This window comes from Pseudarthrobacter sp. NPDC059871 (assembly GCF_042731175.1).
Classification (GTDB): Bacteria; Actinomycetota; Actinomycetes; order Actinomycetales; family Micrococcaceae; genus Arthrobacter.
Genome location: NZ_JBHWJV010000008.1, coordinates 115,344 through 172,336, shown reverse-complemented (window position 1 = coordinate 172,336; position 56,993 = coordinate 115,344). Strand labels below are relative to the sequence as shown.

Sequence of the window (56,993 nt, the reverse complement as noted above, 5' to 3'; positions counted from 1 at the left end):
TCGTGTTCAACGAACAGGACGGTCATACCGTCGGCCTTCAGGTTCTTGATGTGGTCCAGCAGGGACTGCGTCAGTGCCGGGTTGACGCCGGCCATTGGTTCGTCGAGCATCACCAGCTTGGGCCTCACCATGAGGGACCGTGCCATCTCCAGGAGCTTGCGCTGTCCGCCGGAGAGCGACGCGGCGTAATCATCCTTCTTGGCGTCGAGCTTGAACTTCTCCAGCAGGACATCGGCCTGGGCCGTGATCTCCTTTTCCCGGCCGCCCCAGATGCCCTTGAACAGGGCCTTGGCGAGGCTTTCGCCGGGCTGGTTTGACGCTCCCAGCCGCATGTTTTCCATGACTGTCAGCTTGCCCATCACCTTGGTGAGCTGGAACGTGCGGACCATGCCCATGCGTGCCACCTTGTAGGGGGACACCCCCGCGAGGCTGTGGCCCTCAAACTGCCACTTCCCGGTGTTGGGGGTATCGAAACCGGTCAACAGGTTGAAGAGGGTGGTCTTACCGGCGCCGTTGGGGCCGATCAGTGCGGTGATCTTGTGCCGCGGGATCTCCAGGTAGTCCACATCCACGGCATTGATGCCGCCGAAGCTGCGCGTGACGTTCTCCGCCACCACGATCGGATCCCGCTTCTTGCAGCCCGGCCCGGTTTCACCCGCTGCGATGGGGCGGTTGTCGGTCATGTAATCCGGGGCCGCGGCCCCGGTCGTTTCAGGGTTTTCATTGTGCATGCTCACGCGAACGCCAGCTCCTTCTTGTTTCCGAAGACGCCCTGCGGCCTGAAGATCATCAACAGCATCAGGGCCACGCCCACCAGGATGTAGCGCAGCTGACCGGCCTGTACGGTGTTCAGCCACGTAACGGCACCGGACTCAATCAGGCCGTAGAGGATGCCCTGTGTCAGGGAGAGGACCACCCAGAAGATCATTGCCCCGATGACCGGGCCAAGGACCGTGCCCAGGCCGCCCAGCAGGAGGCAGGTATACAGGAAGAACGTCAGTTCCGTGCCGTAGTTGGCAGGCTGCACGGCACCGCGGGGCAGGGTGAAGATCATGCCTGCCAAAGCGCCGAGGATGCCGCCGATGACGAGCGCCTGCATCTTGTACGCGTAGACGTTCTTGCCCAGGGACCGGACGGCGTTCTCGTCCTCGCGGATGCCCTTCAGCACACGGCCCCACGGGCTGCGCATCAGCAGCCACACCAGGGTGCAGCAGATGGCCACCAGGGCCCAGCCCACCACGCGGATGAAGAAGTCGCGGTTGTTCATGCCGAAGTATGAGCCCTCAGGGAACGGGTTCATGGCGTAGAAGCTGCCTTCAAACGCCGCGAGGCCGTTGGCGGAGCCGGTGACCGCAGTGAGCTGGTTGGTGGTGACGATGTAGCGCACGATTTCCGCGGCGGCGATGGTCACGATGGCCAGGTAGTCCGCCCGGAGCCGGAGGGTGGGGATGCCGAGCAGCAGCGCAAAGACTGCGGAGGCCGCAATGGCGATGAGCAGCCCCACGAAGAACGGGACGCCGAAGGTCAGCGTGGAGATCGCAAACCCGTACGCGCCCACGGCCATGAAGCCGGCCTGGCCGAAGTTCAGCAGGCCCGAATAGCCGAAGTGGACGGCGAGCCCGAGGGCAGCCATGGCGTAGGCGGCCGTGGTGGGGCTGAAGATTTCGCCGGCGGCGCTGGAAAGAATGAAGCCAAAATCCATGTCTGTTTCCTAACCCACGCGCTCGCGGCGGCCCAGGATGCCCTGCGGCCGGAACAAGAGGACAACGATCATGATGAACAAAGCCCCCACGTACTTGAGGTCGGCGGCGAGGCCGAACACGGTGGTCAGCTCCACGAAGATGCCGACGATGATGGAACCGATCAGGGCGCCGAAGACGGTTCCCAGGCCGCCGAGGGTCACACCGGCAAAGATGAGTAGCAGGATGGCCGAGCCCATGTCGAAGGTGACGCCCGGGCGGTAGTAGGCCCAGAGGATGCCGCCAAGGGAAGCGAGCATGCCGCCGGTGATCCAGACCAGCCGGATGACGGCGTCCACGTCAATGCCTGACGCGGCAGCCAGTGCGGGGTTGTCCGCCACTGCGCGGGTTGCCTTGCCCAGCCTGGTCTTCAACAGCACGATGCCGATCAGGGCGATAACCACCGCGCTGATGCCCAGGGACCACAGGTTGTTCGGCGAGATGGAAACCGGGCCGATCTGGACCTCGGGGCTTTGGGCGTAAGGCAGCTGCTGGGTGGCGCCGCCAAAGTAGAACTGGATCACGTAGCGGACGGCGAGGGCCAGGCCGATGCTGACGATCATCATGGGGACCAGGCCCGTGCCGCGGCGGCGCAGTGGCCGCCAGAGGCCGCGGTCCTGGGCATAACCGAACAGGCCACCGCCCGCCAGTGACAGGATGATGGACAGCCAGAAAGGCAGCCCGATGGCGTTGAAGCCGAAGACAAGGACCGCGCCAAGGGTTACCATCTCGCCGTGGGCGAAGTTGGTGAGGCCGGTGGTGCCGAAGATCAGGGACAGGCCAACCGATGCCAGGGCGAGGAGCAGGCCAAAGCTCAGGCCCGCCACCAGCCGGTTGAGCAGGTTCTGGCCGAAGTCCTGCTGCTGCACCACGATGCCCTTGCCGAACGCGAAGATCACCGAGAGGTTGGAGGTCTGGCTGAATGTGACGTCGCGGGGATTGTCCTGGCCGTCGGCCAGCTTGATGCCCTCGGGAAGGGTGGATTCATCCAGTTCCACCGTGTAGGTGCCTTGCTCCGGCACGCCGATGTTCCAGGCGCCGTTGGCCGATGACTTGGCAGTGCCGGTGAAATCGCCCTTCTTCGCCGTGATGGTCACGTCCGCCAGGGGTGCGCGGGTGTCGTCACGGAGGAACCCGCTGATGTTGTTCTGGAAGGTCTGATTCGACGGGGATGGTGTCGGTGACGGGGAAGCGGCCTGGCTCGCCGGTCCGGCCACCAGGAGGATTGCGAAGATGGAAGCGCCGATGGCTCCCAACAGTCTCAGCAAACCGAGGCGCCTTCCGGCCCGCTGGCCTTGGGGTGTACTTCTCAAATTGATAACCTCCACTTGGGGGCGGTCTAGGCCGCGCCATTGCAGCCGCTGCGAACGGTCGCAGGGTGGGGAAAAATGCCATGACGCCCGACACCCACAAGTGTGAGTTCCGTCACCCTGCTTGGCTTATGCTACAGCGCATCAGAACCGGTGAATGCCGTGGTCCAGGCCATATTGGTAGCGATCGGATAACAACTGCGCGCCTGCGGCCGCGATGTGGCGCGGATCGTGGGAAACAACCTTTGTTGAGTAGCGGTGTCGCCAGGGGCGCAGCCTGTCCACCGGCAGGTCACGGTTGTATTGCAAGCAAGGGAGTCGGGAACTTTAGGGGAGCCGGCTACGTGGGAATTGGTAGCGTAAACCTTAAGATCCATCACCCACCCAGCATGGAGGAATCCCGCAATGGCACTTGGCGGAAACCCGATCTTCAACGGAAAGAGCTTCCGTGGAGCCACCCAGGCACCGCCTGCCCCGCAGGCCTTCGGCGGCGCCGCCTACGGCCAGCAGGCTTACGGCCAGCAGCCGTACGCCCAGGCACCCTACGGCCAGCAGACCTGGAACGCCCAGCCCCAGGGCATGACGGACAACCAGCTCCAGGACATGTACAACCAGCCGTCGGCGGGCCCGGCGGATACCGGCCGGATGACCTTTGACGACGTGATCGTCAAGACGGCGGCCTGCCTCGGCGTCGTCATCCTCGGCGCGGCAGTCACCCTGACCGTCGGCTTGGGGCTCGCGTCGATGCTCATGATCGTCGGCGCCCTCGGTGGCTTCGTCCTGGCCCTGGTCAACACGTTCAAGAAGCAGCCTTCCCCTGCACTGATCCTGGCTTACGCCGGGCTTGAGGGACTCTTCCTTGGCGGCTTGACCCGCATCCTCGACACCCAGTACCCGGGCGTCGGCCTGCAGGCAGTGGTGGGCACACTCTCAGTGTTTGCCGTCACCCTGCTGCTGTTCAAGAGCGGCAAGGTCCGCGCCACCCCCAAGGCCATGCGCTTCTTCATGATCGCCCTTGGCGGTTACGCCCTGTTCTCAGTGGTCAACCTGGTCATGATGCTGACCGGCGTCACCCAGGAGCCCTTCGGCCTGCGCAGCGGCGTGATTGGTGTTGTCATCGGCGTGCTCGCCATCGGCCTCGCCGCCTTCTCGCTGATCATGGACTTCACCAGCATTGAAGCCGGCGTCCGCAGCGGCGCTCCGCAGCGCTTCTCCTGGACCGCTGCCTTCGGCCTGACGGTCACCCTGGTCTGGCTCTACGTGGAGATCATCCGCCTGCTGGCCATCCTCCGCGGCGACGACTAGCACCGACGGCGGCGGCCGCCGTCGTCCGAATCATTAAACAGAACAGGCCCACCTTCCGGTGGGCCTGTTCTGTTTATTGACGTGTGGTTGGCCGGCTGGCCGCGCAGGGATGCTAACCGACGCGCATGGCGCCGGCCGCGGGGGAGACAGTGAAGATGTCCGGTGCGGCATAGCCGGCCTCGGCGAAAGCGCGCACGACGGCGGCCCGCACCTTCTCCTCGGAAGCGACGGGGGTCAGGGCGATCGCCGCACCCCCGAAGCCGCCCCCGGTCATCCGCGCCCCGATGGCCCCGCTGGCGCGGGAGGTGTCCACGGCGAGGTCAAGCTCCGGACAGGAGATTTCAAAGTCGTCCCGCATGGATGCGTGGCTGGCATCCAGCAGGGTGCCGATAGCGGCGGGCCCTTCCGCGGCCAGGCGTTCGACCGTCTGCAGCACGCGGTCGTTCTCCGTGACCACGTGGCGCACGCGGCGGAACGTCACTTCGTCCAGCAGTCCGCTGGCTTCCTCAAGGTCACCCACCTGGACGTCGCGCAGCGCCTTGACCCCCATGACCTCGGCACCGAGTTCGCAGGAGGCACGGCGCGAGGCGTACCCGCCGTCGGCGTGCGAGTGCGAGACCTTGGTGTCGATGACCAGCAGGATCAGCCCCGCGGGTTCCGTTTCGAACGGCACCAGGGTGGCGTTCTGGTCACGGCAATCCAGGAAGACCGCGTGGCCCTTGGCGCCGCGAAGGGAGGCCGACTGGTCCATGATGCCGGTGGGAGCCCCCACGAAGTCGTTTTCTGCGCGCTGCGTGGCCAGGACCATGTCCTCCGCTGCCAGGCCCGCGCCGGTGAGCTCGTTAAGGGCGGTGACCACCGCGCACTCGATCGCGTGCGACGAGGACAGGCCTGCGCCGAGCGGAACGTCCGAGTCCAGCAGCAGGTCGATTCCGGGAACGTCAATGCCGCGCTCGCGGAGGGCCCACATCACGCCGAGGGGATACTTGGTCCAGCCCTTGGCGGACCCCGGCTCCAGGGCGTCGAGCGTGGTGGAAACCATGCCCTGGTCACCGTACGTTGACAGCAGCCTCACGGTGGAATCCTGGCGGATGCCCACCGCTACACGGGCAGTCCGGTCGATGGCGAAGGGCAGCACGAAGCCCTCGTTGTAGTCAGTGTGCTCACCGATCAGGTTGACCCTGCCCGGTGCCTGCCAGACGCCTGCCGGGGCGGCGCCGAACTCCCGGGTAAAGCGGGCAGCCAGGTCCTGTGTGCCTGCGGCAGCTGAATCGGCGGTATGGGGTGCGGCGCTCAAGCGGGAACTCCTTGGGACGGAGCGGCCTCGGCGGCCGCAGTGGCAGGTGCCGGAACCTTTGCGCGCAGCCGCTCGGCCACGCTTTCCGGTGTGGTGTCGTTGATGAAGGCACCCATGGCTGCCTCGGATCCGGCAAGGTATTTCAGCTTATCCGCAGCGCGCCGGGGTGAGGTCAGCTGAAGGTGGAGGTAGCCGGAGGCGCGGAGTTCGGGCTCCAGCGGAGCCTGGTGCCAGGCAGAGATGTACGGGGTGGGCGTGGGGTACAGGGCATCCACGCGCTTGAGCAAGTCCAGGTAGACGTGGGCAAGTTCGTCCTTCTCCTCCCCGCTCAAGGCCGCCAGGTCCGGAACGTGGCGGTGGGGGACCAGGTGGATTTCAAGAGGCCAGCGGGCGGCGAAGGGGACGTAGGCGCTGAAGTTCTCGCCTTCCATGACCATCCGGCTGCCGTCCTGCCGTTCTGCCTTGAGGAGGGAACCGGTCAGGGTTTCGCGGCCATCGTGCTTCTGGTAATACCGCAGGGCGGCCGAACCCAGTACGCCCGCCCGGGGAGTGACATAGGGGTAGGCGTAGATCTGGCCGTGCGGGTGGTGGAGGGTGACGCCGATATCTGCGCCGCGGTTCTCGAAAGGGAACACCTGCTTGATGCCCGCCAGTGAGCTGAGCGCTTCCGTGCGCTGGGCCCAGGCCTCAATCACCGTCCGGGAGCGGGTTTCGCTGAGGGTGCTGAAGGAGCCCGTGTGCTCGGGCGTGAAGGAGACCACTTCGCAGCGGCCGTAGGCCGGGCCCTTGGTTCCCCATGCAGCATTTTCCGGAACCGGACCAAGTGCGGGGCCGAGGGACGGGAAACGGTTCTCGAAGACCACCACGTCATAGTCCGCGGCGGGAATCTCGGACGGGTTATTGGGCGTCGTGGGGCAGATGGGGCACCGGTCCGCAGGCGGGAGGTGGGTTCGGGTCTGTCGGTGCGCCGCCACCGCCACCCATTCGTCCGTGAGGGCATCGAAGCGGACCTCGCCGGGCTCACCACGGGGCGTCAGGCCCCGTTGGTCGGTTGGACCCGTTGCCCGCGCCGCATTGGTGCCCGGGTCATCGAAATAGATCAGCTCCCGGCCGTCGGAGAGTCTGGTGCTGGTGATCGCTGTCATGGGAATATTTTGGCATGTTCAACCAAAAAAGAATAGTTAAGAACAAAAAACAACATTCCCTGTTCGGTGCGCCCGATGGCGCCGCGGTACGGTAAGCCCATGACCCAGTCTTCGTCCCAGGACGCACCCACCAGTCCCCAGCTGCGCGCCTTTGCCTCAGGTCGCCAATACGAACTTCGGCGCGGCGACGCCGTGGCCGTCATCACCGAGCTCGCCGCCGGACTTCGCTCCTACAGCCGGGGCGGCGTGCTCCTGACCGAAACCTACGGCGACGACGTCATCCCGCCCGGCGGGGCAGGCATCACCCTGGCGCCCTGGGCCAACAGGGTGGAGGACGGCGCCTGGGTCCTGGACGGCAAAAAGCAGCAGCTGGACATCACGGAGGTATCCCGGAACAACGCCAGCCACGGCCTGCTCAGGAATGTGGGTTACACCCTGGTGGACGAATCGCCCTACTCCGTGTCCCTGGAAGCCACGGTCTTTCCTCAGCACGGGTACCCGTTCCTGGTGCGGCACCGCGTACGGTACGAGCTGGCCGCAGACCTGGGCCTCACGGTCCGCCAGAGCCTGACCAATCATTCCGCCGCAGCTGCACCGTTCGTCCTCGGCGCGCACCCCTACCTGCGGCTGGGGGACACACCGGCCGAGGAATTGGTACTGACCGTCCAGGCCGACACCCAGCTCATCGCCGATGAACGGCTGATACCCCGCAGTTCCGCTCCCGTCGACGGCGACACCGACTTCCGCGCCGGCCGCACCATCGGCGGCCTCAGCGTCGACGTCGCACTTACCGGCCTCGGGTATGAGGATGGAAAGGCCCGCCACGTGCTGGCCGGCCCGGACGGCCGCAGCGTCAGCCTCTGGCAGGACGAATCCTGCCAGTACGTCCACGTCTTCGTCAGCACGGTCTACCCCGGCCGGAGCCGCGCGCTCGCCGTGGAGCCGATGACCGGTCCGGCCAACGCCTTCAACTCCGGTGACGGCCTGCGCTGGCTCGAGCCGGGGGAGTCGTTCGCCATGGAGTGGGGAATCGACTACCACGCCGCCACGGGCGGTTAGAGTTTCCTTATGACGCCCAACGCGGACGACGCTACCCAGTCCAGGCCATCTCCAGCCCCCGCCACGGCGGCGCCGCTCCGGGTCCTGACGGACCGTGAGCTGGACCGGGACATCCCGTACGGTGTGCGGATTGCCGCATCCTGGTCCTGGCGCCTGGGCCTCATCCTCCTGATGGCCGGCACGCTGATCTGGCTCCTGAGCCACATCACCTTCCTCATCATCCCGGTCATGGTGGCGGCGCTCCTCGCGGGGCTGCTGAGCCCGGTCACGGCCTGGTTGAAGCGGCGCGGACTGCCCGCCGGCCTTGCGGTGGCCGCCACTGTCCTTGGCTTTATCGCAGTGATCTCCGGTGCGCTGGCCCTTGTCGGCCGGCAGCTGGTGATCGGCTTCGGCGAGTTGTGGCAGCAGGCGCTCGAAGGAGTGCGTCAGGTCCAGACGTGGCTCTCCGACGGGCCGCTGCACCTGACGGCGGCCCAGATCGACCAGTACGTTAAGGAAGCCAGCGACGCACTGCAGAACAACAGCAGCAGCATCCTCAGTGGCGCCCTCTCGTTCGGCAGTACTGCCGGGCACTTCGCCGCCGGATTGCTCCTCGCCCTGTTCATCCTCATTTTCTTCCTGCTGGAAGGAGACCGGATCTGGGCGTTCCTGGTGCGGCTGCTTCCCCGGCGGGCGCGGGCCGCCGCCTTCGGCGCCGGACGCAAGGGCTGGGCCTCCATGGTCAGCTACGCGCGCATCCAGATGTTCGTTGCCGCTGTGGATGCGATCGGCATCGGCGTGGGTGCCGCGATCATCGGTGTCCCGCTGGCCCTTCCCCTGGGTGTGCTGGTGTTCCTGGGTTCATTCATCCCGGTGGTGGGTGCCCTGATAACCGGCGTGATTGCCGTCCTGCTGGCACTGGTTGCCAACGGCCCCGTGAATGCGCTGATCATGCTCGCCATCGTCCTTGCGGTCCAGCAGCTCGAAGGCCACATCCTGCAGCCGCTGGTCATGGGCAAGGCCGTTTCGCTCCACCCTGTAGCCGTCATCCTCAGCGTTGCCGCCGGTTCCTACCTTGCCGGCATCCCGGGCGCACTGTTCTCGGTACCCATCCTGGCCGTAGCAAACTCGGCCATTCGCTACATCGCCGCCAGAACATGGGAACATGAACAGGTGCCGGTGATTGCCGGGAGGCCCCTGACAGCTCCGGCTGGCGGGGACAACACCATTGAAGACGTTGAACCGCCCAAGGACTTTGGCGGCGAACGCGACACGTCCGACGGCACCACAGCTGAACACCGCGGTGCCCACTCCGCATCCCAGCGGGGCGCCGGAGACGAACCAAGAGGAGAGTAGTACGTGAACATCCTGCAAACCCTTCCCGTCACGCTGGACGATGTCCTTGAGGCGCAGAAGCTGCTTGACGGGATTATTGCGCGCACTCCGGTGGAAACGTCCCGTGCGCTGGGCGCGCAGGTGGGCGGCGAGGTCTACTTCAAGTGCGAGAACCTCCAGCGCGCAGGATCCTTCAAGGTCCGCGGCGCCTATGTCCGCATGGCCCGCCTGTCACCAGAAGAAAAGAAACGCGGCGTCGTGGCAGCGTCCGCAGGCAACCACGCACAGGGCGTTGCCGTGGCGGCGAAAAGCCTGGGAATCAAGGCCCGCATCTACATGCCCCTCGGTGTTGCGCTGCCGAAGCTCGCAGCCACCCGCAGCCACGGTGCCGAAGTGATCCTGCACGGCCACAACGTGGACGAAGCATTGGCCGAAGCCCAGCGGTACAGCAACGAAACGGGGACAGTCTTCGTCCACCCCTTCGACAACGTTGATGTGGTGGCAGGACAGGGCACTGTCGGCCTGGAGATCCTCGAGCAGATCCCCACAGTTGACACCGTCCTGATGGGCGTTGGCGGTGGCGGTCTCCTGGCCGGGGTCGCCGTCGCCATCAAAGCCCGGGCCAAGGAACTCGGCCGGGACATCCGCATCATCGGGGTACAGGCGGAAAACGCTGCGGCATACCCTCCCTCCCTGGCCGCTGACGCCCTGGTGCCGCTGAAGAAGGTGTCCACCATGGCTGACGGCATCGCCGTGGGCCGGCCAGGGCAACTGCCGTTCAGCATCATCCGCGAACTCGTGGACGACGTTGTCACGGTCAGCGAGGATTCGCTTGCCCGTGCGCTGATCTTCCTGCTGGAACGCGCCAAAATGGTGGTGGAGCCCGCCGGTGCCGTCGGCGTAGCAGCCCTCATGGACGGCAAGATCGAAAACCCGGGGACCACCGCCGTCGTACTGTCCGGCGGCAATATCGACCCCATGCTGATGCTCAAGGTCATCCAGCGCGGCCTTTCCGCAGCCGGGCGATACATGACCGTCCGCATGATGCTGGATGACCGTCCCGGCTCGCTGGCAACCATCGCCAGGATCATCGCCGAAAACGATGCCAACGTCACCGGCCTGGACCACACCCGCGTGGGTGGCTCCATCAGCATGGGCGACGTCTCCATCACCGTGAACCTGGAAACCAAGGGCCACCAGCATGGCGAGCAAGTCCTCAGCGCGCTGCGTGCCGAAGGATTCCAGCCCATCGTGGTGCACTAGGAGCACGCGTGGCTGGCCTCATGCGGAACGGGGACTTCAGGGAGCGGCAGACGACGGCGGCGCGCGCCAAGGGCGGGCTGCTCGTCCTGGGCGGGTTTGTGGTACTCCTCTTCGTCATTGAGCTGTTCAACACGCTGACGCTGGGGTCGCTGACGCGCACGTTCGGACTGCGGCCCCGGAGCGCTGACGGGCTCCTGGACATCTTCACGTTTCCGCTGCTGCATGCCAACCTGAACCACCTGCTGTCCAACAGCCTGCCGCTGATCATCTTCGGCTTCCTGGTCTTCCTCTCCGGGCTCCGGGTTTTCCTGACAGCCCTCGCGCTCAGCTGGCTGGGATCGGGAATCACCGTCTGGCTGATTGGCGACGGCGGGATCACCGTAGGGTCCTCAGGCCTCGTCTTCGGACTCTTTGCCTTCCTCCTGGTCCGCGGCTTCTTCAACCGCAGCTGGAAACAGATCCTCCTGGCCGTGGTCCTGTTCATGGGCTACGGCAGCATCCTGTTCGGCATGCTGCCCATCGTGTCAGGCTTCGTGTCCTGGCAGGCCCATCTGGGCGGAGCCGCCGGGGGAGTGGTGGCCGCACTGATCCTCCGCCCCCGTTCGGGCGCCGACCGGCAGCGGGACCGCGCAATTCCCCTGTAACTGCCGCCCAACAAGTTGAAAACAACAAAGCGCCTGCCGCCCGTGGGGCGGCAGGCGCTTCGGCAGCTACGGAAAACTAGGCCGCGTAAGGCTTCGCGGACAGGATTTCCACCGTGATGTCCTTGCCGTTGGGCGCAACATAGCTCAGCGTCTCGCCTTCCTTGTGGCCCAGGATGGCAGAACCCAGGGGGGACTTCTCGCTGAAGACGTCCAGGTCAGAATCGCCGGCAATTTCACGGGATCCGAGCAGGAAGGTCTCTTCGTCCCCGGCAATCCGGGCCACCACGATCATGCCGGGCTCCACAATGCCGTCATCGGCGGGAGATTCACCCACGTGGGCGTCCCGGAGCAGCACGGTCAGCTGGCGGATGCGGGCCTCGATCTTGCCCTGCTCTTCCTTGGCAGCGTGGTATCCGCCGTTTTCCTTGAGGTCGCCCTCCTGCCGGGCAGCTTCGATCTTCTGGACGATATCCGCCCGGCCGGGGCCGGAAAGGTGGTCCAGCTCTGCCTTCAGGCGGTCAAAAGCTTCCTGGGTAAGCCAGGCTGCAGCTGCGCTGTTGGTGGTAGACACGGACTTCTCCTCTAAATGGTCCTACATGCAAAAGACCCCGCCACGGTGGCCACTTGTGGAACAGCAACCAGCTCAGCGGGGTGAAGGTATTGGTCCATTGTAGTCAAACCCCTGGATTTATCCCAACGAGCAAGCGGTCCACATCACACCTTCTGGCCGGATCCGTCCGTTGCCCAGCAGCTGTCCACAACGCCGGACACGGACAGCGACTCCGTGCGGACCATGACCCGCTGGGAAACCGTCCTGCCGCCGTCGGCCGTTCCCTCTGATCCCTCGGGGGCATCGGCGGGAATGTCCACCACCTTCCAGCCAACCACCGCGTACTTGGAATCGAGGGCCTTCACGGCGCACTTGACGGGAGTGCCGGGCTCACGGGTCACCTGGAAGTCCACCTCGGCCACAGTGGCATCCGGCGTGCTGTACCCCACGTCCTTGAAGGTCACCGAGGACAACGAATTAGAGGTGGAGACCCATGCCAGGAAACCGATACCGACGGCGAGGGCCCCGCCCGCGATGGCGCGCTTGACGGCGGGCGTCAGGCCGCGCTTTTGGCCACCATATCGATTGGCTAGGCTAGTGTCTGCGGGCGCGGATGGGGCCGACTGGTCCGGGGAAGTCACCAGACCAGTTTAGTGCCCATCCCGTGGTGGCCAATTGCACCGTCCACGGGGGTGTTGTCCGCCCGCATACCGCCATAACCCCGCACCGCCACAAACCAAGAAGAATCAGGAGCCGTCCTTCCATGACAGCGTCCAGCACCTCCCCGGCACCGCTTCGGCTGCTCGCAGTGCATGCCCATCCGGATGACGAATCCAGCAAGGGTGCTGCCACGATGGCCATGTACGCTGCCGCCGGCGTAGAGGTTATGGTGGCCACCTGCACCGACGGATCGCGCGGCGACATCCAGAACCCCGCCGTGGAAGGCGAGCCGCACCCCAAGCGGGACATGGCAGGTGCCCGGCGCCTGGAGATGGACAGGGCAGCAAAGATCCTTGGCATCCGGCAGCGCTGGCTTGGTTTCGTGGACTCGGGGCTGCCCGAAGGCGATCCCCTTCCGCCCCTTCCGGCTGGTTCCTTCGCCACGCTGCCGCTGCACCATGCCGCGGCGCCCCTGGTGCGGCTGGTCCGCTCCTTCAAACCGCACGTCATCCTCTCCTATGACGAGAACGGTGGCTACCCCCACCCGGACCACATCATGGCGCACAAAGTGGCAGTGGAAGCGTTCGATACCGCAGGGGACGCCGATAAGTACCCCGAGGCGGGGGAGCCCTGGGAACCCGGCAAGCTGTACTACGACCGTGCCTTCAGCCCGGAACGCTTCCGCGCGCTGCATTTTGCGCTCGAGGAAGCCGGGCTGCAGTCGCCCTATGCGGAACGCCTCGCAGCCTGGCTGGAGTCCGACGCGGAGGGGCACACGCCGCCGCCCGCAACACATGCCACCACCACCCAGGTTGATTGTGGAGACTTTTTCGAGGTGCGCGACGACGCCCTTCGGGCCCACCGCACGCAGGTGGACCCCCTGGGGTTCTTCTTCGCCGTGTCAGCGGACATGCAGCGGCGGGCCTGGCCGTGGGAGGACTACTCCCTGATCAAGTCCCGGGTCTCCTCCGAGCTGCCCGAGACGGACCTGTTTGCCGGGCTAAGATAGAAGCGGCAGCGATTTCTATGCCGCGTAGAAGTTAGCCTCCGGCGCTTCGGGCGCGACATATGTCCGGCTGCAACCCGATCCCTTGAAGGTATTACACGTGCAAAACTTGCTCCTCAGCCTGGCCACCACCCCCACGCCGATGCCCACTCCAACCCTGCGCGACGGGATCACGGAGGACCAGGTAACACCCGGCTTGCTGGGCTTCATCATGACTGCCTTTTTTGTCGTGGCCACGGCGCTGCTCATCGTGGACATGGTCCGCCGGATCCGGCGCGTCCGGTACCGGGCCCAGGTGGAGGAGGAACGCATCGCGGCTGCCGCCGAAGCGGACATTGTGGCGGAGGAAGCCCGCGAGGATGCCACGGCTCCGCAGGAAGCCCGGGACACCAACGGAAACGGCTTCAGCCAGGGCAACTCCCTGCCGCGGGAGTAGGCGCTTCCCCTGGACCCTGGCTGGCGTTGCGGTCAGCCCAGGACGGCTATGGCGATGGCCGTGAAATGGGCGGCGAACGCAAAGACCGTGAAGGCGTGGAACAGCTCGTGGAAGCCGAAGTGGTTGTAGCTGAAGTTTGGCTTCTTCAGCGCGTAGAACACGGCCCCGGCGATATAGAGCGCGCCGCCCACGCAGATGAGGACGGCCGCTGGAACGCTCGCCTGGAAAAACTGCGGCAAATAGAACAGCGCGCCGCATCCCAGCGCAATGTAGATGGGCACGTACAGCCACCGCGGCGCATCAGTCCACAGCAGCCGGAACAACACCCCCAGTATGGCGCCGGACCAGATGATCCAGAGCAGGAGGACGGCCTGCTGCCGTTCCAGCAGGGTCCAGGCCAGCGGCGTGTAGCTGCCGGCGATGACCAGCATGATGTTGGTGTGGTCCAGCCGCTTCAATACCCGCTTGACCGCCGGTGACCAGTTGCCGCGGTGGTACACGGCGCTGACGCCAAAGAGCAGCACACCGGTGGCGGCGTAGATGGCCGAGGTGATTTTGCGGTCGGCGGTGGGTGCCAGGACCACCAGGACGATTCCAGCGGCCAAGGCAAACGGGGCCGCCACGGTGTGGATCCAGCCGCGCCACTTCGGCTTAATCATCAGCAGCTCAGCCAGCCTGACGGCGGCATCGTCAACCGGAGATTTTCCTGGCGGAGCGGGCTTTTCATCCTCCGGTTGCGGCGTGCGCGGAGCCTCGGAAGAGTCGCTGTTCATAAGTCCAGAATAACCTACGTTCCGGTAAGTTACTCATCGGTAACTGGGTGTTTGCGACCCGGCGCCGGGGCCCCTTCGACCGGCAGGCGCCGCCCGGGCGGTAGCCTAGGATGTGCAAGTACGAACAGCGAGGAAGTCAGGTGAGTGGACGCGTGGAGTTGCCCGGGTTCCTCTACGGCTATTACGAGCGGCGGCTGCTCAAGGACCTTTCCCGGGACCGCATCCCGCGGCATATCGGTGTGATGGTGGACGGGAACCGCCGTTGGGCCAAGCAGTTCAACGCACCCACAAGCCAGGGCCATCAGGCGGGCGCGGATAAGATCCATGAGTTCCTGGGCTGGTGCCAGGAGCTCGGCGTCAAAGTGGTGACGCTGTACATGCTGTCCACGGACAACATGAACAGGTCCAGTGAGGAACTGGATCTCCTCATGGGCATTATTGCCAACACCCTGGACCGGCTGGACGAGGACGAGAACATTTCCGTCCATGCCATGGGGGCGCCGGAACTGCTTCCCGGTTACCTTGCCGAGCGCCTGAACAAATTGACGGCACGGACGCCCGTCCACGAAAAGATCCATGTCAACGTGGCTGTGGGATACGGCGGGCGGCGCGAGATCGTGGATGCAGTCCGTGAACTTCTGCACGACGCCGTGGCCAAGGGGGCCGACATCAACCAGCTTGCCGACGAACTCAGCGTGGATGACATCTCCCGGTACCTTTACACCCGCGGCCAGCCCGACCCGGACCTGGTCATCCGCACCTCCGGCGAGCAGCGGCTCTCCGGCTTCCTCATGTGGCAGAGCGCCTACAGCGAGTTCTATTTCTGCGAGGCCCTCTGGCCGGCGTTCCGCAAGGTCGACTTCCTGCGGGCACTGCGTGACTACGCGGGGCGGCAACGGCGCTACGGCTCCTGACACTCCCGGTTCACCCGGAGTTCACAACACCGCAACAGGAATCGCCGCGTAATGGTTGCGGAAATGCCGGGGGCTGGATTTACGTTATATCCATCAGCAGGCAAACCGCCGGCTGATCGGGGAGGCCAGTACATGGAGCGAAACATCGCACCGGTTGTATGGGAGGCCGGACCCGGCCTCATGGCCGAGCCGCCTCACCAATAACAAGGCCGGGCTGGGGCCCGGGGCTGGAGTCGATGTGGCTACTTCTGAAAAACTGCATGAGGTCCTTTCAGACCAGGCAGGAACAGCTACCTCTCGCACTGTGCGAGCCACTGAAAAAACCGGCGCGGCAACTGATGCTGCGGCCGGTTTTGCCGTCTCCGGAAGGGATTCCCTGATCCACACCTTCGTGATCGACACTTCCGTCCTTCTCTCGGACCCCCGGGCGCTGCTGCGGTTCGCAGAACACGAAGTCATCGTCCCCATCGTGGTAATCACCGAGCTGGAAGCAAAGCGCCACGACCCCGAGTTGGGCTACTTTGCACGCGCGGCGCTGAGGCTCCTCGACGACCTGAGGGTCAAGCACGGCGGCCTGAACCAGCCCATCCCCATCGGGGACGACGGCGGCACCCTCACGGTGGAGCTTAACCACATCTCTGCGGAGGTGCTTCCGCTCGGGTTCCGCAGCGGTGATAACGACAGCCGCATCCTCGCCGTCGCCAAGAACCTCGCCAACGAAGGCAAGGACGTCACAGTGGTGTCCAAGGACCTGCCGATGCGCGTCAAGGCCTCGGCGATGGGGCTGACGGCGGACGAGTACCGCAACGAACTGGTCAAGGACTCCGGCTGGACCGGGGTGGCCGAGGTCGAGGCCAATGAGGAGGAGATCTCCACCCTCTACGGCCACGAACCCGTGTTCATCCCCGCGGCCGCGGAACTGCCGGTCAACACCGGGCTGGTCCTCCTGTCCAACCGGGGTTCCGCCCTGGGCAGGGTGGGTGCGGACAAGCAGGTGCGCCTGGTCAAGGGCGACCGGGACGTGTTCGGTCTCCATGGCAGGTCCGCCGAGCAGCGGCTGGCCATCGACATGCTGATGGACCCTTCGGTCGGCATCGTCTCGATCGGCGGCCGGGCCGGTACCGGCAAGTCGGCCCTGGCCCTGTGTGCGGGCCTCGAGGCGGTCCTGGAACGCCGCGAGCACCGCAAGGTCATCGTGTTCCGCCCCCTCTACGCCGTGGGTGGCCAGGAACTCGGCTACCTGCCCGGCTCCGAGTCCGAAAAGATGAACCCCTGGGCCCAGGCCGTCTTCGACACACTGGGCGCCCTGGTCAGCCAGGAAGTGGTGGAGGAAGTCATGGACCGCGGAATGCTCGAGGTCATGCCCCTCACCCACATCCGCGGCCGTTCACTGCACGACGCATTCGTCATCGTGGACGAGGCCCAGTCCCTCGAAAAGAACGTCCTGCTGACAGTCATGAGCCGCATCGGCCAGAACTCGAAGATCGTGCTCACCCACGATGTCGCCCAGCGCGATAACCTTCGCGTCGGACGCCACGACGGGGTCGCCGCCGTCGTGGAGACCCTGAAGGGCCACCCGCTCTTCGGGCACATCACGCTCACCCGCTCGGAAAGGTCCCCGATCGCAGCCCTGGTCACAGAGCTGCTGGAGGGCTGAGTCGCCTGACGGAAGGGCTGTGTCCGGGTTCGCCAGGCCACGGCCCTTCTGCATGGCCGCGGACGAACCGCGCCACCCGGCCTGGAGTCAGGTCACCTTCAGGAACTTGGCCGCTGCTTCGTGGCCTTCTACTTGGAGGGTCCAATCGGGGCGCTTGAAGGTTTCGCGTGTGACCCGGACTTTTTGGACCGTCTCGACTTGGGTGCCCCACGCCTTCCGGGTGGTTCCGTTGGGTTCGTAGCCGAGGGTGCGGGAGACGCCGAGGGAGGCCGCGTTCCAGTCCGCGGCTTCGGATTCGGCAACGTCGGCGCCAAGCCAGTCGAAGGCCCAGAGCACGACGGCGGCACGCATCTCTGCGCCCAGGCCCCGGCCCTGCACGGACTGCTTGAGCCACGATCCGGTGGAGACGGTTTTCAACAGTGCGAAGTCCTTGGCGCCCACGTCCTGGCAGCCGATGAACTGCTCCTCGTGCCAGATGCCCAGGAGCAGTGTCCAGGACTCCGGCGTGCATTCGGCCCGGAGGCGCCACTGCCACTGGGCCATCCGCGGCCCCATTTCCACCAGGGGAGCCTCTGCCCAGGCCGTGCTGAACGGGTTCCGGCCGGGTTCGTGGATGCCGCTGCGGGCGGCGTCGACGGCTGCCGGGATGTCCTGTTCGGTGACGGGCCGGAGCTCCAGCCGCGGAGTGGTCAGTTTCAGGTCGTACAGCGGCCAGATGGAGCTCATGCTAATCATCCGCGAAGCCTAGCCGATGACGTGCACCTCTGCCTGTCACGTCAGGCGGGCACATCCCAGCTGATGTGGCGGCGGACGTCTGTGAGGTTCATGGACTCGGCGAGGAAGAGGTCGTCCAGCATGTATTCGTCGACGCCGAGGATCCGCAGCCAGTGCCCGTAGCCCGCGGTGTCGTCCTCCAGCGAACGGCTGGCCACGCAGACTCCCGTGCCAAGGTCCACCCGCACCAGGGAGCGGCCGGCAAGGCACAGCGGAGCCGCTGGATCCCAGGGCTGGTAAGCGGGAGTGGGGGCCACCACGGCCTCCAGGGCCGGCCTGCCGTCGTGGTCCACGGTGCGCACGTCCTCCACCTGTACCGGGTTGCTGCCCGGAAATTCCAGCGGCGCGGGGGAATTGCCGGCAAGCTCCACCGGGTCCAGTGCAGCGGAGAACCGTCCGTTGCCGAACCCGGGCTCACCGTACGCTGCCTCCGGACGACGCTTCACCAGTCCGGCCGCGCCGTACACCGGAGAGACCAGATGGGGCGGGAGGAGCCAGGACTTGCGGGTGGAACTGACGTAGAGGCCATCCCGGGAATCGTTGATTCCTGTGGTGCTGTGGAGGACCAGTCCTTCGGGGCTCTCCAGCCGGAGAGCGCCGGGCCGGCGCAGCCACGCCCGGACCAGGGAAGCTCCCGGAGCCGGTGCCGCGTCGAAAGGCTCATCCCAGTACTCAAAGCGAAGTGACTGCCACTTCCACGGCGAAGACCGGCACAGGCTGCGGAACATGGCGGTGGGATCTGAGGGGGATGCGCCGCCGGCGGGGTCCGGGCGCCGCCGGGAATCCCAGGCTGACATATCCACAGTTTACGCGGACACGGTGGGGCGGGCAGGGGAATTCCAGTAGCATCCGAGGGGTGATCGGAAGACTCGGCGACCTGTGGCTGGACACCCCTCTTGCGTTCTGGCTGGTGCTGGCGGCATGCCTCTACTTCGCGGTGATGGCGGTCCGCCTCACGGTGATCGATGTCCGGCACCACCTGCTGCCCAACCGGATCGTTTTCCCCTCCTATGGGGTGGCCGGGGTGCTCCTGCTGGCTGCGGTGGCTACGGTCCTGGTGGCAGGGGCGGACGCTGCGGCCGTACCCGACGGCGGTGCCCGGCTTTTCGGCCTGCCCGGAGGCCGTGTGCTCGCCGGGGGAGCGGTGCTGTGGCTGTTCTACTTTGTCCTCCGCCTGGTGTATCCGCCCGGCATGGGATTCGGTGACGTGAAGCTCGCCGGTGTGCTGGGCATGTACCTGGGCTACCTCGGCTGGGGGCACGTGTTCGCCGGAACATTCGCGGCGTTCCTCCTGGGCGGCCTGTGGAGCCTTGGACTGCTCGCCAGCCGCCGCGGCAGCCTCAAATCCGCCATTCCCTTCGGCCCGTTCATGCTGGCCGGGACCGCCGCCGCGATGCTCCTGCTGCCTGCCGCCTGACGCCACCGAAAGGTCTGGCCACGCCGTGCGGCGGCTAGGCTGAAGCCATGGCAGCGCCCGAATTCATCCTTAAACTCCGTGAAAAAATCGGCCACGATCCTCTGTGGATTCCCGCAGTACGGGGTGTGGTGGTCAATGACGACGGGCACATCCTGCTGGGGCAGCGATCAGACAACGGCAGGTGGGCCCTGATTTCGGGCTTGCTGGATCCGGGGGAGCACCCGGGCCCCGGCCTGGTGCGGGAAATCTTCGAGGAGACCGCGGTGGTGGCAGAGACCGAGCGCATGGTTTCCGTGGGTGTCTCCGGCCCCGTCACTTTCCCCAACGGGGATGTGTGCGACTTCCTGGACATCGTGTTCCGGTGCCGCCACGTGTCCGGCGAGCCCCGGGTCAACGATGACGAATCCCTTGCCGTGGGCTGGTTCCCCCTGGACGGCCTGCCGGACATCCGGCCGCGGGACAGGGAGAGCATCGAACGGGCGCTGGCGCCCCATGACGCCGTCCATTACGAGCCCTGAAAATCGCGCCTCGCCCCGGGAGTCCGCTGATACGAACAAGGACGCCGCAACCCCCAAAGATTGCGGCGTCCCTGTCGGCTCATACCCGCACCGGACCCGGACCGGGTGCGGCGGCGGTGCGTACGGCGGCGGTCAGCGGCCCTGCGGGACCAGCTCGCCGTCGTCGTCCCGTGCCATGGCCGTGTCGCCGTCGTCCACGGCCTCCCCGGCGGGAGCATGCTGCCCTCCGGAAACGCCGGGCAGGCCGGCGGCCAGCCGCTCAGCTTCCTCGCCGCCGACGGCTTCGCCTCGGGCCACCATCCCGGCCGTATCGGAGAGCGGGATCTGCTTGAGGGTGATGGCCAACAGCAGGGCAATGGCGATGAACGGCACCAGGTACCAGAACACCGGGGCCAGCGAATCGGCGTAGGCGTTGACGATGGCGTCCCGCAGCTGCTCCGGAAGCTGGTTCATGGCCTGCGGGTCCAGGGTGCTGGTGGACTGCGACGCCTGCTCGGCCGATGCGCCCGCACCGGTAAAGGCGCTGGTCAGCGACTCGGACAGGCGGGTGGTGAACAGGGATCCGAAAATCGCCACGCCCATGGCGGCGCCCACCTCGCGGAAGTAGTTGTTGGTGCTGGTGGCGGTGCCGATCTGCTCCGCCGGCACGGAATTCTGGACCACCAGGACCACTACCTGCATGATCAGGCCCAGCCCGGCGCCGAACACGAACAGCTGCACGCAGATCACCCAGATGGGTGTGCTCGCGGCCAGGGTGGTCATCCAGAGCATGGCGGCCATCGTGAGCGCAGCGCCCAGGATGGGGAACATCTTGTACTTGCCCGTCTTGGAAATCCGGATGCCCGAGTAGATGGAGGTACCCATCAGGCCGGCCATCATGGGGAGCATGAGCAGGCCGGACTCCGCGGCGGAGGTGCCGGAGGACATCTGCAGGAACGTGGGAACGAACGCGATGGCCGAGAACATGCCCAGGCCCAGGGTGAAGCCGATGGCGGTGGCGTTGATGAAGATCCGGTTGCGGAACAGGCTGAGCGGAATGATGGGGTCTTCCGCGCGGCGCTCCACGAAGACAAACGCGGCGGCGGACACCAGCAGGCCGGCGCCGAAAGCCCAGGTAAGGGGTGAATCCCAGCCCTCGTCCTTCTTGCCGCCGAAGTCGGTGAAGAAGATCAGGCAGGTGGTGGCGACGGAGAGCAGTACAACGCCCAGGACGTCGATCCGCTTCTCAGCTTTCTTGTTCGGCAGCGTCAGGGCGAACCAGGCGATGGCGAAGGCGGCCAGGCCAACGGGGATGTTGATGTAGAAGGCCCATTCCCAGGTGAGGTGGTCCACGAAGAAGCCGCCCAACAGCGGACCGGCCACGGCGGACAGGCCGAAGATGGCGCCCAGCGGGCCCATGTACTTGCCGCGGTCCTTGGCCGGAACGATGTCGGCGATGATGGCCTGGGAAAGGATCATGAGTCCGCCGCCGCCCAGCCCCTGGATGGCGCGGAAGATGACGAAGCCCCAGAAGTCCGTGGCCAGGGCGCACCCCAGCGAGGCGAGGGTAAACAGGGCAATGGCCACCAGGAACAGGTTGCGCCGCCCCAGGATGTCACCGAATTTCCCGTAGATGGGCATCACGATGGTGGTGGCCAGCAGGTAGGCAGTGGTGATCCAGGCCTGGTGTTCCACGCCGCCGAGCTTGCCCACGATGGTGGGCATGGCGGTGGAGACGATGGTCTGGTCAAGGCTGGACAGCAGCATTCCGGCGATCAGGGCCGAGAAGATGATCCAGATGCGTTTTTGGGTCAGCAGCAGGGGCCCTGCCGGCGGTGTGGCGGTTGCGGTACTCATGCGTGTCCTTCTGCTGCGGCGGTGGCCGTGCTGTCGAATGGTTGGGAGAAGAGGAGGCTTGCTGCCGAGATGTTTTCCAGCAGCAGCTCCGGGTAGCTGCGGGTGTTGCCGTCGGAGAAGTAGGCCATGCTGCTTTTGCGGGCGATGGTGCTGAGCAGCACCACGGCCATCTGCACCACAGGGTGGTCCGGAGCCACTCCTTCACGCCGTGCGACGTCCCGGGCGAACTGCGCCTCGCGCTGTTCTGTCACCCCGATGATCCGCACGATGAGTTGGGGCTCCTTCTTGACCACGGCGATCAGTTGACGGGTTTCCTCTTCGGAGGCCGACATGCCTTCGGCCAGCCGCAGGGACAGTCTCACCAGGTCCTGGAACAGCGTGGGGGAGATGCTGCCCGCGGGAGAGCCCTCGGCGCCGGCCACGAATTCCTCGATGACGTCCGCCGGAACGTCGTCCTCGGCGTGGCCGATGATGGCGTCTTCCTTAGTGGGGAAGTAGTTGAAGAATGTCCGGCGTGAGATGCCGGCCGCCTCGCAGACTTCCTCCACCGTGTAGCCGTTGAGGCCCCGCGCAGAGGTCAGGGCCCTGGCGGCGGCGGTGATGGCGGTCCGGGTGGCGGTCCGTTTGCGTTCCCGCAGGCCCGGATCGGAATTTGCACTATCAGTCACAGAGTAAAGTTTTGCACTAAGTGAGCAATGGTGCAACTTTGACTGTGGTTGCACGGCAGGGCTTAAAGTACGACGGCGGCCGCCCGCCTTCGCTGGGAAGGTGGGCGGCCGCCGTCGGGCGTTTAGTGCTTTAGGCCTTGTGGGCCGGGGCCGTCATGGTGGTGACGTCCAGTGCCTTGTCGAGGTCAGCCTCGGAGACTTTGCCTTCGCCTTCGCCGACGAAGCCGAGCTTCTCGGTGGCCTGGCGGATGGTCAGGCCCTCCTTGACGGCGATCTTCGCGATCTTGGCAGCGTTCTCGTAGCCGATGTACTTGTTCAGCGGCGTGACGATCGAGGGGGAGGCTTCGGCCAGGAAGCGGGCGCGTTCCACGTTGGCCGTGATGCCGTCGATCATCTTGTCCGCCATCACGCGGCTGGTGTTGGCCAGCAGGCGGATGGACTCAAGCAGGTTCGCGGCCATCACCGGGATGCCGACGTTGAGCTCGAACGCTCCGTTGGTGCCGGACCAGGCGATGGCGGTGTCGTTCCCGATGACCTGGGCGGCCACCATGATGGACGCCTCGCAGATGACCGGGTTGACCTTGCCGGGCATGATGGAGGAACCGGGCTGCAGGTCCGGAATCGCGATTTCGCCGAGGCCGGTGTTGGGGCCGGAACCCATCCAGCGGAGGTCGTTGTTGATCTTCATGAAGGAGATCGCGATGTTGCGCAGCTGGCTGGACGCTTCGATCAGGCCGTCGCGGTTGGCCTGTGCCTCGAAGTGGTCGCGGGCCTCGGTCAGCGGCAGGCCGGTGTCCGTGGCGAGCAGTTCGATAACCCGCTCCGGGAACCCGGCGGGGGTGTTGATGCCGGTGCCCACGGCGGTGCCGCCCAGCGGAACCTCGGCGACGCGGGGGAGCGCGGCGTTGATGCGTTCGATGCCGTAGCGGACCTGAGCGGCGTAGCCGCCGAACTCCTGGCCCAGGGTCACCGGGGTGGCGTCCATCAGGTGCGTGCGGCCGGACTTGACGACGTCCTTGAACTCAACGGCCTTGCGCTCCAGCGACTCGGCCAGGTAGCCGAGGGCTGGGATCAGGTCGTTGATCAGTGCCGACGTAGCGGCTACGTGCACGGACGTGGGGAACACGTCGTTGGAGGACTGCGATGCGTTGACGTGGTCGTTGGGGTGGACCACCTTGTCACTGCCGGCAGCCTTCAGTGCGCGCGTGGCCAGCTCTGCCAGAACCTCGTTGGTGTTCATGTTCGAGGAGGTGCCGGAACCGGTCTGGAAGACGTCGATGGGGAAGTCGCCGTCGTACTTGCCGGCTGCCACCTCATCGGCAGCGTCGGCAATCGCCTTGGCCAGCTCGCCGTCGAGCACGCCCAGTTCTGCGTTGGCCTGGGCAGCTGCCTTCTTGACCTGTGCCAGCGCCTCGATGTGGGTGCGCTCCAGGGTCTTGCCGGAGATGGGGAAATTCTCTACTGCCCGCTGCGTCTGCGCGCGGTACAGTGCGTTCACGGGGACGCGGACTTCGCCCATCGTGTCATGTTCAATGCGGAACTCTTCAGTGGAAGTCATGGGGCTAGCTTATGGCTCCCGGCCGCCCCATCGAAAACCGTGAAGCGGGCCCCGGAGCGGCCTGTCCGGCCGTCCAGGGACCCGCTCCACGGGTCCGGTACTGGTTGCTAGAGCTCGCCGATTCCGGAAACAAGGTCGGCGCGGCCCTCGGCCAGCCGGTACGAAAGCCCGATGACCGCAGTGCGGCCTTCCTCAATTGCGTCGGAAATCACACGCGAGCTGTCCGCAAGGCGCTGGGACGTCTGCTTGACGTGCTCCACCACCATGTCGTTGACCTCCGGCTGGCCGTTGCGCAGCGAGGTCAGGACAGACGGCGTGATGCGCTCCACGAGGTCGCGGATGAAGCCGGTGGGCATCTCGCCGGTCTCGACGGCCGACTTGGTGGCCGTGACGGCTCCGCAGCTGTCGTGGCCAAGGATCACGATCAGCGGCACCCCGAGCACACCGACGCTGTACTCGAGCGAGCCCAGGACGGCGTCGTCGATGACCTGGCCGGCGGTCCGCACCACGAAGACGTCGCCGAGGCCGACGTCGAAGATGATTTCCGCGGCGAGGCGGGAGTCGGAGCAGCCGAAGATCACCGCGAACGGATGCTGGGTCTCCACCAGGGACGAACGGTGGTCGGCGTTTTGGTTCGGATGCGAGGACTCGCCGTTGACGAATCGTTCGTTGCCTTCGCGCAGGCGGCGCCAGGCCAGTGCAGGAGTCAGATTAGTAGCCACGCTTACTACATTAAGGTGCGGCGGGTGCCGACGGTGAAACTGTGACGGCCGGGTTGCTGTCCATGGATTTCACGACGGCGTCGGCCAAGGTGCCGAATTCGTCCAGCTGCGCCGCGCCGGAGAGGACCACGGTGGTGCCGCGGTAATCCAGCACCATCGACTTCTCTCCCTTGCCGGTGTCCCGGAGCTCCCATTCCTGGCCGCCCGCGCTGCGGGTCCCGGTCACGGGGGCGTTCTTGGTCTGCTGCAGGAGCCAGGTGGGGTTGGCCTTGCTGGTCTGCACCAGGGCGATGAAGGACTCCTTGGGGGTCAGGAAGCCCACCTCCCATGTGGGGACGCCGTTGCCAGTCCCCGCTTCCCACCGCGCATAGTTGGCACGGAAGGCGTTCCCGGTATCAGGCGCCGCGGGTGTGAATCCTGCCACATCCGCAGCCCGCTGGGAGATGCCCGCGACGTCGATGTCCGGGCGGTATCCGTCGCTCTTGGGCAGCGGGTTCATGAGGATGACGGGAAGGAACGCGGCGATACTCACCACCAGGGCGATGACCATGCCGATGACCGAAGCGTTCGCCCGCTTGGCCGCTGCTGCCGGAATGACAGGCCTTACGGGGGCGCCTGCGTCCCCGGCGCCGGCCCCGCCGCTGCCTCCGGTTCCTGCCGGGTCAGGGGTGGGGCTGGTCTTCTCCTGCATCTCATTCACCCCTCCATAGTCGCCCATGCCGGCATGGGACTTCCATTCGGCGGCTCCCGGAGGCAGTCCCGCACACCGCGTGCACATTGCGGGTGTGCGTCATCCGCCGTCCGGCACCGCGTCCCGCGACTATGATCGAAAGCAGAGGAATCACCGTCCAGCTGCTCCGGCGGGACGGGTTCAATGATCGCCACTCGAAGAAGAGGTTAACGTGTCACCAGCGTCCATGACCCAGAAGTACTCCACGATCTCACCGTCCCTTGCTGTGGGCAACGATGAGCCGGACCGCAACCTTGCCCTCGAGCTCGTCCGCGTCACCGAGGCAGCAGCCATCGCCGGCGGACACTGGGTGGGCTTCGGCGACAAGAACACCGCCGACGGTGCAGCCGTCGACGCCATGCGCTCCTTCCTGCAGACCGTCCACTTCAACGGCGTTGTGGTCATCGGCGAAGGCGAAAAAGACGAAGCCCCCATGCTGTTCAACGGTGAACGCGTCGGCGACGGCACCGGCCCCGAATGCGACGTTGCCGTTGACCCCATCGACGGGACCCGGCTGACCGCCCTGGGCATCAACAACGCCCTGGCCGTCCTCGCCGTGGCCGAACGCGGCTCCATGTTCGACCCCTCCGCCGTCTTCTACATGGAAAAGCTCGTCACCGGGCCCGAAGCTGCTGACATGGTGGACCTGCGCCTGCCGGTCAAGCAGAACCTGCACCTGATCGCCAAGGCCAAGGGCGTGAAGGTCAACCAGCTCAACGTGATGATCCTGGACCGTGACCGCCACCGCCCGCTGGTCGAGGAGATCCGCGAAGCCGGCGCCCGCACCAAGTTCATCATGGACGGCGACGTCGCCGGCGCCATCGCTGCAGCCCGCTCCGGCACCGGCGTTGACGCCCTGATGGGCATCGGCGGCACCCCTGAAGGCATCGTGGCTGCCTGCGCCATCAAGTCCCTCGGCGGCGTCATCCAGGGCCGCCTGTGGCCCACCAGCGACGAAGAGAAGCAAAAGGCCATCGACGCCGGCCACGACCTTGAGCGGGTCCTCTCCACCAACGACCTCGTCTCCAGCGACAACTGCTACTTCGCGGCCACCGGCATCACCGACGGCGACCTGCTGCGCGGTGTGCGCTACTCCAAGGACAAGGTCCTCACCCAGTCCATCGTGATGCGGTCCAAGTCCGGCACCATCCGCTTCGTGGACGGCGAGCACCAGGCCAGCAAGTGGGAAGGCTACGCCCGCAAGAGCTGACCACAGTTCCCCCGGAAGCCCCGGAGCGCCCGCGACTATTCCACAGCGTGCGCTCCGGGGCTTCGGCGTTAAAGGCTGGTATAGGGTTTAAGCCATGATTCCTGCTGTTGTGCCCTGTACTGACCGCGCCCTCTGGGACGAATCCGTCGACACGTTCAACGGGCATCCGCAGCAGCTTTGGGGCTGGGGAGAAACCAAGGCCATGCATGGCTGGTCGGTGGACCGGGTGCTGCTGAAGGACGGCGAGGCCACCGTCGGAGCCGCCCAGCTGCTGGTCCGCCCGCTGCCGCTGCCTTTCCGGGCACTGGTCTACATCCCCAGGGGCCCGATGTGCTTGGTGGAGGACACCCAGGCCGTCCTTAACAGCCTCGCTGACCATGCCGCCATCCGGCACCGCGGCGTGGCCCTGAGCATCGAACCCGACTGGGACAAGGACTCGGCCTACGCCGGGGCCGTGGCCGGGGCGGGCTTCCGGGAAACCACCAACACGGTGCTCATTCCCCGGACCCTGATCCTGGACCTCACCCGGACCGATGACGAGCTCATGGCTGAAATGTCCAAGTCGACCCGGGCGAACATCCGGAAGGCGATGCGCAGCGAGGTCGAATTCCGCAAGGTCAAGAACGAGTCCGAGCTCGAACAGGTCCTGGCCATCTACCACGAGACAGCCGAGCGCGCCGGGTTTGGCATCCACGAGGACCAGTACTACCGCGACATCTTCCGGAACCTTGGTGACGGCTCGCCCATCATCGGAGCGTTCGACGGCGAGCAGCTGCTGGCGTTCGTCTGGCTCGCCCGCAGCGGCGCCACGGCGTTTGAACTCTATGGCGGCGTCTCGGCCGAAGGGCAGAAACAGCGCGTGAACTACGGCGTCAAGTGGGCCGCCCTGCAGGCCATGCGGGAGGACGGATGCTCCCGGTACGACTTCAACGGCCTGCTCAACGATGGCATCTCCGACTTCAAGAAGCAGTTCGCGAAGCACGAAAACATGCTGCTGGGAACGTGGGAAAAGCCGCTCTCACCGTTCTACCCGGCCTACTCCAAGGCGATGCCACTGGCCCGCCGCGGGCTTCAGACGGCCCGCCGGCTGGCCAAAGCCGCAGCCGGACGGGCACGGACGCTGCTGCGCCGGGGCTAAAGGCCGGTTGTCACAGCGAACGCCAGTGCCGCCTCGGCGCTGTCCGAGGCCAGGTGCACGTTCACCGGTGCCTCGGCGGCGGCGAGGAAGGCACTGGCACCGCGGTCCAGGCGCAGGTCGCCCTTGGGTGAGTCCAGGTAGATTCCGCCGGCCACCACGATCACCACTGCTGCTCCGGACTGTGCCAGCGGCACCGGGCCGTCGCCGGGCGAGAGCTCAATCCGCTGGAGCTGGAACTCAGCGAAGGGCGGCCGGAAGAGTTCCTGGCCCAGTTCCGACCGTTCGGCGTCCAGCATGGGGACCGCCACCGGGCTGAAGTCGATGGTGCGCAGCAGTTCGGGAACGTCAACGTACTTCGGCGTGAGGCCACCGCGAAGCACGTTGTCCGAGGACGCCATCACCTCCACTCCCAGGCCGTGCAGGTAGGCGTGCACGTTGCCCGCAGGGAGGTATACGGCCTCGCCCGGCTGCAGCGAGAGCCGGTTCAGCAGCAGGGAGATCAGCACCCCGGGGTCGCCCGGGTACTTCTCGTTGAGGCTGATAACGGTGCCGAGTTCGGCCTCATAAGGCGCCAGGCTGCCACCGATCAGTGCGGCAACCACCTGTGACGTGGCCGTGGCGATGTCCTCGCCGCCGGTGATGAGCCGCTCGAAGGCCCTGCGCAGGCCGGCGCCTTCATCACCGCCGTGGGCTTCGCCGTCGAGATCCGAAATCAGGGAATCCACCAGGGCAGCGCCCTCACGCCCGGAATCCCCGTGGCTCCCCGCTTCACGGCTGACGGCGTCCGCAACATGCTGCAGGATCCCTCGGGTGGCTGCTGCGGACCGGAAGCCGCAGAGGGCCTCGAACGGCGTCAGCGCCAGGATCATCTCCGGTTTGTGGTTGTCGTCCCGGTAGTTCCGGTGCGGGGCATCCCGTGCCACACCCTCGGCGTTTTCACGGGCGAACCCGGTCTGTGCCTGCTGCAGGCTGGGGTGGACCTGGAGGGACAGCGGCTGGGCTGCGGCAAGGATCTTCGCCAGGAACGGCAGGCGCGGGCCGAAACGTGCCACGGACTCCGCCCCCAGGAAATGCTCCGGGTCCGAGGTGATCAGCGCATCGAGCGGAGCCGTGCTCCGGTCCTCCGGGACATGGGCGGTGGACGGCGAGTCAGGGTGGGCGCCGATCCAGAGTTCAGCTTCAGGGGCACCGGACTCGGGCCGGCCCAGGAGGGCTGCGATGGCTGTGGTGGATCCCCACGCGTAGTCCCGGAGGACGTTGTCAATCTCGTACAAAACCGTTCCGTTTCTTGGTTAGGGCTGTCAGGGCCGTTCCGCCAAGCGCGCTAGAGCGGCGCGCACTGGCCGTTCGTTGCCACGAGCTGCCGGATGGCTTCCTCGTTGCCTTCGCTCTTGAGCTGGTTCAGCATCTCGGCAGTGATCGGTTCGCCGTCGGGTGTGGTGGTCACCGGGGTGAAGTCCGACGGCGCCGGGGTGGCCTGCTGCCCCGTGCTCCCGCCGGCCTGCAGCACGTCGGGGGAGCGGCTGCCGGATGCCTGGACGTGCCCGCCACCCGCGGCTGGTACTGCCATGACGTCGTCGGCCGTTCCTGCCGACTGGGCGCCGGATGCTGAGGCAAGCAACTGGTCCACGCGCTCGTGGATCTGGTCGAAGTTTGGCACCGTGGAGAACGATGCATCGAAGTCCGGCGGGCCAAGGGTGAGGCGCTTGGCCTCCTTGCCTTTGGCTTTCATGGCGAGGTCCACAAAGCTGCCCAGTTGCGACGAAGAGATGTTGGAGTCCACCACTTTGGTACCGGCCTTGGCAATGTCCTCGAACTTGGCGAGGAGGGTAGCCGGATCGAGCTGCTTGAGCATGGCCTGCTGCACGCACTGCTGGCGCTGGATCCGGGCGTAGTCATCCACGTATTCGCGGGACCGTCCGTACCACAGCGCCTGGTCGCCGTTCAGGGTCTGCTCGCCGGCCGGGATCCAGCCGAGCGGCATGCCGTGCGTCTTGGTGGCTTCGTCGAAGTACCCGCTCATCGGAACCCAGCCGCCGGCCTTGATCCTGATTCCGCCCATGGCGTCGATGAGCGTGGAGAACCCTTCCATGTCCACCAGCACGTAGGCCTGGATGGGCATCCCCAGCGTTCCGGACACCGCTTCCATGGTGGCCTGGGCGCCGGGGTCAGCCACTCCCGGGTAAAGGTCCGCGTACTGGTTGGTGACTTCGGTGTTGATGGCGTTGATCAGGCATTCGTCGCCGCAGTTGTAGCCGTCCGGGTAGACCGAACGCATGGGCGAACCCTCACTGAACTGGGCGTTCTGGAAGTTGCGGGGAATGGAGATGATGGCCGTCTGCCCGGTCTTGGCATCGACGCTGAGCACCGACAGGCTGTCCGGCCGGCGGCCGGTGCGGTCATCACCGGCGTCGCCGCCCATCATGAGGAAGTTGTAGCGTCCGTCCACGGGATCGATGGCCGGACCGGAGGAGAAGATGCTGCCAATGGCGTTGCGCCCCACGTTGAGCAGGTAGGCCGAGTAGCCCAGGGACCCGCTGCTGATGACCAGCGCCAGGACCAGGGCGATGCCGACGCCAGGCCGCGCGCCGGGAACCAGCAGCACGGGCCGGATGAGCCGCAGGGTATTGATGAACAGGACAGCCCAGCCGATGGCGAGGGCCACCAGGACGAGGATGATCACCAGCGACGCGAACTGGTTGGTGATGACGTTGATGAGCAGGGGCCGGTTGAAGAGCAGCAGCAGGAGTGCAAGGACGATTGCCGCCCAGGCGCAGAGCGTCACGCGCAGCGCGGCCCGCCCCAGTTTGCGGTCGCCCGCCACGAGCTGTGCGCTGCCAGGAACGAACAGCGTCAGCAGGATCAGCACGAACGCGCGCTTGGTCCGTACCGGCGGCGAAGCGCTCACCGGGTAGCGGACCGGGTCTGTCAGGGACGTGTCAGACCCGGACTGGGGGACCTTGCTGCTGGACATTCCGCCGGTCCTAACGGTTGCCCCGCAGTGTTCCGCTGCCCTCGGCGAAGACCTCGCTGACCTTCTGCCGGAGGTTGGCACCCTTGCGGGACGCCACGGCGTTGAGGTCTGCGGCGAACTCGAGCAGGTCCGCGCGAAGGGACGCGGCGAGTTCGTCGGTCCCTGAAGCCAGCATGCGCACGGCCAGCAGGCCTGCGTTGCGGGCTCCGGCGATGGACACCGTGGCTACGGGCACGCCGGCGGGCATCTGGACGATGGACAGCAGGGAGTCCATGCCGTCCAGCGTCTTCAGCGGAACAGGCACCCCGATGACCGGCAGGGGAGTGACGCTGGCCAGCATGCCGGGCAGGTGTGCCGCGCCGCCGGCACCGGCGATGATCACGCGGAGCCCGCGCTCGTGGGCGGTCTGGCCGTACCGGATCATCTCGGTGGGCATCCGGTGCGCCGACACCACGTCGGCCTCGAACGGGATGCCGAACTCTGCCAGCGCTTCCGCCGCCGCTTCCATGACGGGCCAATCCGAATCTGAGCCCATGACCAGCCCTACCAGGGGGCTTGCCGCGGATCCGTTGGCCGGGGTGGTGGGGGCGCTCATGCGTTCTCCTCGAATGTCATGGGCGGCTCTTCTGCAGGTGCCCGCCCGTCACGGATGATGCCGGCCACAATCCCGGCCCGGCGCCGCACTGACTCTACTTCCGTGGTGGAGGCGCCCACCAGATTGACGTGGCCGATCTTCCGGCCGGGCCGCACCGACTTGCCATAGCAGTGCACCTTGGCCGCCGGTTCGCTGGCCAGGGCCTGCGGGAATGCCGCATACAGGTCCTGGTTGTCGCCGCCCAGGAAGTTCTTCATGACTGTTACCGGAGCCAGCGCGTCGGTAGCACCCAGTGGAAGGTTCAGGACTGCACGCAGGTGCTGCTCAAACTGGCTGGTCACTGCCCCGTCCTGGGTCCAGTGCCCGGTGTTGTGCGGGCGCATCGCCAACTCATTGATCAGGAAGCCCGCCCCGGTCCCGGGAGTCTCAAACAGTTCCACCGCCAGCACGCCGGTCACACCAAGTTCTGCGGCGATCCGCAGCGCGGCGTCCTCGGCTGCTGCCGCAACCTCCACGGGGATGTCCTGGGCGGGGGCGATGACTTCGTCGCACACGCCGTCCACCTGGATGGTGTGGACAACAGGCCAGGCACGGGCCTCGCCGTCCGGGGTCCGTGCCACCAGCGCAGAAAGCTCCCGGGTGAACTCCACTTTTGCCTCGGCCAGGAGCGGGCTCATTGCAGCGAACCAGTCGGCTGTTTCTGCCGCCTCGTCCGCCGACCCGACGATCCTGACGCCCTTGCCGTCGTAGCCCCCGCGCGGAGTCTTCAGGACAACGGGCCAGCCGGTGTCATCGCCGAAGCGCACCAGGGCAGCAACGTCGTCCACGGACGCCCACACCGGGTTGGGCAGTTCCAGCCGGTCAATGGCTGCCCGCATCACCAGTTTGTCCTGGGCGTGGATGAGGGCATCTGGGCCTGGCTGGATGTTGACTCCGGCCTCCTGGAGTGCCCGGAGGTGGGCAGCCGGGACGTGCTCATGGTCGAAGGTCATGACGTCCAGATCCTTGGCAAAGTCCAGGAGCGTCTGCAGGTCTTTGTAGTCTCCCACCGGGGAAGTGGACACCGCGGAGACGGCAGAGACGTCCTCACCTTCCGCCAGGACTCGAAGTTCGAAGCCGAGGGCAGTCGCGGCTGGGGCCATCATTCGGGCAAGCTGGCCGCCGCCAACAACACCTATTACTGGAAAAGTCACATCTGCCAGCCTACCGAAAACCGCCGGAGAACCCGGCTTCCGGCCGTGGCGGAAAGCGAGATTCGAGGTAACGCGGACCCTCCAGCGGGGATTATTGGGAGGCTCCTCCAAGGTTCGAGGCGCTAAAATGGATCTCTGGCCAAAAGGCCCACACGTTATACGGCCTTGGAGGGTCATGATTTCCGCACTTGCAGACCGCATCCGGGGCCTGGCGTCGCTGTTTTGGCGCGAGGTTGCCAAATTTGGGGCGGTGGGCGGTGTGGCCTTCGTCATTGACAACGGCCTGACGTATTACCTGATGCACGGTCCCATGACGGACAGCGAAGCGAAGGCGCGGTTCGTTGGCGCCACGGTGGCTACCGTCTTCTCGTGGATCGCCAACCGTTTCTGGACCTTCCGCCACCGCCGCCAGGACAATGTCCTGCGCGAGTTCGTCATGTTCGTCCTCATCAACGGCATTGGCATCGGCATCTCCACCGGGTTCACGGCCCTGGCCAAGTACGGGCTCGGCGTCACCGACAAGAACCTGCTGTTCCTGGCCGGTGTGGTGGGCATTCTGGTGGCCACCGTGGTGCGCTTCTTCGCCTACCGCTTCCTCGTGTTCAACAAGGAACTGGACGAAGAGCCGGAGTTCTCGCATGACCACGAGCTCATCGAAGTGCACCACCACGGTGCGCCGGTGGCCGCAGACAACGAGCGCCAGCCGTCCGCGGACGGTCCGGCCAAGTCCTAGCTGGACGTTGCCGGCTCCGGCCGGATGGCAGGACCGCGGGCCGACGCACCGTGTATCCGGGTGTCAGCTGCCGTGGATGCGTTCGGCGGCGAGCAGTTTGTCAGTCAGCTGGACGTCCGGGTGGGTGATCACCACGGATCCGTCCTGCTTCCACGCCCCGAGGGCATTGGCCAGCGCCGCCTCAAGGCCGTCCGAGACCGGTATGTGCAGCCGAACGCCGCCGTCATGGCTGGCGGCGAATCCCTCCAGCAGGTCCTGCTGAAGGTGCTCACGGCCGTCCGACCCTGAAATGGCCCGCGCCAGGGGATCGGGATCGGCGTGAGCCAGGAAAACATCACCATGCAGGCGTACCTCGGCTGCGTAATCGAGGCAGCCGGCCGCGAGCTCACCCGGCCACCGCATGGCCAGGGCAGGAAGCGCGACGGCGATCACGGCGTCGTAAGTTCCGTCTGCCGGTTCCTGCCCGGCCGCCCTTCCGTTCAGCAGATCGGGGTCGGCAGTGACGAGGAAGTCGGCGCCCTCACCCTCCAGGACGGTTTCGAGGCCCAGCTGCCACGCGGCAAGGGCCCACACCATCGTTTTCCAATGCGCGGGCAGGGCCAGCCTGATCTTCATGCCGGGCTCGGCATCGAGCTCATCCTGCAGCAGGTTGCTGGTCTTCGCTACCCAGTTGTCCAGGACCCGGCCGGAAAGTTCCACGCGCTCGCCCTCCGGCCCGTACCACGTCAACCGCGGTGCAGTGGAGTTGCCTGAGCGGAGGCTGTTCATCAGCTGGATTGCCGGAGTAGTCATGCCTCCATCCTGCCACTGGCCGCTGTGCCGGGCATCCGGCTGGCAGCGCCGACATCAGGGGCCAGCGCCGTATGAGATCTTTATCACACAAAGTAGTAAGCGGGCTTGCTAATTTCTTCGAAGGGCGCTATTTTCCCGCGGCGACAGCGATTCAGGCCTGTTTTCGGCCCTTTTGACCGGTGCGAGAGGGGGAAGCGGCTCCAAGGGCTAAAAATTCCCGGGCGTGGCGTGCACGCGGTTCGCCGAGTTCACTGATTATTATCCCGGCTGCGGCTTGACTCGTCTTAGTTACACACGTGTAATTAGATAACTAAAGGCAACTGCGTAAATACCGGCACACAACCGAGTGTCCACGTATCCAGGCAGTGGCTGCAACATCAGGAGGGTCGCCGTGGGGCAAGCAGAGCGTATCCAGGAAGATGCCGTCGTGGCCGGGCAGGCTACGGCAAGGTACCGTGCCCGGGGGGTGCCCAGTGATTGGTACGTGGATCCCGCCGATCCCGCCGCCGCGGAACGCTACAACAGCAACACCGGCACTGCACTTGAAGACCAGGCCACCGCATTCCTGGCAGCCCACGAAGCCCTTCTCGACGGCGGCGCGGAACCGGAAGACGAACTCGATCCGCCCATGGAGCTCGCTGCTCCGGGAACGGTGCAGCCAGTGTGGATCGGCCTGCCGTTCCAGCAGGATTTCGACGACGAAGGGGAGCTGGGCTGGCAGACAGATGCCCTGTGCGCCCAAACCGATCCTGAAGCTTTCTTTCCGGAAAAGGGTGGCTCCACCCGTGACGCCAAGAAAGTCTGCGGAGCGTGCAACGTCCGCTCACAGTGCCTGGAGTACGCGTTGGCCAATGACGAACGGTTCGGCATCTGGGGAGGCCTTTCCGAGCGTGAGCGCCGACGACTGAGGAAGCGAGCGGTCTAATTCACCAGGACGTCCATGTCACTGCCGTTGTGGTTGCCCATAACGGCAGCGCCTATCTCCCCAGAACGCTTGCAGGCCTAGCGGACCAGACCCGGCCGGTCGACTATGCAATAGGCGTCGATACAGGGTCCGGTGACGACTCCCGGACCCTCCTCGAAAACACCTTGGGCCGAGCCCATGTCGTCTCCCATGATCACGGGAAGGGCGGCATGGGCGCCGCTGTGTCAGCAGCCCTTTCGGAGCTGGCCCCGGGCGGGGCAGGCAGGCCCGACCGCAAACCGGAGTGGATCTGGCTGCTCCACGACGACGCCGCCCCCGCCCCGGAGGCCCTGGCTGAACTGCTTGGTGCCGTGGAGCGTGCCCCGTCAGTGACCGTTGCCGGCTGTAAGCAACTGGACTGGCACGAGGAACGGAAGCTCATCGACGTCGGTCTGTCTACCAGCAGGTGGGCGGAACGGCTGACGCTCATCGACGCCGACGAGCTTGACCAGGGCCAATACGACGGCCGCAGCGACACTTTCGCCGTCAACTCGGCGGGAATGCTCGTGCGTCGGGACGTGTGGGAGCAGCTGGGCGGGTTCGACCCCGGGCTCCCGGGCACCGGGGACGACGTCGATTTTTGCTGGCGCAACCGCCTGGCAGGGCACCGGGTTGTCGTGGTGCCGGCGGCTCGAATGTTCCACGTGGCGCACAGGCCGCACGGCCTGGGTAACCCGGCAGCAGCCCGGAAAGCCCAGGTACACCTGCGGCTGAAGCACGCGCCTTTGTGGTTGGTACCCGTGCACGCCGTGGGAGCCCTGCTCGGAAGCCTCTTCAGGCTGGTCCTGAGCATCGTGGTGAAGGACCCGGCCCACGGAATCACGCAACTCGCCGCCACCTTCGCCGCCCTGGTACGGCCACGAACCATTGCCCGGGCAAGGAAGTCGGCGCGGCAGACCCGGCGCATCCGCCGGTCCGTGATCCGCAAGCTCCAGACGCCGCGGCGGGAAGTCTGGAGCCACCGGCGTTCCCTGATGGAAGCCATTGGCGCGGACGACAACCCCGCAGATGAACTTGAACAGGACCCCCTGGCGCACCAGCCAACGGGTGACTCCGCAGACGATTTCGCCGCACTGGCAACCCGGAAGCGCGGCTGGGTGGGCAACGGCGCCCTGGCCGCCTTCATCATCGCTTCCCTTGCCTCGCTGTTGGGCCTGGCAGGCATTCTCCGTGCTGAGGCTGTGGCCGGCGGTGGCCTCATCCCCATCTCCACTGGCCTGGGGGACATTTGGCAGAACGCCTCCGGCTGGTGGATCAATCTCGGTGCGGGACTTCCCGGCCACGGAGACCCTTTCGATTACGTGCTGTGGATCCTGGGAGTACTGGGCGGCGGCAACGCGAACGCCGCCATGGCATGGCTGATCATCCTTGGCACGCCACTGTCCGGACTGACGGCGTGGTTCGCCGCAGGAGGGCTGACCACCCGGCGGCGACTCCGCCTGGCTGCCGCTCTGTTCTGGTCGGCTGCGCCGGCCCTGCAGGTTGCCCTGAACCAGGGGCGGGCCGGAGCCCTGGTGGCGCACCTGATGGTTCCCCTGGTTGTCCTGGCCCTGCTGCGGGCCACGGGTTCCGCCGTGGGCCACGGCCGCCATGCGGCACCGCAACCAGGCCTGCGTGCGGCCGAGAAACCGGCCGTCCGGCCGGGAATCAACGGAACGCCTTCCTGGACTGCCGCGGCCGCGGCGGGGCTTGCCCTCGCCGTCACGGTTGCTTCCGCCCCTTCCCTCCTGGTCCCGGCAGCCCTGGTCATCATTATCTGTGGGCTTCGGATGGGCCGCCGCGGCCGCACCGTTTGGTGGGCCCTCCTGCCCAGCGCTGCTTTGTTCATTCCGTTCGGCATTTCGGTGCTCGACAGGCCACGTGCCCTGCTGGCCGACCCCGGCATGCCCCTGCCCTTCGCGGCTGCCCCGCTCTGGCAGCAGCTCCTGGGCCAGCCGCTGGCGTTCGACCCCGCCAAGGGGCTGGTGGGGTTACCGCTCTTTGCGGACGGCGCGCTGCCGTGGGCCTTGGCACTTTCGGTCCTCCTGGCAGCACCGGTACTCATCCTTGCGGCCGTGGCCCTTTTCGCCACGGGACGCGGGTCCGGGAAGGTACGGACGCTGTGGGCAGCGGCCACCATAGCGCTGGCTTGCGGATGGCTGGCCACCCAGGTGGCCACCGGTGCCACGGCTGACAGCCTCGTTAGCCCATTCACCGGACCTGCCGTCTCCGCCGCCGCGTTTGCCCTCCTGGGCGCGGGCCTGCTCGGAGCGGAACGGCTCCTGAACGCAGCCGGCCGGGCCGCCGCCAGGAAACCGCGCCGTGCCACGGCAGCCAATGCGGCCGCGGCAGTGGGCATGGCGGTCCTTCTTGTGGGGCCGGTCGTCAGCATGGCCGCATGGTCCGCCCAAAACCTGCTCCGGACCGGCACGGCGACTGCCGCGCCAGCCGTTCCCGAAGAATCCGGAACACCCGGGCTCGGTACCGCCAGGCTCGTGGAGGCCGCCGGTACCCGCACCCTTCCAGCCACCGCAATCGACCGAGGAACCGGCGCTGAGCAGACACGGACACTGCTCATCGGTACCCGCGAAGACGGTACCTACGACGCTTCCCTGATGCGTGGTGCGGGAACCACGCTGGACAGCCTGTCCGCTATCGCCTCTGCACGAGACATCACGGGCGCCGCGGGAGCCGAAACGGTCCGCGGCGACGACGACGTCACAGCGTCCGTGCGGAGGGTAGTGGCCACACTGGTTGCCGGGCAGGGCGTTGACCCGCGCGAAGACCTTGAGAAGCTCGGCGCCGGATTCGTGGTCCTGCGCTCCGCCGACACCGCAGCTCAACTGACCGCAAGCCGGATGGACGCCGTCCCGGGGCTTGTGGCTGTGGGACAGACCGACGTGGGCTGGCTCTGGCGCATCACGTCCCGGAACCAGTCCGCCACGCAGGCAGCGGAAGTTGCCCACCGTGTCCGGATTACAGACAGCAACGGCGCCACGCTGGCCATGGTGCCATCGGGGGTAAACGACGTCGACACATCCGTTCCCGGTGGCCCGGAAGGCCGACTCGTTGTCCTGGCCGAACGCGCCGATGCCGGCTGGACCGCCTGGCTCGATGGCCGGAAGCTCACATCCACCACCTCAGGGTGGGCGCAGGCGTTCACTCTGCCGGCTTCGGGCGGACAGCTGACAGTCCGCTACGAAAACCCGTGGGCCTGGTGGGTAGGAGCAGCCCAGATCACCGTCATCGGCCTGACGGTCATGCTCGCCATTCCCATGCCGGTCAACAGGCCCAGGACCGGGCTGTCACGCGACGAAGGCGCCCTGCGTAAGGAAAAGCAGAATGCATGAGCACCCCACCCGTCCCGCCGATACCGGATCCGGGCAGGACCGGAACGGACTACAGGAGCAGCAGGACTCCGGCGCGGCGGATGTCCCCGCCAGCGGGAAGCGGCGGAAAGCGGCCCTTGCCGGGGCTGCCACAGCCGTGCTTGTCCTGGCGTGCGCCGGCGGCGTCGTTGCCGCAGGTTCGCTGCTGCCCAAGGCCCCTTCCAGCCGAAGCATCCAGCCGGCCGCTGCCGCTGTTCCCGCCGGAACCAGCGTGGGTGTTTGCCCGGGCCCGGCCCGCCTCCTGGAAGGCACCGAAGCAGGTACCGATCCTCAGTTCAGCCCCGAATCGGACACCGCCGCCACCAGCGTGACCGGCGCAGTAATGGGGACTGCGGGGGTGGTACCCGGAAGCCGGCTGTCGCGGCTGGACGGGGCCACCGCCGTCGAGATCGCCAAGGCTCCGGGCACGCCGGCATCCGAAGGCCCACGGCAGGAACTGCTGGCCGGTACGGTGTCAGGCCGTGGCGTGGATTCGGTCACTGTCCTCAGCGCCGACGCCGTGGCCAACCAGAAGGCGTCCGCATCGGGGGCCATGATCTTCAGGGCAACGGACGGGGACCTGCAGGGTTCGGCTGCGGCCAACTGCCTGCAGCCCTCCAACGACCAATGGCTTGCCGGAGCCAGTACCACGGTGGGCCGGACATCGGTGCTGGTCCTGAGCAATGCATCCAGCAGCCCGGCCACCGTCAGCCTCGAGCTGTTCGGCGGTAAGGGGCAGATTCAGGCGCCGGGAAGCCGCGGCCTGCTGGTGGCGCCGGGAACCACCCGTTCAGTGGTGCTGGCCGGGCTGGCGCCCGGCGAGGAACAGCTGAGCGTCCGCGTCCGCAGCACTGGCGGTCCCATTGCGGCGGCCATCCAGCAGAGTGTCCTGCGCGGCCTGACGCCCGGGGGAGTGGACTTCATCACGCCGGGCACCGCGCCCGCCGTCCGCCAGGTGATGACCGGCGTTGACATCCAGGACGCTGCCGGGATCGCCGCGCTGACCGCCAAGCCCGGGTATGCAGACGCCGAGCCCGCGCTGGAGATCACCGTCCCGGGACCGTCCGACGCCGTGGTCGAGGTCAAGCTCTATGGCCGGGACGGCCAAAAGGCACTCCCGTCCGGCGGCGTGATCACAGCCAAAGCCAATTCCATTACCGAAGTATCCCTGGCAGGGGTGCCGGCCGGGAACTACACGGTAGCGGCGTCGTCGGATGTTTCGTTTGTGGCGGCAACGCGCATCACCCGCGGACTGCAGGCGAACCAACCCTCTGACCTCGCCTGGGCGGCATCCGGAATCCGGCTGGGCAGCCAGCACGTGGTGGCCGTGCCCAAGGGCGGCACCCGCCAGCTGGTATTTGGCGCCCTTGATGCCAGGGCCACCATCACGTACGCCGCGATCACCGCCGACGGCAAGGTAAAGGCACCGGCCACCGCTGACATCGCCGGCGGAACGACAGCCTCCATCACCGTCCCCAATGAAGCAGACGGTGCCGAAGTTGTGGGCTACGTGGTGTCAGCCTCCGGCGACGCCGCGTACGGTGCGGTCCTGGTGGGACAAGATGGCCGCAGCGACGTCTCATCGCTGCCGTTCCAGGCTGCAGCCGCCGGACAGGAAACGGTCCCCGTAGCCCTGGGCTACTGACCCGCCCGCGCGTTCAGTAGCGGCGCCGGTACACCGGGTCCAGGGTTTCGGGCGCCACGCCCAGCATCTCGGCAGTGTGCTCGACGACGACGTCGTGAACCATGTCCTGGAGTTCCTCCACGCCTGGGCAGGCCTGTTCCACGACGCGCCGGTAAACGGTGATCAGCGGCCCGTCATCCCCGGCTGCCGGCGTGTAAGCGCCCATCGGTGCGGGGGCGCCGGTGGCGGCCAGGAGTTCCAGCTCTGGTGGAATCTCATCAACGCCGAACCTGACGCCGTCCAGGGTCTTGCCCCAGATATCGTGCAGGCGCTGGGCCGAGTCCAGCACCATGTCATCGAAGCGGTCGCCGCGCGTCCGGTAGCCGGGGTGGGTGGGAAGCATGACTTCCCCGCGCAGGCCACGGCCGTGACGGTTCCGCCGGCGCCGCATGAAGCTCCGGCCGGCTCCGGACGCCCCGGTGGTGGAATCGACATCCGGGTCAGCCAACCGGACCGTCAGGCCTGAATTCTGGTTCGATGACTGCATACATTGACTTTAAACCCGGACCGGGGATTCCGCGACAGATTCGCCCCGCAGCGAAGGCGCGTCCGGGCATGGGCCCCAATGCGGCGTTTTGGCTTGGGCGCAGAGTAGTCTGGGATGTCGTGGGAGCTATCCGTCAGTGTTCAAGATCTGCCTGCCGCCAGTCGGCGGTGGCCACCCTGACGTATGTGTACGCGGACTCCACCGCTGTCCTGGGTCCGCTTGCCACATACGCAGAACCGCATTGCTACGACCTCTGCGAGCAACACGCCGACTCGCTGACCGTTCCCCGCGGCTGGGAGGTCCTGCGGCTGGCCATGCCCTCGACTCCGCAGCAGCCCGGTCCGGACGATCTCCTCGCCCTGGCCAACGCGGTGCGGGACGCGGCAGCGGTGCCCGCCCAGGCGCCGCAGCAACCCGCCCAGCGCGGCCAGCATTCCGCCTTGGAGGCGCCTGCCGGGGCCGAAGGGATCCGAAGGGGACACCTGCGCATCCTGCGCGAGCCGTCCTGAGCCCTTTCTGGCGGTAGGCTGGAACCTGCACACCATTTCCGCTACCGGCGCGAGCGCGCCCGCCAGGGAGCCTGAACCTATGCCAAAAATCAGTTCCGAACTGTTGTCTGTCCTGCGTTGCCCCGTCACGGGCTCGCCCCTGGTGCAGGAAGGCGAGGAACTGGTGGCCACGGCCGCGGGGGCCGACGGCGTGAAGCCCCGCTACGCCATCGAGGACGGCATTCCCCTTCTCCTGCCCCCGGAACTCCTGGCTGCCGCGACGGCCGCCGGGTCCGACCAGCACGACTCCGACCCCGCCGAAGGCGCCGTCCGCTAATCCCGCCCGGCCCCGGTGCATGACCCCGGAGCCCCGCCCCCCTGCGGAACACGACACAAATGCCATTTCCAGGCCCTCCGGAAACGCTGATGCGGCCTGTTCATGATTTCCCGGACACAGCAAAGGACCATCCATGACCTTCGATTACAAAGTTGCCGATATCTCCCTGGCCGAGGCCGGAAGGCACCAGATCCGCCTGGCCGAGCACGAGATGCCCGGCCTGATGTCCCTCCGCGAGGAATTTGGCGCCAGCCAGCCGCTGAAGGGCGCCAGGATCGCGGGCTCCCTGCACATGACGGTGCAGACTGCCGTGCTGATCGAGACCCTCACCGCGCTCGGTGCCGAGGTCCGGTGGGCGTCCTGCAACATCTTCTCCACCCAGGACGAGGCCGCCGCAGCCGTCGTTGTGGGCAGCGGAACGGTGGAAGACCCCCAGGGTGTCCCTGTTTTCGCCTGGAAGGGCGAAACACTTGAGGAATACTGGTGGACCGCAGAACAGATCCTCACGTGGCCGGGTGCCGAGACCAACCCGGAGCTTGGCCCAAACATGATCCTCGACGACGGCGGCGACGCCACCATGCTGGTGCACAAGGGCGTGGAGTTCGAAGCAGTCGGCAACGTTCCGTCAGCAGATCCCACCGACTCCGAGGAATATGGCATCTTCCTTGAGGTCCTTCGCCGGTCGCTGGCAGCCGATCCGCAGAAGTGGACCCGGACCGCCGCCACCATCAAGGGCGTCAGCGAAGAGACCACCACAGGCGTCCACCGCCTGTACCAGCTCGCGGAGCAGGGAAAGCTGCTCTTCCCGGCCATCAACGTCAACGACTCCGTCACAAAGAGCAAGTTCGACAACAAGTACGGCATCCGCCACTCGCTTCCGGACGGCATCAACCGGGCAACTGACGTCCTCATGGGCGGCAAGGTCGCCGTCGTCTGCGGCTACGGCGACGTCGGCAAGGGCGCGGCGGAAGCCCTCCGCGGCCAGGGATCGCGCGTGATCGTCACCGAAATCGACCCCATCTGCGCACTCCAGGCGGCCATGGACGGCTACCAGGTAGCCAAGCTCGAATCCGTGCTCGCCCAGGGTGACATCTTCATCACCACCACGGGCAACAAGGACGTCATCATGGCCGAGCACATGGTGGGCATGAAGAACAAAGCAATCGTGGGCAACATCGGCCACTTCGACAACGAGATCGACATCGCCGGACTGGCCAAGGTCCCCGGCGTCAGCAAAGTGGAGATCAAGCCGCAGGTGCACGAATGGGTCTTTGACCAGGGCACCGGCTCCGAGCGTTCCATCATTGTCCTCTCCGAGGGGCGCCTTCTAAACCTGGGTAACGCCACCGGCCACCCCTCCTTCGTGATGAGCAACTCCTTCGCGAACCAGACCATCGCCCAAATCGAGCTGTGGACCAAGAAGGACCAGCCCGCTGACGAGCGCGAGTACGGGAACCAGGTCTACGTCCTGCCCAAGGTCCTGGACGAGAAGGTGGCCCGCCTGCACCTCGACGCCCTGGGCGTGGAGCTGACCGAGCTGACCAAGGACCAGGCTGAGTACCTGGACATTGACGCCGCCGGCCCGTACAAGCCCGAGCACTACCGGTACTAGAAGCCGCCGCCAACAAGCCGTTACCAAGAAGTAAGGTGCCCGGGCGCCCTCCGCGCCCGGGCCGTTACTTCCAGCGCCTAGGATCTGATCATGGAGCCTGAAGTCCAGCCCCGCCGCCCCCGGTCCCTCAAGAAGATGCTCATCATCGCCGTGGTGTGCATCCTCGCGGCTGCCGGCGGTGTGTTCGCCGCCGTCGCGCCAGGCCTCGCCGGCGGGGACCTGGAATCCGAAGCCGGGTCCGCCACCCGGACCTCTCCCGGCATCGCCTCACCGGTGGTGGCTGCGGTGAAGTCCGAGGCTTCTCCGGTCAATGGCGCCAAGCAGGTCAACCCCGCGGCCCCCGTGTCGTTGAAGGTCAGCAACGGCACCATCGAGCGCGTGACGCTGAGCAGCACTGCGGGCGAGAAGGTGGATGGCAGCATCGACCCCGCCGGTACCGGATGGACCGCCACCGCCCCGCTGAAGTTCAACACCGACTACAGCTACACGTTCGTGGTGAAGGACGGCGCGGGACGCGAAACGAGCACCACCCAGCAGTTCAGCACCGTCTCCAGTTCGCATGAGGCTGACGCCGCCGTGTACCCGCTGGACGGAATGAAGGTGGGCGTGGGCCAGCCGCTGCAGATCATCTTCAGCGAACCCGTACTCAACCGGGACGCCGTGGAGAAGGCCATCAAAATCACCAGCAGCGCCGGGCAGGTGGGAGCCTTCCACTGGTACAGCGACAAAATGGTGCGGTACCGGGCGGAAAACTTCTGGGCCGCGAACTCCACCGTCACCATGGACATGCAGATGTTCGGCGTGGACCTGGGCAACGGCCAGATCGCCAACTTCGACAAAAAAGTAAAGGTCAACATCGGGGACAAGAAGGTGGCCGTGGCGGATGCCACCGCACACACCTTCACCCTCAGCGTGAACGACCAGCCGGTGAAGACCCTGCCCGTCAGCATGGGCGACAAGCGGTTCCCGTCAGCCCGCGGCTACGGCGTCCTCATGGAAAAGAACCGGTTCGACCACTTCCGCGCCTCCAGCATCGGACTGAAACCCGGCGACCCGGCCTACTACGGTGACGTGGATGTGGAGTACACCATCAGGCTGACGCTCAGCGGGGCCTACATCCACCAGGCGCTTGAGTCCGCCTTCCCGTACATCGGCAATACGAACGTCTCGCACGGCTGCATCGGGTTCGCCCCCGACGGCGCCGCCTGGGTCTTCGACAACATGGGCACCGGCGACGTGGTGAACATCATTAACACCGAGGGGGACTACGCCGCCCACGATGATGGGTACGGCGACTGGAACATCCCCTGGGCTGAGTACGACAACTGACGTCAGCTGCCGAAAGGCAGCCGCTGCAGCCGCTCGCCGACCTCCGTGTTGCGTTGGCGCTGCCGGGCGAGTTTGGTAAGTTCCCGGTTCCGCCGCTCGGCCACGACGGCGGCAAGGTAGTCGTCCGGGCCGGTGCCCGGCGGCGGCCCGGGGGCCACGTGGGCCGCGAGTTCGGTGGCGATTGATGCGGCCATGCCTGCCCGGGAAAGCGGCGCCATCCTGGCGGCCTGGCGGATGAACTGGGACGCCCGGCGTGCGGTGGCATCCGGGATGCGGCCGATATCCGCCGTCCGGGCCCAGGCGCGCAGGCCTGGCGGGATGGAAACCGGAACCGGCCGCTCGGCAGCGACCCGGGTGCGGATTGCGTAGGTTCCCGCCATCAAGTCGCCCAGCCGCCGGGACTTGTCGTTGAAAAGTGCCACGGCAAGGGCCAGGCCGCCGAAGGTCAGGTAGACCTCGAGGAAACCGGCCAGTCCACGGATCAGGGCGTGCCGGAAGCGGATGGCACCGCCGTCGTCCCGCACCACCCGGAGGCCTGCGGCAAGCTTGCCGAGGGACAGGCCCCGGCTCAGTGTTTCCAGCCCCACCGGGACAACCACCAGGCAGAAGACCACGCTGCACAGGACCAGCGCACGCATGGCGGCCTCGTCCAGGTCTTCGCCGGCGGCGGCGAGGCCGATCAGGATGACCACCAGCAGGACCACGTTGAAAAGGACGTCGAGAAACAGTCCCAGGGCGCGCGCTGCAAATGAGGCAGGGCGCAGTTCCAGGACCACGGCCTCACCGGTGATGATCGATCCCACGTGCGTATCCGTTTCCTTGCGGCTATGGTGCAGTCGGTCAAAGTCTAGTGCGGTGCCGCTAGGCTGGTGCCGTGGATATGGACGCCTTCTCCGCTGTCAACGCGGACAAGTGGTCGCGGGTGCACGAGCTTGCCCACAAGGGCAAGCTCAGCGGGCCGGAGGCCGATGAGTTGCTTGCCCTGTACCAGGCCACGTCCGCCCACCTGTCACTCATCCGCTCAGTTGCCCCGGAAAGCGGCCTCTCAGCATCCCTGTCAGCCACCCTCGCGCAGGCACGGACACGGTTCACCGGTGCACGGTCCAACCCCATGGCAGACCTGGAGCGGTTCTTCGTCCTCGCGCTGCCGGCAGCGTTCTACCGTCTGGCGTGGCTGACGCTTGCCTGTGGGGCCGCCTTCCTCATCATTGGCGCCGCCTACGCGATCTGGATCGGATCGTCGCCCGAGGCCCTGCGCGCGGTGGCCTCGGAGGCTGCGGCCAAACAGTACGTCGAAGAAGACTTCATTGACTACTACTCGGAGAACCCTGCTGCTTCCTTCGCGGGCGCTGTGTGGACCAACAACGCCTGGATCAGCGCCCAGGCTGTTGCCCTGGGCATCACCGGTGTGTGGGTGCCCATCATTCTCTTTACCAATGCCCAAGGCGTCGGTGTGGCGGCAGGCATCTTTGCCGCTGCCGGCAAGTCAGACGTCTTTTTCAGCTACATCCTCCCGCACGGCCTCATGGAACTCACCGCCGTCTTCATAGCCTGTGCCGCTGGCCTGCGGATCTTCTGGGCCATGGTGTCGCCGGGGCCACGAACCAGGCTGCGGGCGGTGGCCGATGAGGGCCGTTCACTGATCACCGTGGCGCTGGGCCTGGTCCTGGTGCTCTTCGTGTCCGGCCTCGTGGAAGGGTTCGTCACACCCAGCCCGCTTCCCGTCTGGGCGAAGATTGCCATTGGCGCCGCCGTGCTGGCCTGCTACTGGACGTACGCCCTGGTCTGGGGCCGCCGCGCCTACCTGGCGGGGGAGCGGGGCGACCTGCGCCGCGAGGATGCAGGCTACACGGAAATCGCTGCCTGAATCGTTGTAATTGCTCCGGGGTGGTTCCTCGCCCGCGCCACGGAGCGGGCGGTAGGCTCGACAACAGATGAAGCGCGCCAGCCTATCCCAGCGCGGCGCGGACACCCCAACGGAAGTGACGCTGTTGTGAAAGACGAGACCCCGGCCCGCGCCAAAAGCGCCAAGCCGCAGCCCGAACCTTTCCTGGATACGTCAGGGGACTCGGACGAGCCCGCCTTCTCCTGGCTGGCGGCCGACGCGGCGGACAACGGCGGCACCGGCACGGACACCACCGTGCGGGACCAGCCCGTCAATGACGGGACCGGAAAGGAAGCCCCAGCACCGGCGCGCACCGCGGACGGCGCCGGAAAGGGGAGCCCGACGCCGGTACGCGCCGGGGATGGGACCGTCACGGAAGGCACGGCCACGCCCGTGGACCAGCAGGCGGACAGCAGGTCCGGCCGCCGCGCCGCGGAAGCCGCCGACGAATCCACCAGCAAGCCTTCGGGCAAGGGCGACGGCGGGGCGTTCCGCGAGCCGCTTCCCACGTCCGCGCTTTCTGTCCGCCCACCCGACGAGGAAGTGGCGCGGCGCAACGCCGAGCGTGAGAGCGCGGCCAACGCCAAGCCGGTGGCACCGCGGGTCATGCAGGTCCTCCTTGCCATCTTCTTCCCGGTGGTCCTCCTTGTGCTGGCCGTCCGCGCAGTCACCAGCCCGCTGTTCCTGTGGATCGAATACAACCGCCCCGGGTTTCCCGGCGACGGCTACGGGTTCAGCACGGACGACAGGATGACCTACGGCTCCTACGCCGTTGACTACCTGAGCAACTGGGCCGGTCCGCGCTACCTCGGCGACCTGGTGCACCGCAGCGGCGACAACCTTTTCAAGGACGGCGAAGTCAGCCACATGGCCGACGTCAAGACCGTAATTCTTTCCACCTTCGGAGCGGGCACCCTGCTGCTGATCCTGGGCGTCATTGCCGTCCTGGACCTGCGCAAGCGCAGCACCGGGGGAGTCCGGCGCGGCCTCTTCGCCGGTTCCATTGTCACGCTGGTCCTCATCCTGGGACTCGGCACGCTGGCGTTCCTGGGCTGGCAGCAGTTCTTCACCGAGTTCCACCGGATCTTCTTCGCGGACGGCTCCTGGACCTTCAGCCTGGATGACACCCTGATCCGGCTTTTCCCCGGCCAGTTCTGGATGGACGCAGGCATTGTGATCGGGGGCCTGGTGCTCCTCGTGTCGCTGGTGACGCTGATCCTCACCTGGCCCACGCGGCGCCGTCGCGGCGTGGCCCGGGCAGCGGAGGAGACCACGGAGCCCGCTCAGGCGTAAAGCTTCGCAATCTCGGCGTCGAAATCGCTGACGACGGCGGACCGCTTCAGTTTCAGCGACGGCGTCAGGTGGCCGGATTCCACCGTGAACTCCGTGTCCAGCAGCGTGAAGCGGCGGATGGATTCGGCCTTTGAGACCGAAAGGTTGGCGTGGTCAACCGCTTCCTGGACGGCCGCGAGGACCTCGGCGTCAGTGACGGCGGCCTGGCGCTCCAGCGGCTGCATCCCGCGCTCCGACCTCCAATCGGCCAGTCCGTCCGGGTCCAGCGTGATCAGAGCCGACACGAACTTCCGGCCGTCACCCACCACCACGGCGTGACCCACCAGCTGGTGCGCCCTGATGACGTCTTCGAGGGGCCCAGGGGCAACATTCTTTCCGCCCGCCGTGACCAGGATGTCCTTCTTCCGGCCCGTGACCGTCAGGAAGCCGTCCGCGTCCAGCACCCCGAGGTCCCCGGTGCGGAAAAAGCCATCCACGAATGCCTCGGCATTGGCCTGGGGGTTGTTGTGGTAACCCTTGAACACGCCAATGCCTTTGACCAGGATCTCGCCGTCCTGGGCCACCCGGATGGTGGTGCCTGGAATGGGAATGCCCACGGACCCGACGCGCGTCCGGGTGGGCGTGTTGGCCGTGCACGGCGCCGTGGTTTCGGTCAGGCCGTACCCTTCCAGCACCGGGATGCCAGCACCGCGGAAGAAGTGTGCATCCTCCAGGGAGAGGTGGCTGGCTCCGGACACGGTGTAACCCACCTGGCCGCCCAGTGCCTGGCGCAGCCGGGGATAGAGCAGCCGGTCGAAAAGGCCGTGCCGGACCCGCAGGACAAACCCGGGCCCTGACCCCTCACCGCGGCTTTGCCGGTCCTGTTCGGTGGAGTAGGAGATCGCTGCAGCCGCGGCCGCCTGGAAGAGCCGGCCCTTCCCGGCCAGTGCTGCCTTATGTGCTGCGGTGGCCCGGACCTTTTCGAAGATCCGGGGGACCACCAGCAGGAAGGTCGGCTTGAAAGTGCCCAGGTCCTCCAGCAGTTGAGCAGCGCCCGGGGTGTGTCCCAGGGTGGCTCCGGCGGAGAGGCAGACCACCTGGACCGCCCGGGCAAGGACGTGGGCCAGCGGCAGGAACATCAGGGTCCGGGACTGGTCCTGGACCAGGAGCTCCGGCAGGAATGCCACGATGTTCCGGGCCACCAGCGCGAAGTTGCCGTGGGTGATCTCGCACCCTTTGGGGCTGCCGGTGGTGCCGGATGTGTAGACCAGGGACGCGACGTCGTCGAGGCCCGCCGTGCTCCGCTGCCGTTCGAGTTCGGCGTCGCTGACTCCCGCGCCCGCAGCCGAAAGGCTGGCGAGGTGGGGTGCTTCGCCGTCGTAATCCATGCGTATGACGTTGACCAAACGGTCCCGAAGCGTGGCCGAGCCGGCCACCACTCCGCTGACGAGTTCCGCTGTGGCTTGGTCCTGGACAAAGACGCGGCGCGCTCCGGCATCGCGGAGGATCCAGTCCACCTGGCTGGCTGAGGATGTTTCGTAGATGGGTACGGTCACCCCGCCGGCGAACCAGATGGCGAAGTCCACCAGGGTCCACTCGTAGGACGTGGCCGACATGACGGCGACAGTGTCGCCGGGTTCGAGCCCGCCGGCGATCAGCCCCTTGGCCAGTGCGCTGACGTCCTGCAGGAACTTCCCGGCCGGTACATCCACCCACCCGTTGGGCCCCTTGCGTCGGTACAACGCATGGGCGGGGTTGGCGTCGTGCCGTTCCAGCAACAGGTCGGTCACGTTGCTGGCGGCGTCCAGCCCGACCAACAGTTCAGTGCTTGCTTCTCTCACAACAGGTCTCCGTTCCGCAGCCAGGCCGCGGCAGCGGCGTCCATTTGGGGTCTGATGCCATCCTGCCCTAGATCCACGACGGCATCCACATGCGGACCTTCCATGCGTCGTAGGGGATGACCTCCGCTGCCCACACGGGGTAGAAGAAGGCGGACAGCATGATCGCTGCCGCCACGAACAGGACCACCAGGTACAGCCCCGAGCGGCGACGCCACGGCGGGTCGGACGCCCTGCCGAGGACAAGGCCCAGGCAATAGGTAAGGGCCAGTACCAGGAAGGGCTCGAAGGACACCGCGTAGAAATAGAACATGGTCCGGTCCGGATACATGAACCACGGCAGGTATCCTGCCGCAACGCCGGCCAGTATGGCACCGGCGCGCCAGTCCCGCCGGCCCGCCCACCAGAACAGCAGGACAACCAGGGAGATTGCCGCAGCCCACCAGATCAGGGGGTTGCCCACGGACAGGATGGCCGAGGTGCACTTGGCGACATCGCAGCCGGGGGTGCCCTGCTGCGGGGATTCATAGAAGAACGACGTCGGCCGGCCCAGTACCAGCCAGCTCCAGGCGCTGGCCTCGTAGGGGTGCTCGGAACTCAGGCCCTGGTGGAAGGTGTAGGCCTCCTGGTGGTAGTGGGCGAGTGACCGCACAGCGTCCGGCAACCAGCCCCACGTTGCTGAGGGGTTGTTTTCTGCCCAGTGGCGGAAATAGCCGTTGTCGGACCGGAACCAGCCGATCCACGTCAGCGAATAAACGACGGCGGCCACCGGAACCGTACTGAAGAACGCGGGAAGGCCGTCCTTGATGATTCCGCCGCTGACCCAGCCCCGGATGCCCGCCACCCGCCGCGCATTCAGGTCCCAGAAGACGGTGAGCAGCCCGAACCCGGCCAGGAAGAACAGTCCGGACCACTTGGTGCCGACGGCCAGGCCAAGGCAGACGCCGGCCGTGATGCGCCACCAGCGGACGCCAAGCCACGGGCCGGACAGCAGATCGCCCACCGATGGACGGCCGCCGTTGCGTGCAGCGGCAGCGGCCAGCCGGGCGGCGAGCCTCCGCCGGCCATCGTCCCGGTCCATCAGGAGCGCCCCGAATGCCGCCAGGATCCAGAACATCAGGAAGATGTCCAGCAGTGAGGTGCGTGACATCACCAGGTGGTGTCCGTCCACCGCCAGCAGCAGGCCGGCGGCTCCGGCCAGAGGGAGTGACCTGAAGAGCTTGAGGGCGATGAGGGAGACCAGCAGGACCGAGAGGGTTCCGGTGAGGGCCGCCGCGAAGCGCCAGCCGAAGGGGTTGTCCGAGCCGAAAAGCGCCATCCCCGCGGCGATCATCCACTTGCCTACTGGTGGATGGACAACGTATTCGGGGGAGTTCAGCAGGACATCGGGGTTGCCGGCGTTAAAGGAGTCGTTCGCCTTGTCCGGCCAGCTGCGCTCGTAGCCGCTGATCAGGTAGGAGTAGGCGTCCTTGACGTAGTACGTCTCGTCGAAGACCAGCTTGTGCGGGGCGTCCAGGCGGAAGAAACGGAGGATTCCCGCCACCACCGCCGTGAAGACGGGCACCAGGACGAACCAGATGCGCAGCGATGGCGGGTACTCCCGCCATGACCGGACATTGCCCAGCAGCCGCGCCCGGAGTCCGTCGGTGCTGAAGGCCTCCGCCGGACGGACCACCCACGGCCGGGGCCTGCCGCGGCCGGACCGGAGCGGACCTTGTTCACCAACCCCGGGAAGGGTGTCTGCAGACGCCGCGGGAGCGGGTTGTCCGGCTCCGGATTCTCCGGCTCCCGGCCGCCGCGTCGAGGTCTGCGTCACGAGCCCCATGCTACCTTTTGCGGCTGGCAGTCCTTCCCAGCAGTAGGCTGGTGGCGTGGATTCTTCCCCCAGCACCTCACCAGCCGCCAGCCCTGCTGCCCCCGGGCGCATCGTCCTTGCGGCCACCCCCATCGGAAATGTCGGCGACGCCTCCGCGCGCCTGGTTGAGCTCCTGGGGACAGCGGACATCATTGCCGCTGAGGACACCCGCCGGCTGCACCGCCTGGTCCAGAGCCTCGGCGTCACTGTGGCCGGAAGGATCATCAGCTACCACGAGCACAACGAAGCGACCCGGACCGCCGAACTCCTTGACCAGGTCCGGACGGGCAGCACGCTGGTGATGGTGACCGACGCAGGGATGCCGTCGGTCTCCGATCCTGGTTTCCGGCTGGTGGAAGGTGCGGTTGCCGCCGGACTGACGGTCACTGCCGTCCCCGGTCCGTCCGCCGTCCTTACTGCCCTGGCGCTCTCCGGCCTGCCGACTGACAGGTTCTGCTTTGAGGGGTTCCTCCCGCGGAAAGCCGGTGAACGCGCCGGACGGCTGGCAGACCTCACCGGTGAGCGCCGGACCATGGTGTTCTTCGAGGCGCCACACCGGCTTGAGGCCATGCTCCGTGCGCTGCGCGAGCGTTTCGGGCCGGACCGGCCCGTCGCGGTCTGCCGGGAGCTGACCAAAACCTATGAGGAAGTGATCCGGGGCTCCCTCGATGAGCTGCTGCACTGGGCCGAAAACAACGAGGTCCGAGGCGAGATTGCCGTGGTCCTCGGTGGCGCGCCGGAGCAGGCGGCCGGCACGCCGGAAGACCACGTGGCGGCCGTGAACGACCTGGTGGCCCAGGGCATCAGGCTCAAGGAAGCAGTGGCCGCCGTCGCAGAGGACGTCAGGGTCAGCAAACGGGAGCTGTATTCGGCTGTCCTTGCCGCCCGCTGAGGGCACCGGCAAACCGTCCCGCCCGTGGCAGGAAAATGCTGTGCAGCTGCACAGTAAACCCGTGATTGGGCAGTGCGCCGGAGCGTAGACCCCTCCTCCGTGCCCGCAGTAGTGTGACAGTTAATCGGCCTCCGACGCTCCGCCGCTACGGCAGGACACCACGGCCGCCACAACCCTACTGACGAGGGAGTCATCGTGACTGCTACTGCACAGGCCGCTGTTAACGCCGACCGTGAAAGCCGGCTTCTGGCCTCCGTTCCTACCGGTTTGCTGATCAATGGCGAGTGGCGTGATGCCGCTTCCGGCAAGACGTTCGACGTCGAGGATCCCGCCACCGGCAAGGTGCTGCTGAGCATTGCCGACGCCGGCGCCGAAGACGGTGCCGCGGCCCTGGACGCTGCGGTGGCTGCGCAGGAGTCGTGGGCAAAGGTTCCGCCGCGCGAGCGTGGCGAGATCCTGCGCCGGGCATTCGAGCTTGTGACCGAGCGCGCCGAGGACTTCGCGTTGCTGATGACCATGGAAATGGGCAAGCCCCTGGCCGAGGCCCGCGGCGAGGTCACCTACGGTGCAGAGTTCCTGCGCTGGTTCTCCGAGGAAGCGGTCCGCGCGTTCGGCCGCTACTCCGTTGCCCCGGACGGCAAGTCCCGCCTGCTGGTGACGAAGAAGCCTGTTGGCCCGTGCCTGCTGATCACGCCGTGGAACTTCCCGCTGGCCATGGCCACCCGCAAGATCGCACCGGCCGTCGCCGCCGGCTGCACCATGGTCCTGAAATCGGCCAACCTGACGCCACTGACGTCGCAGCTGTTCGCCGCCGTGATGCAGGAAGCCGGACTGCCCGCCGGTGTCCTGAACGTCATTCCCACGTCCACCGCCGGCGCCACGACCGGTCCGCTGATCAAGGACGCCCGGCTGCGGAAGCTTTCCTTCACCGGGTCCACCGAAGTGGGCCGCCGTTTGCTTGCCGATGCGTCTGAAACCGTGCTCCGGACCTCGATGGAACTCGGCGGCAACGCTCCGTTCGTCGTCTTCGACGATGCTGACCTGGATGCGGCCGTCGCCGGTGCAATGCTGGCCAAGCTGCGCAACATGGGTGAGGCCTGCACCGCTGCCAACCGGTTTATCGTGCACGAATCCGTGGCCACCGAATTCGCGGAGAAGTTCGCCGCGAAGATGAAGGAGATGACCACCGCCCGCGGCACCGAGCCGGAGTCCAAGGTGGGCCCGCTGATCGATGCCAAGAGCCGGGACAAGGTGCACGAACTGGTTTCCGACGCCGTTGCCTCCGGCGCGAAGGCTGTCCTCGGCGGGGCGCCGGTGGACGGCCCGGGCTACTTCTACCAGCCCACCATCCTCTCGGGAGTCAGCGAAGGCACCCGGATCCTGTCGGAGGAAATCTTCGGCCCGGTAGCCCCCATCATCACGTTCTCCAGCGAGGACGACGCCGTACGCCTGGCCAACAACACCGAATATGGCCTGGTGGCGTACGTCTTCACCAAGGACCTCAACCGGGGCATCCGGATGGGTGAACGCCTCGAAACCGGCATGCTCGGACTGAATGCCGGCGTGATTTCCAACGCCGCCGCGCCGTTCGGCGGCGTCAAGCAGTCCGGCCTGGGCCGTGAAGGCGGGCTCGAAGGAATCGAGGAGTATCTCTACACCCAGTACATCGGCATCGCCGACCCCTACGCGGGCTAGCCTCCTCCGCCGGCAGGAGGCCCGGCGAACGTGGCGGGATCGGCCACGTCAGTTGCCTTCCTGCTTGTGGAAGCCGCCGTGCGCAGTCCGTCCTGGCCCGGCCGGGCGGGCGCGCACGGCGGCTTCTGCGTTGGTCTCCGCGCGCAGCGTCCACGCGCGCCCCGCGAGCCTGACTGGAGCGGTGGCGAACCTGCTCAGGCGGCCCATGACGGAGGGCGGCAGCCACCTGGCCCGCCAGCGCTGCAGCAGCGTTGCGTTGGCCCGCAGCGAATCCTCAAGCGGCCCCAGCTGTCCGGGCGCTTCGGTGACACCCTCCGCACCCGTAGCGCGGCCGGGGCCGGACCGCCGGGCGTCGGTTTCCAAGACGGCGTCTGCCTGCTCCGGCGGCCGGCCGTACCTGCGCCGTTCGAAGGCCGCCGTGACGGCGGCAACGGCACGGTGCGCCGCCTCATCCATGCCGTCCGGCTCGCCCAGCAGCGAACTGCGGAGGCGCGACGCGTAGGCGCGCGGTGATTCACTGGTGCCGGCCGGAAGACCGTAGTCCCGGCCAAGGTCCAGCAACTCGCTCCATGCCAGCGGAACGGCATCAGCGGCGTTCCTTGGCCGGAGGCGCCGCGCACGGATTCCCGTGCGCACCAGCCGTGGCGACGCCGCGAGCAGGAGCACGCCCAGCACGCCGCCCGTTCCCAGCAGCCACGGCAGCACCTGTGCGCCGTCGTCAGTGCTTCCGCCGCCAACACCAGGGGCCGGCACAGGGGTGGCACTGGGAGCCGGTGTCGGAGCCGGGGCGGGATCGGGGACGAGGCCATCATTGTTTTCAACGGAGCCCGGTGCTGCAGGGGACGAGGCTTCGCTAGCGTAGTCCGGCACCACGCCACGGGACGGCGTGGGCTCGAACGGCACCCAGCCCAGTCCCTGGAAGTACAGTTCCGGCCAGGCGTGCGCATCCCGCGCGTCCACCTCATACTCCGAAAGTTCGCCCTGGCCGGCAACGGTTACCGTGGCACCGGTCAGCCTGCCCGGCGCATAACCCACCGCGATCCGGCTGGGGATACCCTCCAACCGTGCCATCACCGCCATCGCCGAGGCGTAGTGGATGCAGTATCCGCTCTTCTGCTCCAAAAAGTCAGACAGGACGGACAAGCCGTTGCCGTCATAGCCGCCCTGCACGGGCGACTGCAGTGAATACGTGAACTCCGATGAGCGCAGGTAGCGCTGGATGGCCATGGCCTTCTCATACGGCGTGGCGCCCGCACCGGCTACGCGCCCGGCGGTGGTCCGGACAATCTCCGGCACGTTCCCGGGGATCCGCGTGAAGTCGTCCGGAACGTCCCGCACCGGAGCGGAGGACCGCTCCAGCAACGCAGCCGTCAGGTTGGGCACCGACGATGTCACCACGTACTCCTGGCGCCGGGAGGCTGTGGCGTCGGAGCCCTTGATGCTTAGTGTGGCTGGGTCCCAGGTCCAGCGGCCGTTGAGGCCGCGGACGGTTTCCGGGGCATAGGGGGCCGGGAGGTACGGGCTGCTGAACGTGCCGGTGTCGATGGCTGTGACCTGCTGCTGTTCGTCGGCGAGTGTCGCATAGCCGGGATCGATCTGTCCGCCCAGTGGCAGCCGCGATGCGGTGCGGTCGTCCGGCCCCCAGGATTCGCCGTCGAAATGGTCCACCGTGACGGACCTCAGGTACAGGGGAGCGGTGGCACTGGTGGCGTACGTAATCCGGCCGCTGCCGTCAGGTGTCCGCAGGCTGTTCCCCAGCGTGATCATGGGGTTCAGGCCGGTTCCGGTTCCCCACGGATTGAGCCGTGAGCCCTGCGGGAAGGTGCCCTGGTCGAATCCGGGGACAGCCAGCGGTACCACCAGGGTGGCGGCCACCGCCACGGCTCCGGTGAGGGCTGCCCGGCGAAGCTGCCCCGGGTTCCGTGCAGCCCCGCCCTGGCTGCGGAAATCAGGGGCAAACCACTGGCTGCAGGCCAGGATCATCAGGTAACCGGCCACCGTTGCAACGAATCCCCAGAAGCCGACGCTCTGTGGCTTGATCATTGCCGGTACCACCAGGATTGCCAGCAGCCCCATGCCGGTGGCCGCCGGCATGCCGAGCGGGACGGCCAGGGCATCGACCAGGATCACTGCCAGTCCAAGGACGGCGCAGATCACCATGACGATGCCCACGTTGGGTGCAACGGGGGCCGTCTCTGATAAGACGGTTTCGCTGGCGCGGCGGATCAGCTGGTTGACGTCGGAAAACGTCGCAGCGCTGGGAATCACCCCCAGAATGCTTGAGCCGCGGAAGAACGTCAGTGTGAGGATGGCCCCCAGCGAGAGGAAACCGCCCGCGGTGACCAGCAGGGGCGCTGCACGCAGTGCCCGAAGCCCGGCAAGCGTAAAGCCCACCGCCCCAACGGTGGTGGCTACCGGCCAATACCAGGCCCAGCCACGCAGGACCCCGTTCAGGGACAGGGCAGCACCGCAGACTGCCAGCACGATGGCTGCGGCCATGGCCCAGGGGTAGGCGCCTACGCGGGCGGGCCTTGAACCGTCAGCCGGTGTGGACTGCGTACCCGTTCCCGGAGTCCGGGCCGGCGCCATGGTCATCGGACCACCCCCGCGCCGCGGCTGGCGTCGCCGGCCGGAGCGGGCAATGGCACGTCCTGGTCGAACGATCCCCAGGCGGCGGCGGCTCCCACGGAGGCCGGCACCGCCACGGCGCGCCATCCGCCCTGTCGCAGGGTCTCCAGCACGGGGGCAAAGTCTTCGGGTTTCTCAGCCACGATGACGGCGAAGGCGTTGGTGCCGTAACTGGCTGCGGGCGCCAGGGCGATTGCCTCTTCGGGCGAGATGCGGCCCAGGACCGCAATCAGTGGCCCGCGCATGCGGTGCGCGGACAGCTTGTCCATGAGCCTGTCGTCGAATGCTGCGGGTCCCGCATCCTGGCCATTGCGGCTGCGGGGGCGCAGCAGTGCAGGAGCGGAACCCGGGCCGGCGGACGGCCGGAACCTGCCGTTGGTCCGGGCATGGTGCGGCCCCGTGAGCTGGATGGCAGCGAGGCTCTCTGCGATGGACTGCAGCCCAGACGCGCCGCCGTATTCCTCTGACTCCGGTTCCGGCGCCGACGGCGAATGCAGGAAGGCGGGCTCACCGCGGACGTCCAGGAAGCGCAGGCCGTAGTTCCGCTCTGCGAGGTGTGCGCTGATGGACATGGCCGCCACCACCGACCATTCAAACGTCCGGCTGGTCAGCATGGAATGCCCGTCCTGGCTGGCTTGGCCGGCCTGGCCGCCCAGACCGCCGGCTGCGGTGGAACCGCTGGAGAATGCCCCGAACCGGTGGTCCAGGATAATCGTGGCCTCCGGCGTGGTGACTGATTCTTCCTGGCGG

Annotated in this window: 51 protein-coding genes (2 of these 51 cut by a window edge); 25 read left to right on the top strand and 26 right to left on the bottom strand. The window is 66.6% G+C overall.

What is annotated here, in order from left to right; all coding sequences use genetic code 11:
- The 3 genes in view from ACFV4R_RS12535 to ACFV4R_RS12525 are tightly spaced (at most 9 nt apart) and all read right to left on the bottom strand, a layout consistent with a single transcriptional unit that may run on beyond the window.
- On the bottom strand, positions 1-731 hold the 5' portion of the coding sequence (locus ACFV4R_RS12535; protein WP_377202664.1) for an ABC transporter ATP-binding protein. 367 nt of this gene lie to the left of the window's left edge; the window shows 731 of its 1,098 coding nt (coding positions 1-731); it begins with the start codon at positions 729-731; the stop codon falls past the left edge of the window.
- 2 nt (positions 732-733) lie between these two features.
- A complete protein-coding gene (locus ACFV4R_RS12530) occupies positions 734-1,702 on the bottom strand; it encodes a branched-chain amino acid ABC transporter permease (protein ID WP_268158588.1) in 969 nt (322 codons plus the stop codon).
- Positions 1,703-1,711: 9 nt separating this feature from the next.
- Positions 1,712-3,007 (bottom strand): branched-chain amino acid ABC transporter permease, encoded by a 1,296-nt coding sequence (locus ACFV4R_RS12525; protein ID WP_377202558.1) that lies wholly within the window; start codon positions 3,005-3,007, stop codon positions 1,712-1,714.
- A 447-nt stretch (positions 3,008-3,454) separates the two neighbouring features.
- Between ACFV4R_RS12525 and ACFV4R_RS12520 the strand changes: the two genes are divergently transcribed.
- On the top strand, positions 3,455-4,354 hold the full coding sequence (locus ACFV4R_RS12520; protein WP_377202559.1) for a Bax inhibitor-1/YccA family protein: 900 nt from the start codon (positions 3,455-3,457) through the stop codon (positions 4,352-4,354).
- Between the two features lie 112 nt (positions 4,355-4,466).
- On the opposite strand, the gene galK is transcribed toward ACFV4R_RS12520, so the two are convergent.
- Both galK and galT read right to left on the bottom strand, forming a co-directional pair.
- A complete protein-coding gene (gene galK, locus ACFV4R_RS12515; RefSeq protein ID WP_377202560.1) occupies positions 4,467-5,651 on the bottom strand; it encodes a galactokinase in 1,185 nt (394 codons plus the stop codon).
- Positions 5,648-6,796 carry a galactose-1-phosphate uridylyltransferase gene (galT, locus tag ACFV4R_RS12510; RefSeq protein ID WP_377202561.1) on the bottom strand — a complete coding sequence of 383 codons (1,149 nt, stop codon included), beginning with the start codon at positions 6,794-6,796 and terminating at the stop codon, positions 5,648-5,650. Before galT ends, galK begins: the two co-directional genes overlap by 4 nt.
- A 99-nt stretch (positions 6,797-6,895) precedes the next feature.
- Between galT and ACFV4R_RS12505 the strand changes: the two genes are divergently transcribed.
- The 4 genes from ACFV4R_RS12505 to ACFV4R_RS12490 are packed head-to-tail and all read left to right on the top strand — an operon-like array spanning position 6,896 to position 11,076.
- Positions 6,896-7,855 carry an aldose 1-epimerase family protein gene (locus ACFV4R_RS12505; RefSeq protein WP_377202562.1) on the top strand — a complete coding sequence of 320 codons (960 nt, stop codon included), beginning with the start codon at positions 6,896-6,898 and terminating at the stop codon, positions 7,853-7,855.
- Positions 7,856-7,864: 9 nt separating this feature from the next.
- Positions 7,865-9,190 carry an AI-2E family transporter gene (locus ACFV4R_RS12500; RefSeq protein WP_377202563.1) on the top strand — a complete coding sequence of 442 codons (1,326 nt, stop codon included), beginning with the start codon at positions 7,865-7,867 and terminating at the stop codon, positions 9,188-9,190.
- Between the two features lie 3 nt (positions 9,191-9,193).
- Entirely contained in the window at positions 9,194-10,432 is a 1,239-nt protein-coding gene (gene ilvA, locus ACFV4R_RS12495; RefSeq protein WP_377202564.1) for a threonine ammonia-lyase, read from the top strand.
- Positions 10,433-10,452: 20 nt separating this feature from the next.
- A complete protein-coding gene (locus tag ACFV4R_RS12490) occupies positions 10,453-11,076 on the top strand; it encodes a rhomboid family intramembrane serine protease (protein ID WP_377202665.1) in 624 nt (207 codons plus the stop codon).
- Positions 11,077-11,152: 76 nt separating this feature from the next.
- Here the strand turns inward: ACFV4R_RS12490 and greA are convergent, their stop codons facing one another.
- Both greA and ACFV4R_RS12480 read right to left on the bottom strand, forming a co-directional pair.
- Positions 11,153-11,647, bottom strand: a complete 495-nt coding sequence (greA, locus tag ACFV4R_RS12485) for a transcription elongation factor GreA (RefSeq protein WP_091718961.1) — start codon at positions 11,645-11,647, stop codon at positions 11,153-11,155.
- A gap of 143 nt (positions 11,648-11,790) precedes the next feature.
- Positions 11,791-12,267: a DUF4307 domain-containing protein gene (locus ACFV4R_RS12480; RefSeq protein ID WP_377202565.1), complete on the bottom strand. Its 477-nt coding sequence runs from the start codon at positions 12,265-12,267 to the stop codon at positions 11,791-11,793.
- Positions 12,268-12,389: 122 nt separating this feature from the next.
- Between ACFV4R_RS12480 and mca the strand changes: the two genes are divergently transcribed.
- Both mca and ACFV4R_RS12470 read left to right on the top strand, forming a co-directional pair.
- Positions 12,390-13,295 carry a mycothiol conjugate amidase Mca gene (gene mca, locus ACFV4R_RS12475; RefSeq protein ID WP_377202566.1) on the top strand — a complete coding sequence of 302 codons (906 nt, stop codon included), beginning with the start codon at positions 12,390-12,392 and terminating at the stop codon, positions 13,293-13,295.
- Between the two features lie 97 nt (positions 13,296-13,392).
- Positions 13,393-13,728 (top strand): hypothetical protein, encoded by a 336-nt coding sequence (locus ACFV4R_RS12470; RefSeq protein ID WP_091718966.1) that lies wholly within the window; start codon positions 13,393-13,395, stop codon positions 13,726-13,728.
- Positions 13,729-13,760: 32 nt separating this feature from the next.
- On the opposite strand, the gene ACFV4R_RS12465 is transcribed toward ACFV4R_RS12470, so the two are convergent.
- Positions 13,761-14,402 (bottom strand): hemolysin III family protein, encoded by a 642-nt coding sequence (locus ACFV4R_RS12465; RefSeq protein ID WP_377202666.1) that lies wholly within the window; start codon positions 14,400-14,402, stop codon positions 13,761-13,763.
- A gap of 251 nt (positions 14,403-14,653) precedes the next feature.
- Here ACFV4R_RS12465 and ACFV4R_RS12460 point away from each other — a divergent pair, with 251 nt between their 5' ends.
- Together ACFV4R_RS12460 and ACFV4R_RS12455 are read left to right on the top strand one after the other, a co-directional pair.
- Positions 14,654-15,415 (top strand): isoprenyl transferase, encoded by a 762-nt coding sequence (locus ACFV4R_RS12460; protein ID WP_045730107.1) that lies wholly within the window; start codon positions 14,654-14,656, stop codon positions 15,413-15,415.
- Between the two features lie 238 nt (positions 15,416-15,653).
- Positions 15,654-17,072 carry a PhoH family protein gene (locus ACFV4R_RS12455; protein ID WP_377202567.1) on the top strand — a complete coding sequence of 473 codons (1,419 nt, stop codon included), beginning with the start codon at positions 15,654-15,656 and terminating at the stop codon, positions 17,070-17,072.
- An 87-nt stretch (positions 17,073-17,159) separates the two neighbouring features.
- On the opposite strand, the gene ACFV4R_RS12450 is transcribed toward ACFV4R_RS12455, so the two are convergent.
- Positions 17,160-17,807, bottom strand: a complete 648-nt coding sequence (locus tag ACFV4R_RS12450) for a GNAT family N-acetyltransferase (RefSeq protein WP_377202568.1) — start codon at positions 17,805-17,807, stop codon at positions 17,160-17,162.
- A 41-nt stretch (positions 17,808-17,848) separates the two neighbouring features.
- Complete coding sequence (locus tag ACFV4R_RS12445; protein WP_377202569.1) at positions 17,849-18,643, bottom strand: hypothetical protein; 795 nt, start codon at positions 18,641-18,643, stop codon at positions 17,849-17,851.
- Between the two features lie 59 nt (positions 18,644-18,702).
- Between ACFV4R_RS12445 and ACFV4R_RS12440 the strand changes: the two genes are divergently transcribed.
- Both ACFV4R_RS12440 and ACFV4R_RS12435 read left to right on the top strand, forming a co-directional pair.
- Complete coding sequence (locus ACFV4R_RS12440; protein ID WP_377202570.1) at positions 18,703-19,263, top strand: prepilin peptidase; 561 nt, start codon at positions 18,703-18,705, stop codon at positions 19,261-19,263.
- A 47-nt stretch (positions 19,264-19,310) separates the two neighbouring features.
- Complete coding sequence (locus ACFV4R_RS12435) at positions 19,311-19,781, top strand: NUDIX domain-containing protein (protein WP_261620604.1); 471 nt, start codon at positions 19,311-19,313, stop codon at positions 19,779-19,781.
- Between the two features lie 132 nt (positions 19,782-19,913).
- Here ACFV4R_RS12435 and ACFV4R_RS12430 read toward each other — a convergent pair whose 3' ends face one another.
- The 5 genes from ACFV4R_RS12430 to ACFV4R_RS12410 all read right to left on the bottom strand — a co-directional run bounded on the left by ACFV4R_RS12430 (position 19,914) and on the right by ACFV4R_RS12410 (position 25,256).
- Positions 19,914-21,617 carry an MDR family MFS transporter gene (locus tag ACFV4R_RS12430; protein ID WP_377202571.1) on the bottom strand — a complete coding sequence of 568 codons (1,704 nt, stop codon included), beginning with the start codon at positions 21,615-21,617 and terminating at the stop codon, positions 19,914-19,916.
- Entirely contained in the window at positions 21,614-22,285 is a 672-nt protein-coding gene (locus ACFV4R_RS12425; protein WP_377202572.1) for a TetR/AcrR family transcriptional regulator, read from the bottom strand. The genes ACFV4R_RS12430 and ACFV4R_RS12425 overlap by 4 nt, the downstream gene beginning before the upstream one ends.
- 130 nt (positions 22,286-22,415) lie before the next feature.
- On the bottom strand, positions 22,416-23,843 hold the full coding sequence (locus ACFV4R_RS12420) for a class II fumarate hydratase (protein WP_015936466.1): 1,428 nt from the start codon (positions 23,841-23,843) through the stop codon (positions 22,416-22,418).
- Positions 23,844-23,950: 107 nt separating this feature from the next.
- Positions 23,951-24,565, bottom strand: coding sequence for a carbonic anhydrase (locus ACFV4R_RS12415; protein WP_377202573.1), 615 nt, complete (start codon positions 24,563-24,565; stop codon positions 23,951-23,953).
- A gap of 10 nt (positions 24,566-24,575) precedes the next feature.
- A complete protein-coding gene (locus ACFV4R_RS12410; protein WP_377202667.1) occupies positions 24,576-25,256 on the bottom strand; it encodes a DUF4245 domain-containing protein in 681 nt (226 codons plus the stop codon).
- A gap of 226 nt (positions 25,257-25,482) precedes the next feature.
- Between ACFV4R_RS12410 and glpX the strand changes: the two genes are divergently transcribed.
- Together glpX and ACFV4R_RS12400 are read left to right on the top strand one after the other, a co-directional pair.
- On the top strand, positions 25,483-26,505 hold the full coding sequence (glpX, locus tag ACFV4R_RS12405; RefSeq protein ID WP_171908945.1) for a class II fructose-bisphosphatase: 1,023 nt from the start codon (positions 25,483-25,485) through the stop codon (positions 26,503-26,505).
- Positions 26,506-26,599: 94 nt separating this feature from the next.
- Positions 26,600-27,643: a lipid II:glycine glycyltransferase FemX gene (locus ACFV4R_RS12400; protein WP_377202574.1), complete on the top strand. Its 1,044-nt coding sequence runs from the start codon at positions 26,600-26,602 to the stop codon at positions 27,641-27,643.
- Here ACFV4R_RS12400 and manA read toward each other — a convergent pair.
- The 4 genes from manA to ACFV4R_RS12380 are packed head-to-tail and all read right to left on the bottom strand — an operon-like array spanning position 27,640 to position 32,405.
- On the bottom strand, positions 27,640-28,917 hold the full coding sequence (gene manA, locus ACFV4R_RS12395; RefSeq protein WP_377202575.1) for a mannose-6-phosphate isomerase, class I: 1,278 nt from the start codon (positions 28,915-28,917) through the stop codon (positions 27,640-27,642). The two genes, ACFV4R_RS12400 and manA, sit on opposite strands and share 4 nt — an antisense overlap.
- 50 nt (positions 28,918-28,967) lie before the next feature.
- On the bottom strand, positions 28,968-30,617 hold the full coding sequence (locus tag ACFV4R_RS12390; RefSeq protein ID WP_377202576.1) for an LCP family protein: 1,650 nt from the start codon (positions 30,615-30,617) through the stop codon (positions 28,968-28,970).
- Positions 30,618-30,627: 10 nt separating this feature from the next.
- Positions 30,628-31,212: a 5-(carboxyamino)imidazole ribonucleotide mutase gene (purE, locus tag ACFV4R_RS12385; protein WP_091718993.1), complete on the bottom strand. Its 585-nt coding sequence runs from the start codon at positions 31,210-31,212 to the stop codon at positions 30,628-30,630.
- Positions 31,209-32,405 (bottom strand): 5-(carboxyamino)imidazole ribonucleotide synthase, encoded by a 1,197-nt coding sequence (locus ACFV4R_RS12380; RefSeq protein ID WP_091718995.1) that lies wholly within the window; start codon positions 32,403-32,405, stop codon positions 31,209-31,211. Before ACFV4R_RS12380 ends, purE begins: the two co-directional genes overlap by 4 nt.
- 175 nt (positions 32,406-32,580) lie before the next feature.
- Here ACFV4R_RS12380 and ACFV4R_RS12375 point away from each other — a divergent pair, with 175 nt between their 5' ends.
- A complete protein-coding gene (locus ACFV4R_RS12375) occupies positions 32,581-33,138 on the top strand; it encodes a GtrA family protein (protein WP_056081900.1) in 558 nt (185 codons plus the stop codon).
- 63 nt (positions 33,139-33,201) lie between these two features.
- Here the strand turns inward: ACFV4R_RS12375 and ACFV4R_RS12370 are convergent, their stop codons facing one another.
- Positions 33,202-33,930, bottom strand: a complete 729-nt coding sequence (locus tag ACFV4R_RS12370) for a TIGR03089 family protein (RefSeq protein ID WP_377202577.1) — start codon at positions 33,928-33,930, stop codon at positions 33,202-33,204.
- A gap of 391 nt (positions 33,931-34,321) precedes the next feature.
- On the opposite strand from ACFV4R_RS12370, the gene ACFV4R_RS12365 reads away from it, so the two are divergent.
- Genes ACFV4R_RS12365 through ACFV4R_RS12355 form a run of 3 tightly spaced genes read left to right on the top strand, consistent with a single transcriptional unit; the run spans position 34,322 to position 39,886 of the window.
- Entirely contained in the window at positions 34,322-34,855 is a 534-nt protein-coding gene (locus ACFV4R_RS12365; RefSeq protein WP_091719000.1) for a WhiB family transcriptional regulator, read from the top strand.
- A 29-nt stretch (positions 34,856-34,884) separates the two neighbouring features.
- Positions 34,885-38,223, top strand: a complete 3,339-nt coding sequence (locus tag ACFV4R_RS12360) for a glycosyltransferase (protein ID WP_377202578.1) — start codon at positions 34,885-34,887, stop codon at positions 38,221-38,223.
- On the top strand, positions 38,216-39,886 hold the full coding sequence (locus ACFV4R_RS12355) for a DUF5719 family protein (protein WP_377202579.1): 1,671 nt from the start codon (positions 38,216-38,218) through the stop codon (positions 39,884-39,886). The genes ACFV4R_RS12360 and ACFV4R_RS12355 overlap by 8 nt, the downstream gene beginning before the upstream one ends.
- Positions 39,887-39,899: 13 nt before the next feature.
- On the opposite strand, the gene ACFV4R_RS12350 is transcribed toward ACFV4R_RS12355, so the two are convergent.
- On the bottom strand, positions 39,900-40,412 hold the full coding sequence (locus ACFV4R_RS12350; protein ID WP_377202580.1) for a metallopeptidase family protein: 513 nt from the start codon (positions 40,410-40,412) through the stop codon (positions 39,900-39,902).
- A 68-nt stretch (positions 40,413-40,480) separates the two neighbouring features.
- On the opposite strand from ACFV4R_RS12350, the gene ACFV4R_RS12345 reads away from it, so the two are divergent.
- The 4 genes from ACFV4R_RS12345 to ACFV4R_RS12330 all read left to right on the top strand — a co-directional run bounded on the left by ACFV4R_RS12345 (position 40,481) and on the right by ACFV4R_RS12330 (position 44,178).
- The gene (locus tag ACFV4R_RS12345) at positions 40,481-40,921 is read left to right on the top strand and encodes a DUF3499 domain-containing protein (protein WP_377202581.1); all 441 of its coding nucleotides are present in this window, start codon (positions 40,481-40,483) and stop codon (positions 40,919-40,921) included.
- 79 nt (positions 40,922-41,000) lie between these two features.
- Positions 41,001-41,237 carry a Trm112 family protein gene (locus ACFV4R_RS12340; RefSeq protein WP_015936482.1) on the top strand — a complete coding sequence of 79 codons (237 nt, stop codon included), beginning with the start codon at positions 41,001-41,003 and terminating at the stop codon, positions 41,235-41,237.
- A 133-nt stretch (positions 41,238-41,370) separates the two neighbouring features.
- On the top strand, positions 41,371-42,849 hold the full coding sequence (gene ahcY, locus ACFV4R_RS12335) for an adenosylhomocysteinase (RefSeq protein WP_377202582.1): 1,479 nt from the start codon (positions 41,371-41,373) through the stop codon (positions 42,847-42,849).
- A 90-nt stretch (positions 42,850-42,939) separates the two neighbouring features.
- Positions 42,940-44,178 carry an Ig-like domain-containing protein gene (locus ACFV4R_RS12330; RefSeq protein ID WP_377202583.1) on the top strand — a complete coding sequence of 413 codons (1,239 nt, stop codon included), beginning with the start codon at positions 42,940-42,942 and terminating at the stop codon, positions 44,176-44,178.
- 2 nt (positions 44,179-44,180) lie between these two features.
- Here ACFV4R_RS12330 and ACFV4R_RS12325 read toward each other — a convergent pair whose 3' ends face one another.
- A complete protein-coding gene (locus tag ACFV4R_RS12325; protein ID WP_377202584.1) occupies positions 44,181-44,981 on the bottom strand; it encodes an RDD family protein in 801 nt (266 codons plus the stop codon).
- Between the two features lie 71 nt (positions 44,982-45,052).
- On the opposite strand from ACFV4R_RS12325, the gene ACFV4R_RS12320 reads away from it, so the two are divergent.
- Together ACFV4R_RS12320 and ACFV4R_RS12315 are read left to right on the top strand one after the other, a co-directional pair.
- Positions 45,053-46,045, top strand: a complete 993-nt coding sequence (locus tag ACFV4R_RS12320) for a stage II sporulation protein M (RefSeq protein WP_377202585.1) — start codon at positions 45,053-45,055, stop codon at positions 46,043-46,045.
- Positions 46,046-46,171: 126 nt separating this feature from the next.
- Positions 46,172-47,356 (top strand): TIGR01906 family membrane protein, encoded by a 1,185-nt coding sequence (locus ACFV4R_RS12315; RefSeq protein ID WP_377202586.1) that lies wholly within the window; start codon positions 46,172-46,174, stop codon positions 47,354-47,356.
- Here the strand turns inward: ACFV4R_RS12315 and ACFV4R_RS12310 are convergent.
- On the bottom strand, positions 47,347-49,176 hold the full coding sequence (locus ACFV4R_RS12310) for an AMP-dependent synthetase/ligase (protein WP_377202587.1): 1,830 nt from the start codon (positions 49,174-49,176) through the stop codon (positions 47,347-47,349). The genes ACFV4R_RS12315 and ACFV4R_RS12310 overlap by 10 nt on opposite strands.
- A gap of 67 nt (positions 49,177-49,243) precedes the next feature.
- Entirely contained in the window at positions 49,244-50,998 is a 1,755-nt protein-coding gene (locus ACFV4R_RS12305; protein ID WP_377202588.1) for a dolichyl-phosphate-mannose--protein mannosyltransferase, read from the bottom strand.
- 46 nt (positions 50,999-51,044) lie between these two features.
- Here ACFV4R_RS12305 and rsmI point away from each other — a divergent pair, with 46 nt between their 5' ends.
- A complete protein-coding gene (gene rsmI, locus ACFV4R_RS12300; RefSeq protein ID WP_377202589.1) occupies positions 51,045-51,920 on the top strand; it encodes a 16S rRNA (cytidine(1402)-2'-O)-methyltransferase in 876 nt (291 codons plus the stop codon).
- Between the two features lie 195 nt (positions 51,921-52,115).
- On the top strand, positions 52,116-53,615 hold the full coding sequence (locus tag ACFV4R_RS12295) for an NAD-dependent succinate-semialdehyde dehydrogenase (RefSeq protein ID WP_377202590.1): 1,500 nt from the start codon (positions 52,116-52,118) through the stop codon (positions 53,613-53,615).
- A 48-nt stretch (positions 53,616-53,663) separates the two neighbouring features.
- On the opposite strand, the gene ACFV4R_RS12290 is transcribed toward ACFV4R_RS12295, so the two are convergent.
- Both ACFV4R_RS12290 and ACFV4R_RS12285 read right to left on the bottom strand, forming a co-directional pair.
- Positions 53,664-56,210 carry a DUF3488 and DUF4129 domain-containing transglutaminase family protein gene (locus ACFV4R_RS12290; protein ID WP_377202591.1) on the bottom strand — a complete coding sequence of 849 codons (2,547 nt, stop codon included), beginning with the start codon at positions 56,208-56,210 and terminating at the stop codon, positions 53,664-53,666.
- Positions 56,207-56,993: the 3' portion of a DUF58 domain-containing protein gene (locus ACFV4R_RS12285; RefSeq protein WP_377202592.1), read on the bottom strand. 689 nt of this gene lie beyond the right edge of the window; 787 of the gene's 1,476 nt are visible here — the last part of the coding sequence; the start codon falls outside the window, past its right edge; the stop codon is at positions 56,207-56,209. The genes ACFV4R_RS12290 and ACFV4R_RS12285 overlap by 4 nt, the downstream gene beginning before the upstream one ends.

What these genes read in the sequence shown, in the direction of transcription:
- ACFV4R_RS12530 (WP_268158588.1), bottom strand. Translation starts at nt 1,702, where the DNA reads ATGGATTTTGGCTTCATTCTTTCCAGCGCCGCCGGCGAAATCTTCAGC.
- ACFV4R_RS12520 (WP_377202559.1), top strand. Translation starts at nt 3,455, where the DNA reads ATGGCACTTGGCGGAAACCCGATCTTCAACGGAAAGAGCTTCCGTGGA.
- galT (WP_377202561.1), bottom strand. Translation starts at nt 6,796, where the DNA reads ATGACAGCGATCACCAGCACCAGACTCTCCGACGGCCGGGAGCTGATC.
- ACFV4R_RS12505 (WP_377202562.1), top strand. Translation starts at nt 6,896, where the DNA reads ATGACCCAGTCTTCGTCCCAGGACGCACCCACCAGTCCCCAGCTGCGC.
- ACFV4R_RS12500 (WP_377202563.1), top strand. Translation starts at nt 7,865, where the DNA reads ATGACGCCCAACGCGGACGACGCTACCCAGTCCAGGCCATCTCCAGCC.
- ACFV4R_RS12490 (WP_377202665.1), top strand. Translation starts at nt 10,453, where the DNA reads ATGCGGAACGGGGACTTCAGGGAGCGGCAGACGACGGCGGCGCGCGCC.
- mca (WP_377202566.1), top strand. Translation starts at nt 12,390, where the DNA reads ATGACAGCGTCCAGCACCTCCCCGGCACCGCTTCGGCTGCTCGCAGTG.
- ACFV4R_RS12450 (WP_377202568.1), bottom strand. Translation starts at nt 17,807, where the DNA reads ATGATTAGCATGAGCTCCATCTGGCCGCTGTACGACCTGAAACTGACC.
- ACFV4R_RS12445 (WP_377202569.1), bottom strand. Translation starts at nt 18,643, where the DNA reads ATGTCAGCCTGGGATTCCCGGCGGCGCCCGGACCCCGCCGGCGGCGCA.
- ACFV4R_RS12435 (WP_261620604.1), top strand. Translation starts at nt 19,311, where the DNA reads ATGGCAGCGCCCGAATTCATCCTTAAACTCCGTGAAAAAATCGGCCAC.
- ACFV4R_RS12430 (WP_377202571.1), bottom strand. Translation starts at nt 21,617, where the DNA reads ATGAGTACCGCAACCGCCACACCGCCGGCAGGGCCCCTGCTGCTGACC.
- ACFV4R_RS12420 (WP_015936466.1), bottom strand. Translation starts at nt 23,843, where the DNA reads ATGACTTCCACTGAAGAGTTCCGCATTGAACATGACACGATGGGCGAA.
- ACFV4R_RS12410 (WP_377202667.1), bottom strand. Translation starts at nt 25,256, where the DNA reads ATGCAGGAGAAGACCAGCCCCACCCCTGACCCGGCAGGAACCGGAGGC.
- glpX (WP_171908945.1), top strand. Translation starts at nt 25,483, where the DNA reads ATGACCCAGAAGTACTCCACGATCTCACCGTCCCTTGCTGTGGGCAAC.
- ACFV4R_RS12400 (WP_377202574.1), top strand. Translation starts at nt 26,600, where the DNA reads ATGATTCCTGCTGTTGTGCCCTGTACTGACCGCGCCCTCTGGGACGAA.
- ACFV4R_RS12390 (WP_377202576.1), bottom strand. Translation starts at nt 30,617, where the DNA reads ATGTCCAGCAGCAAGGTCCCCCAGTCCGGGTCTGACACGTCCCTGACA.
- purE (WP_091718993.1), bottom strand. Translation starts at nt 31,212, where the DNA reads ATGAGCGCCCCCACCACCCCGGCCAACGGATCCGCGGCAAGCCCCCTG.
- ACFV4R_RS12375 (WP_056081900.1), top strand. Translation starts at nt 32,581, where the DNA reads ATGATTTCCGCACTTGCAGACCGCATCCGGGGCCTGGCGTCGCTGTTT.
- ACFV4R_RS12370 (WP_377202577.1), bottom strand. Translation starts at nt 33,930, where the DNA reads ATGACTACTCCGGCAATCCAGCTGATGAACAGCCTCCGCTCAGGCAAC.
- ACFV4R_RS12355 (WP_377202579.1), top strand. Translation starts at nt 38,216, where the DNA reads ATGCATGAGCACCCCACCCGTCCCGCCGATACCGGATCCGGGCAGGAC.
- ACFV4R_RS12350 (WP_377202580.1), bottom strand. Translation starts at nt 40,412, where the DNA reads ATGCAGTCATCGAACCAGAATTCAGGCCTGACGGTCCGGTTGGCTGAC.
- ACFV4R_RS12345 (WP_377202581.1), top strand. Translation starts at nt 40,481, where the DNA reads ATGGGCCCCAATGCGGCGTTTTGGCTTGGGCGCAGAGTAGTCTGGGAT.
- ACFV4R_RS12340 (WP_015936482.1), top strand. Translation starts at nt 41,001, where the DNA reads ATGCCAAAAATCAGTTCCGAACTGTTGTCTGTCCTGCGTTGCCCCGTC.
- ahcY (WP_377202582.1), top strand. Translation starts at nt 41,371, where the DNA reads ATGACCTTCGATTACAAAGTTGCCGATATCTCCCTGGCCGAGGCCGGA.
- ACFV4R_RS12330 (WP_377202583.1), top strand. Translation starts at nt 42,940, where the DNA reads ATGGAGCCTGAAGTCCAGCCCCGCCGCCCCCGGTCCCTCAAGAAGATG.
- ACFV4R_RS12305 (WP_377202588.1), bottom strand. Translation starts at nt 50,998, where the DNA reads ATGGGGCTCGTGACGCAGACCTCGACGCGGCGGCCGGGAGCCGGAGAA.
- ACFV4R_RS12290 (WP_377202591.1), bottom strand. Translation starts at nt 56,210, where the DNA reads ATGACCATGGCGCCGGCCCGGACTCCGGGAACGGGTACGCAGTCCACA.